General features: G+C 59.8%; 57 protein-coding genes and 6 tRNA genes (1 of these 63 cut by a window edge). 13 read left to right on the forward strand and 50 right to left on the reverse strand.

All coding sequences use genetic code 11. From position 1 onward, the window contains the following. The 20 genes from P3G59_RS20985 to P3G59_RS21080 form a co-directional block, all read right to left on the reverse strand. Positions 1–72 carry the beginning of an SDR family oxidoreductase gene (locus P3G59_RS20985; RefSeq protein ID WP_277758815.1) on the reverse strand. 747 nt of this gene lie to the left of the window's left edge, so 72 of the gene's 819 nt are visible here — the first part of the coding sequence; its start codon is at positions 70–72; its stop codon lies beyond the left edge, outside the window. Between the two features lie 271 nt (positions 73–343). Then, positions 344–1,219, reverse strand: coding sequence for an SMP-30/gluconolactonase/LRE family protein (locus P3G59_RS20990; RefSeq protein ID WP_277758816.1), 876 nt, complete (start codon positions 1,217–1,219; stop codon positions 344–346). 131 nt (positions 1,220–1,350) lie between these two features. Further along, positions 1,351–2,067 carry a FadR/GntR family transcriptional regulator gene (locus tag P3G59_RS20995; protein WP_277758817.1) on the reverse strand — a complete coding sequence of 239 codons (717 nt, stop codon included), beginning with the start codon at positions 2,065–2,067 and terminating at the stop codon, positions 1,351–1,353. Between the two features lie 137 nt (positions 2,068–2,204). Then, positions 2,205–2,765 (reverse strand): DUF1285 domain-containing protein, encoded by a 561-nt coding sequence (locus tag P3G59_RS21000; RefSeq protein WP_053122580.1) that lies wholly within the window; start codon positions 2,763–2,765, stop codon positions 2,205–2,207. 15 nt (positions 2,766–2,780) lie between these two features. Further along, a complete protein-coding gene (locus P3G59_RS21005; protein WP_007967613.1) occupies positions 2,781–3,386 on the reverse strand; it encodes a DUF4823 domain-containing protein in 606 nt (201 codons plus the stop codon). A gap of 116 nt (positions 3,387–3,502) precedes the next feature. Further along, positions 3,503–4,471: a radical SAM protein gene (locus tag P3G59_RS21010; protein ID WP_277758818.1), complete on the reverse strand. Its 969-nt coding sequence runs from the start codon at positions 4,469–4,471 to the stop codon at positions 3,503–3,505. A 137-nt stretch (positions 4,472–4,608) separates the two neighbouring features. Further along, entirely contained in the window at positions 4,609–5,247 is a 639-nt protein-coding gene (locus tag P3G59_RS21015) for a TetR/AcrR family transcriptional regulator (protein ID WP_007908276.1), read from the reverse strand. Between the two features lie 372 nt (positions 5,248–5,619). After that, positions 5,620–6,411, reverse strand: a complete 792-nt coding sequence (locus P3G59_RS21020; RefSeq protein ID WP_277758819.1) for a TatD family hydrolase — start codon at positions 6,409–6,411, stop codon at positions 5,620–5,622. Between the two features lie 14 nt (positions 6,412–6,425). Further along, a complete protein-coding gene (locus tag P3G59_RS21025; protein ID WP_007908272.1) occupies positions 6,426–6,782 on the reverse strand; it encodes a PilZ domain-containing protein in 357 nt (118 codons plus the stop codon). Between the two features lie 42 nt (positions 6,783–6,824). Continuing rightward, positions 6,825–7,808, reverse strand: coding sequence for a DNA polymerase III subunit delta' (locus P3G59_RS21030; protein ID WP_277758820.1), 984 nt, complete (start codon positions 7,806–7,808; stop codon positions 6,825–6,827). Continuing rightward, complete coding sequence (gene tmk / locus P3G59_RS21035; RefSeq protein ID WP_277758821.1) at positions 7,801–8,433, reverse strand: dTMP kinase; 633 nt, start codon at positions 8,431–8,433, stop codon at positions 7,801–7,803. Before tmk ends, P3G59_RS21030 begins: the two co-directional genes overlap by 8 nt. 19 nt (positions 8,434–8,452) lie before the next feature. Continuing rightward, positions 8,453–9,628 (reverse strand): endolytic transglycosylase MltG, encoded by a 1,176-nt coding sequence (gene mltG, locus P3G59_RS21040; RefSeq protein WP_277758822.1) that lies wholly within the window; start codon positions 9,626–9,628, stop codon positions 8,453–8,455. 3 nt (positions 9,629–9,631) lie between these two features. Then, positions 9,632–10,447 (reverse strand): aminodeoxychorismate lyase, encoded by an 816-nt coding sequence (pabC, locus tag P3G59_RS21045; RefSeq protein WP_277758823.1) that lies wholly within the window; start codon positions 10,445–10,447, stop codon positions 9,632–9,634. Continuing rightward, positions 10,447–11,691: a beta-ketoacyl-ACP synthase II gene (gene fabF, locus P3G59_RS21050; RefSeq protein WP_016986028.1), complete on the reverse strand. Its 1,245-nt coding sequence runs from the start codon at positions 11,689–11,691 to the stop codon at positions 10,447–10,449. Before fabF ends, pabC begins: the two co-directional genes overlap by 1 nt. Before the next feature lie 108 nt (positions 11,692–11,799). Next, a complete protein-coding gene (acpP, locus tag P3G59_RS21055) occupies positions 11,800–12,036 on the reverse strand; it encodes an acyl carrier protein (RefSeq protein ID WP_003175607.1) in 237 nt (78 codons plus the stop codon). 196 nt (positions 12,037–12,232) lie between these two features. Next, positions 12,233–12,976, reverse strand: coding sequence for a 3-oxoacyl-ACP reductase FabG (fabG, locus tag P3G59_RS21060; RefSeq protein WP_007908254.1), 744 nt, complete (start codon positions 12,974–12,976; stop codon positions 12,233–12,235). 16 nt (positions 12,977–12,992) lie between these two features. Then, positions 12,993–13,931 carry an ACP S-malonyltransferase gene (gene fabD / locus P3G59_RS21065; protein ID WP_095112883.1) on the reverse strand — a complete coding sequence of 313 codons (939 nt, stop codon included), beginning with the start codon at positions 13,929–13,931 and terminating at the stop codon, positions 12,993–12,995. Between the two features lie 123 nt (positions 13,932–14,054). Then, complete coding sequence (gene plsX / locus P3G59_RS21070; protein WP_277758824.1) at positions 14,055–15,065, reverse strand: phosphate acyltransferase PlsX; 1,011 nt, start codon at positions 15,063–15,065, stop codon at positions 14,055–14,057. Between the two features lie 4 nt (positions 15,066–15,069). Beyond that, entirely contained in the window at positions 15,070–15,252 is a 183-nt protein-coding gene (gene rpmF / locus P3G59_RS21075) for a 50S ribosomal protein L32 (RefSeq protein ID WP_003179396.1), read from the reverse strand. Positions 15,253–15,265: 13 nt separating this feature from the next. Continuing rightward, positions 15,266–15,793: a YceD family protein gene (locus P3G59_RS21080; protein ID WP_007908248.1), complete on the reverse strand. Its 528-nt coding sequence runs from the start codon at positions 15,791–15,793 to the stop codon at positions 15,266–15,268. 105 nt (positions 15,794–15,898) lie between these two features. On the opposite strand from P3G59_RS21080, the gene P3G59_RS21085 reads away from it, so the two are divergent. Next, positions 15,899–16,477, forward strand: a complete 579-nt coding sequence (locus P3G59_RS21085; protein ID WP_277758825.1) for a nucleoside triphosphate pyrophosphatase — start codon at positions 15,899–15,901, stop codon at positions 16,475–16,477. A 95-nt stretch (positions 16,478–16,572) separates the two neighbouring features. Here the strand turns inward: P3G59_RS21085 and sppA are convergent, their stop codons facing one another. Genes sppA through rluC form a run of 3 tightly spaced genes read right to left on the reverse strand, consistent with a single transcriptional unit; the run spans position 16,573 to position 19,195 of the window. Continuing rightward, positions 16,573–17,562 (reverse strand): signal peptide peptidase SppA, encoded by a 990-nt coding sequence (gene sppA / locus P3G59_RS21090; protein WP_122842557.1) that lies wholly within the window; start codon positions 17,560–17,562, stop codon positions 16,573–16,575. Positions 17,563–17,586: 24 nt separating this feature from the next. Beyond that, on the reverse strand, positions 17,587–18,249 hold the full coding sequence (locus P3G59_RS21095; RefSeq protein ID WP_277758826.1) for an HAD-IA family hydrolase: 663 nt from the start codon (positions 18,247–18,249) through the stop codon (positions 17,587–17,589). After that, a complete protein-coding gene (rluC, locus tag P3G59_RS21100; protein ID WP_277758827.1) occupies positions 18,236–19,195 on the reverse strand; it encodes a 23S rRNA pseudouridine(955/2504/2580) synthase RluC in 960 nt (319 codons plus the stop codon). Before rluC ends, P3G59_RS21095 begins: the two co-directional genes overlap by 14 nt. Positions 19,196–19,894: 699 nt before the next feature. Here rluC and rne point away from each other — a divergent pair. Next, positions 19,895–23,116, forward strand: coding sequence for a ribonuclease E (gene rne, locus P3G59_RS21105; protein WP_277758828.1), 3,222 nt, complete (start codon positions 19,895–19,897; stop codon positions 23,114–23,116). Between the two features lie 156 nt (positions 23,117–23,272). On the opposite strand, the gene P3G59_RS21110 is transcribed toward rne, so the two are convergent. The 12 genes from P3G59_RS21110 to P3G59_RS21165 all read right to left on the reverse strand — a co-directional run bounded on the left by P3G59_RS21110 (position 23,273) and on the right by P3G59_RS21165 (position 34,729). Beyond that, entirely contained in the window at positions 23,273–23,863 is a 591-nt protein-coding gene (locus P3G59_RS21110) for a nucleotidyltransferase family protein (RefSeq protein WP_277758829.1), read from the reverse strand. After that, complete coding sequence (locus P3G59_RS21115; RefSeq protein WP_277758830.1) at positions 23,860–24,840, reverse strand: XdhC family protein; 981 nt, start codon at positions 24,838–24,840, stop codon at positions 23,860–23,862. Before P3G59_RS21115 ends, P3G59_RS21110 begins: the two co-directional genes overlap by 4 nt. Beyond that, on the reverse strand, positions 24,840–27,161 hold the full coding sequence (locus P3G59_RS21120; RefSeq protein ID WP_277758831.1) for a xanthine dehydrogenase family protein molybdopterin-binding subunit: 2,322 nt from the start codon (positions 27,159–27,161) through the stop codon (positions 24,840–24,842). The genes P3G59_RS21115 and P3G59_RS21120 overlap by 1 nt, the downstream gene beginning before the upstream one ends. Then, positions 27,158–27,628 carry a (2Fe-2S)-binding protein gene (locus P3G59_RS21125; protein WP_277758832.1) on the reverse strand — a complete coding sequence of 157 codons (471 nt, stop codon included), beginning with the start codon at positions 27,626–27,628 and terminating at the stop codon, positions 27,158–27,160. Before P3G59_RS21125 ends, P3G59_RS21120 begins: the two co-directional genes overlap by 4 nt. A 246-nt stretch (positions 27,629–27,874) precedes the next feature. Further along, a complete protein-coding gene (murB, locus tag P3G59_RS21130; RefSeq protein ID WP_277758833.1) occupies positions 27,875–28,894 on the reverse strand; it encodes a UDP-N-acetylmuramate dehydrogenase in 1,020 nt (339 codons plus the stop codon). Further along, positions 28,891–29,355 (reverse strand): low molecular weight protein-tyrosine-phosphatase, encoded by a 465-nt coding sequence (locus tag P3G59_RS21135; RefSeq protein WP_102900035.1) that lies wholly within the window; start codon positions 29,353–29,355, stop codon positions 28,891–28,893. Before P3G59_RS21135 ends, murB begins: the two co-directional genes overlap by 4 nt. Next, positions 29,355–30,119, reverse strand: coding sequence for a 3-deoxy-manno-octulosonate cytidylyltransferase (kdsB, locus tag P3G59_RS21140; protein WP_277758834.1), 765 nt, complete (start codon positions 30,117–30,119; stop codon positions 29,355–29,357). The genes P3G59_RS21135 and kdsB overlap by 1 nt, the downstream gene beginning before the upstream one ends. After that, positions 30,116–30,301, reverse strand: a complete 186-nt coding sequence (locus tag P3G59_RS21145; protein WP_003174668.1) for a Trm112 family protein — start codon at positions 30,299–30,301, stop codon at positions 30,116–30,118. Before P3G59_RS21145 ends, kdsB begins: the two co-directional genes overlap by 4 nt. A gap of 21 nt (positions 30,302–30,322) precedes the next feature. Next, positions 30,323–31,333 (reverse strand): tetraacyldisaccharide 4'-kinase, encoded by a 1,011-nt coding sequence (gene lpxK / locus P3G59_RS21150; RefSeq protein ID WP_277758835.1) that lies wholly within the window; start codon positions 31,331–31,333, stop codon positions 30,323–30,325. Then, positions 31,333–31,761 (reverse strand): biopolymer transporter ExbD, encoded by a 429-nt coding sequence (locus tag P3G59_RS21155; protein WP_007908223.1) that lies wholly within the window; start codon positions 31,759–31,761, stop codon positions 31,333–31,335. Before P3G59_RS21155 ends, lpxK begins: the two co-directional genes overlap by 1 nt. Then, the gene (locus tag P3G59_RS21160; protein ID WP_007908216.1) at positions 31,758–32,393 is read right to left on the reverse strand and encodes a MotA/TolQ/ExbB proton channel family protein; all 636 of its coding nucleotides are present in this window, start codon (positions 32,391–32,393) and stop codon (positions 31,758–31,760) included. The genes P3G59_RS21155 and P3G59_RS21160 overlap by 4 nt, the downstream gene beginning before the upstream one ends. Positions 32,394–32,494: 101 nt before the next feature. After that, positions 32,495–34,729 (reverse strand): DNA internalization-related competence protein ComEC/Rec2, encoded by a 2,235-nt coding sequence (locus P3G59_RS21165; RefSeq protein WP_277758836.1) that lies wholly within the window; start codon positions 34,727–34,729, stop codon positions 32,495–32,497. A gap of 136 nt (positions 34,730–34,865) precedes the next feature. Between P3G59_RS21165 and P3G59_RS21170 the strand changes: the two genes are divergently transcribed. Beyond that, a complete protein-coding gene (locus P3G59_RS21170; protein WP_277758837.1) occupies positions 34,866–35,384 on the forward strand; it encodes a DUF2062 domain-containing protein in 519 nt (172 codons plus the stop codon). A gap of 153 nt (positions 35,385–35,537) precedes the next feature. On the opposite strand, the gene P3G59_RS21175 is transcribed toward P3G59_RS21170, so the two are convergent. The 4 genes from P3G59_RS21175 to P3G59_RS21190 all read right to left on the reverse strand — a co-directional run bounded on the left by P3G59_RS21175 (position 35,538) and on the right by P3G59_RS21190 (position 38,706). Beyond that, complete coding sequence (locus tag P3G59_RS21175; RefSeq protein WP_008087860.1) at positions 35,538–36,317, reverse strand: ABC transporter permease; 780 nt, start codon at positions 36,315–36,317, stop codon at positions 35,538–35,540. Then, positions 36,314–37,246, reverse strand: coding sequence for an ABC transporter ATP-binding protein (locus P3G59_RS21180; protein WP_277758838.1), 933 nt, complete (start codon positions 37,244–37,246; stop codon positions 36,314–36,316). The genes P3G59_RS21175 and P3G59_RS21180 overlap by 4 nt, the downstream gene beginning before the upstream one ends. A gap of 133 nt (positions 37,247–37,379) precedes the next feature. Next, complete coding sequence (locus tag P3G59_RS21185) at positions 37,380–38,003, reverse strand: glutathione S-transferase (RefSeq protein ID WP_277758839.1); 624 nt, start codon at positions 38,001–38,003, stop codon at positions 37,380–37,382. Positions 38,004–38,046: 43 nt separating this feature from the next. Beyond that, positions 38,047–38,706 carry a transglutaminase family protein gene (locus tag P3G59_RS21190; RefSeq protein ID WP_277758840.1) on the reverse strand — a complete coding sequence of 220 codons (660 nt, stop codon included), beginning with the start codon at positions 38,704–38,706 and terminating at the stop codon, positions 38,047–38,049. Positions 38,707–38,954: 248 nt separating this feature from the next. On the opposite strand from P3G59_RS21190, the gene P3G59_RS21195 reads away from it, so the two are divergent. Together P3G59_RS21195 and P3G59_RS21200 are read left to right on the forward strand one after the other, a co-directional pair. Further along, entirely contained in the window at positions 38,955–41,402 is a 2,448-nt protein-coding gene (locus P3G59_RS21195) for an acyl-CoA dehydrogenase (protein ID WP_277758841.1), read from the forward strand. Between the two features lie 74 nt (positions 41,403–41,476). Further along, entirely contained in the window at positions 41,477–41,884 is a 408-nt protein-coding gene (locus P3G59_RS21200; protein ID WP_008087850.1) for a PA2817 family protein, read from the forward strand. A 131-nt stretch (positions 41,885–42,015) separates the two neighbouring features. Here the strand turns inward: P3G59_RS21200 and P3G59_RS21205 are convergent, their stop codons facing one another. After that, complete coding sequence (locus tag P3G59_RS21205) at positions 42,016–43,014, reverse strand: LysR family transcriptional regulator (RefSeq protein WP_277758842.1); 999 nt, start codon at positions 43,012–43,014, stop codon at positions 42,016–42,018. 90 nt (positions 43,015–43,104) lie between these two features. Between P3G59_RS21205 and P3G59_RS21210 the strand changes: the two genes are divergently transcribed. From P3G59_RS21210 to P3G59_RS21220, 3 genes are all read left to right on the forward strand, one after another. Next, positions 43,105–43,731 carry an alanyl-tRNA editing protein gene (locus P3G59_RS21210; RefSeq protein ID WP_277758843.1) on the forward strand — a complete coding sequence of 209 codons (627 nt, stop codon included), beginning with the start codon at positions 43,105–43,107 and terminating at the stop codon, positions 43,729–43,731. Between the two features lie 88 nt (positions 43,732–43,819). Beyond that, complete coding sequence (locus tag P3G59_RS21215) at positions 43,820–44,590, forward strand: 2OG-Fe(II) oxygenase (RefSeq protein ID WP_007908184.1); 771 nt, start codon at positions 43,820–43,822, stop codon at positions 44,588–44,590. Between the two features lies 1 nt (position 44,591). Next, complete coding sequence (locus P3G59_RS21220) at positions 44,592–45,230, forward strand: LysE family translocator (protein ID WP_277758845.1); 639 nt, start codon at positions 44,592–44,594, stop codon at positions 45,228–45,230. A 126-nt stretch (positions 45,231–45,356) separates the two neighbouring features. On the opposite strand, the gene P3G59_RS21225 is transcribed toward P3G59_RS21220, so the two are convergent. The 6 genes from P3G59_RS21225 to P3G59_RS21250 form a co-directional block, all read right to left on the reverse strand. After that, positions 45,357–45,432 (reverse strand) — tRNA-Gly (locus P3G59_RS21225). 2 nt (positions 45,433–45,434) lie between these two features. After that, positions 45,435–45,510: transfer RNA gene (locus P3G59_RS21230), tRNA-Glu, on the reverse strand. Positions 45,511–45,568: 58 nt separating this feature from the next. Next, a tRNA-Gly gene (locus tag P3G59_RS21235) sits at positions 45,569–45,644 on the reverse strand. A gap of 3 nt (positions 45,645–45,647) precedes the next feature. Next, a tRNA-Glu gene (locus tag P3G59_RS21240) sits at positions 45,648–45,723 on the reverse strand. A 104-nt stretch (positions 45,724–45,827) separates the two neighbouring features. After that, a tRNA-Gly gene (locus tag P3G59_RS21245) sits at positions 45,828–45,903 on the reverse strand. Positions 45,904–45,905: 2 nt separating this feature from the next. After that, positions 45,906–45,981: transfer RNA gene (locus P3G59_RS21250), tRNA-Glu, on the reverse strand. Positions 45,982–46,365: 384 nt separating this feature from the next. Here P3G59_RS21250 and P3G59_RS21255 point away from each other — a divergent pair. Continuing rightward, complete coding sequence (locus tag P3G59_RS21255; protein ID WP_171057407.1) at positions 46,366–47,124, forward strand: hypothetical protein; 759 nt, start codon at positions 46,366–46,368, stop codon at positions 47,122–47,124. A 673-nt stretch (positions 47,125–47,797) separates the two neighbouring features. Here P3G59_RS21255 and P3G59_RS21260 read toward each other — a convergent pair. From P3G59_RS21260 to P3G59_RS21270, 3 genes are all read right to left on the reverse strand, one after another. After that, entirely contained in the window at positions 47,798–49,765 is a 1,968-nt protein-coding gene (locus P3G59_RS21260; protein WP_277758846.1) for a methyl-accepting chemotaxis protein, read from the reverse strand. Between the two features lie 109 nt (positions 49,766–49,874). Beyond that, the gene (locus P3G59_RS21265) at positions 49,875–51,275 is read right to left on the reverse strand and encodes a PLP-dependent aminotransferase family protein (protein ID WP_277758847.1); all 1,401 of its coding nucleotides are present in this window, start codon (positions 51,273–51,275) and stop codon (positions 49,875–49,877) included. 190 nt (positions 51,276–51,465) lie between these two features. Next, positions 51,466–52,227 (reverse strand): SDR family oxidoreductase, encoded by a 762-nt coding sequence (locus P3G59_RS21270; protein WP_007917441.1) that lies wholly within the window; start codon positions 52,225–52,227, stop codon positions 51,466–51,468. An 85-nt stretch (positions 52,228–52,312) separates the two neighbouring features. Here P3G59_RS21270 and P3G59_RS21275 point away from each other — a divergent pair, with 85 nt between their 5' ends. Together P3G59_RS21275 and P3G59_RS21280 are read left to right on the forward strand one after the other, a co-directional pair. Then, positions 52,313–52,468: a hypothetical protein gene (locus tag P3G59_RS21275; RefSeq protein ID WP_277758848.1), complete on the forward strand. Its 156-nt coding sequence runs from the start codon at positions 52,313–52,315 to the stop codon at positions 52,466–52,468. Then, positions 52,465–53,469 carry an NADP-dependent oxidoreductase gene (locus P3G59_RS21280; RefSeq protein WP_277758849.1) on the forward strand — a complete coding sequence of 335 codons (1,005 nt, stop codon included), beginning with the start codon at positions 52,465–52,467 and terminating at the stop codon, positions 53,467–53,469. Before P3G59_RS21275 ends, P3G59_RS21280 begins: the two co-directional genes overlap by 4 nt. Before the next feature lie 84 nt (positions 53,470–53,553). On the opposite strand, the gene pyrF is transcribed toward P3G59_RS21280, so the two are convergent. Beyond that, positions 53,554–54,252 carry an orotidine-5'-phosphate decarboxylase gene (pyrF, locus tag P3G59_RS21285; RefSeq protein ID WP_175553485.1) on the reverse strand — a complete coding sequence of 233 codons (699 nt, stop codon included), beginning with the start codon at positions 54,250–54,252 and terminating at the stop codon, positions 53,554–53,556. Positions 54,253–54,535: 283 nt separating this feature from the next. Between pyrF and P3G59_RS21290 the strand changes: the two genes are divergently transcribed. Both P3G59_RS21290 and P3G59_RS21295 read left to right on the forward strand, forming a co-directional pair. Next, positions 54,536–55,297, forward strand: coding sequence for a response regulator transcription factor (locus P3G59_RS21290; RefSeq protein WP_277758850.1), 762 nt, complete (start codon positions 54,536–54,538; stop codon positions 55,295–55,297). Then, on the forward strand, positions 55,297–56,349 hold the full coding sequence (locus P3G59_RS21295) for an ATP-binding protein (protein ID WP_277758851.1): 1,053 nt from the start codon (positions 55,297–55,299) through the stop codon (positions 56,347–56,349). Before P3G59_RS21290 ends, P3G59_RS21295 begins: the two co-directional genes overlap by 1 nt. Positions 56,350–56,435: the final 86 nt, after the last annotated feature.

Genomic DNA, 56,435 nt, shown 5'->3' on the forward strand with positions numbered 1-56,435 from the left:
CACGACCTTGTTTTTCAGGCGCTCGCCCTTCGGCGGTGCGGGCACCGGCGGCAGGGAAAGAGGTTCAGCCATGGATCAGGACTCCTGTTTCGCAGGCACAAAAAAACCGGGCATCTGACGATGTCCGGCCTGGAAGGCAGTTTGAACGAAACAGGCAGGCGTGGCCGACGGCCTCGGGCCGTTGCGAAACGCGGACTCCGCGCGGGAGTGCGATAAACATTCGCTGCATCACTTCACCTGTTTTGTTCTTTTTAAGTGTGAGTGCGTGTTACTGCTGGAGTCGACTATAAACCCGACCGCCAAATAATCTCAATATATAATTTTGCATCCCATATTTTGGGATTTAACCTGCGAACCGCGTACAGAGTTTTCCTGCGACATCCACGCGCATCGACAGCACCGCGCCGTCTAGTGGGTGGTTGTGCGGACTCTTGGCGCTGGTGATGAACAGGGTTTTCAGGTCCTCGCCGCCGAAAACGCAACTGGTCGGGCGACTGACAGGCAGATCGATCCTGCGGTCGACCTGGCCATCCGGCGTCAACCGCAGCAGGCAACTGCCGTCCCAGCGGGCATTCCAGATGTAGCCTTCGGCGTCCATTGCTGAACCGTCCGGCCCACCCTGCTGATCGGGGCCGTACCAGGTTTCAGCGGCACCGAGATTGCCGTCGGTATGAATAAAATAGCAATGCAGCGTGCTGTCGAGACTGTCGCCAAACAGCAGCGTGGTGCCGTCGTCGCTCCACAGCAAGGTATTGGGAATTCCGAGATTACGCAGTAAGGGTGTGACGCGTTGATCGGGATCGATGCGGAACAGGCCACCGGAGCGGCGGATGATCGGCAACTCTTCGCCCTGCTCGCCGAGGTTGTTTTGCATGGTGCCGAGCCACAACCGGCCCTGAGCATCGCAACGTGCTTCGTTAGGGCGATTGCCCGGTTGCGGGTCGGCGATGCAGAACAGCGTCAGGCGTGGTTCGAGACCCGGAGAGTCGAGATCGAGCCGATAGACGCCGCTGCTCAGCGTCACGAGGGCATCGCCGCTGGCGCAGGGGATAAACGCGGAAACGTGTTCCGGCATCTGCCAGATCTGAACGTTCTGGCCGATCAGGCGCAGGGCCTTTTTGCCGGCGATGTCGACCCAGTACAACGCTTGCGTCGGTGCGTCCCAGAATGGGCCTTCACCGAGTTGGGCGCGGTGTTGGGTCAGGGCGGTCCACGGCATATAACGGTCTCCATTGTTCTTGTTTTTACTGTAGGAGTGAGCCTGCTCGCCATCGCGGTGGACCAGTCGAAGCTACTTTGCCTGATACGACGCTATCGCGAGCAGGCTCACTCCTACAGGGGATTTTTGTGTTAGCTGGCTTTTTTGTCGGCCATGACTCTCGGGTAAAAGCGTTTGATCGCCAGGTCTGCGTTATCAATCAGCGTCATGCACGCCCACACGCCCCGTGCGGAATCGCGGGCGGCGATCGCGTCGGCCATGTCTTTATGGATAGGCAGCGTGCGGCGCAGTTCATCCGGGTCGGCGGCGGAGACTTCAAAAGACACCGCCAGCAACGCGCCGAGGGCCGGAACCATTTGTTCGATAAATTGATTGTGGCTCGCGGCGAGAATGCATTCGTGGAAGGACTGGTCAGCGCGGTTGTAATCAATACCGCTGTCGACCGCGCGCTCAAGGGCGTTGTAGGCCAGTTGTATCGCCTGGATCTGCTCGAAGGTGGCGCGCTCGCAGGCCCAGCGCACGGCCATCGGTTCGATGGTGCGGCGCAGGTCGAGCAAGTCATCGACGAAGTTTTCCGGCAGACCATTACGCGACAACCACCCGACGACTTGTGGATCGAACAGGTTCCAGCGCTTTACCGGCAGCACGCGGGTGCCGACTTTCGGCCCCACTTCGAGCATGCCTTTGGCGACGAGGGTTTTGATCGCTTCGCGGATGACCGTGCGGCTGACACCGAGCTGTTCGCCGAGATCGGCCTCGACCTTGATGGTCTGCCCCGGTTTGACCTGGCCAGCGGCGATCCAGCTGCCGAGCCAGTCGACCGTCGACGCGTGAAAGCTGCTGGACATGAACACCTCAAAGCGGATCGCGATGGGTGATCAAGCTAATCATCATACGATTAGGTGTCAACGACAAAAAAAGATCGCAGCCTTCGGCAGCTCCTACAGATGTACGCCATGTAGGAGCTGCCGAAGGCTGCGATCTTTTAAGGTTCCAGGCCGATGCGGAAGAACTCGCCGCCGCTCCACACCCCCAGCCAGCGCTGCCCGTCGATTTCGCGGCTGACCGCCAGTTCCACCAGTTGATAGAACACATTGCGGTGGATCAGCGCTTCAAGATTGGTCCGCACATGCACGTAAGGCGCCGGCTCTTGGGTCGTGGGATCAATCTCGACGCGGATCGGATGCTCCGGCCCGGCCTCGGCAGTTTCATCGACGTTGGTGGTAAAACGCAAAAGCTGCGCCTCGCCCTCGCCTTCAACCTCGACCGCAATCGCCACGAACGGCGCATCATCAACCTTGATCCCGACCTTCTCGACTGGCGTGATCAGGAAATAATCATCGCCGTCGCGGCGCATGATCGTGGAGAACAATTTGACCATCGGCTTGCGCCCGATCGGCGTGCCCAGGTAATACCAGGTGCCGTCGCGGGCGATGCGCATGTCGATGTCGCCGCAGAAGTCCGGGTTCCACAAGTGCACCGGCGGCAAGCCTTTGGTTTTGGGGATCTGTCCCAACAGGTCATTGGCTTTTTGCGGCCCACTCATGGCGCTCTCCTTGAATTATTGGTCGCCGACTCCCAACAGGCTGCGCGCGTACTGTGCCAGCGGCGGGCCGATCAGGTCTTCGGGTTTGTTGTCGTGGAACGTCAGTAAACCGCCACGACTCTTGATCCGTGCAGTATCAATCAAATACTGGGTGCTGGTCTCGATCAACATGATCTGAATCACGCCGCCGTCGATGCCAAGGCGATCAACTGCCTCCTGATCGAGCCATTCATCGGAGTTGCCGATGCGGTCGTCAGCTTTGGCGAAGCGGGTGTACAGCAGATAGTGCGCGCCGGCGTCGCGGGCTTCGCCCATCGCCTGATCGAGGCCTTCCGGCGCACGCGCACGGCGGACCATCGGGAAGTATTCGACGAAGCCTTTGAAGGCCTCTTCGGCCACAACGTTCGGCCGTGGGTAAGAACCGCCCGGTGGTGCGAAAGCACCTTGCGCGATGTAGATGAACGAGTCCGGCTGAATGCGGAAATTATTTACGCGACGGCTGTCGCTGTGATCCAGCAAGCCCGCGTCGCTCATCTGGTAGCGAGTGCCTTCGGCCATATCGCTGACAGTCATACAGCCGCCAAGCGCCAAAACGGCCAGCAGCAAAACCAGGCTACGCATCCTATTCCTCCAAAGGCCGGTGACGGAAAACCGGCGAATGGCCGTTGGATGCAGCTTTTGCGCCAGCTCGGGATTTTTGGCGAATGATGGATCGCCTTGCTCGCGAAAGCGGTTAATCAGCCGCCGATGATTTTCATGACGGTCGCACCGCCCGAGAACGCCACTTCCTGCTTGTCCCCCAACGCCTTGACCAGCAAGCGCTGCAGCGCCGGCAGCGCCTGATGACGCGGCTTGTCGAGCAGATCGCCGACATAGTGACGATTGCTCGAAGACAGGCAGCCATGCAGCCAACCGGTCGACGACAAGCGCAACCGCGAGCACGTCCGGCAAAACGGCACACTTTCGTTGGCGATCACGCCGAAGTTGCCCAGCCCCGGGATCGCGTAGCGCACGGCCGTAGCGTCCACTGGTGCGTCGGTTTGCGCGTACTCATAACGTTCGCCAATCAGCTCCAGCAGCTGCTGCAGGCTGACGAACTGTTGCAGGAACGCATTGTTGTCCTTGGCCAGGTGGCCCATGCGCATCAACTCGATGAAGCGCAGTTCGTATCCGCGTTCCAGGCAGTAATCCAGTAGCGGCATTACCTGATCAAGATTCTGCCCGCGCAACGGCACCATATTGACCTTGATCTTCATCCCCGCCGCTGCGGCCTGGTCCATACCATCGAGCACCGTGGCCAGATCGCCGCCACGGGCGATACTGCGAAACGCGCTGGCATCGAGGGTATCGAGGGACACGTTGATGCGGCGCAGACCGGCATCCACCAGCAGCGGCAGTTTTTTTGCGAGGAGTTGACCGTTGGTGGTCAGGCTGATGTCTTCCAGGCCCATCTTGCCGACAGCGGTCATGAACGATTCGAGCTTGGGGCTGACCAGCGGCTCGCCGCCAGTGATGCGCAGCCGCTCGATGCCGGCGGCTTCGATCAGATACGCCACGCCACGCGCCATGGCTTCAGCCGACAGCTCATCCTGCGCAGCCACCAGCCGCTTGCCGTCAGGCACGCAGTAGGTACACGCGTAATTGCAGGCTGAGGTCAGGCTGATCCGCAAATTGCGAAAACGCCTGCCTTGACGGTCAACGATCATGATCACTCCGGCGAAAGAATTTCGAGCCGCTAAAACTTGACTCACAAATCAAGTTTTAGCAAGCCCTATGCCTGAGTATATTCCTGCGGTCCTGCGTCATGTAGCGAAATCATGGCGCAATAAGGCAGCTGAATGGCTCAGCTGCTTGGGGTTTCCGGATCGCGCTTGCGTTTGTTGCCCATGCGCACGCCGATGTCCATCAAGAACTGGAAGAAACCTTCCTGATCTTCCAGCACATTGCTCCAGAACGGCGAGTGATACAGCGCGACAGCGCCATGCACCAGCGCCCAGGATGCGCAGTAATGGAAGTACGGCGGCACGTCTTCGAGCTTGCCTTCGCTGATGCGGCCCTTGATCAACAGGGTCAGGCGTTCGAAGTTCGAGGCGCGGATCTTGTGCAGCTCCTCGACCATTTCCGGCACCTGATTGCCCTTGACTACCTTTTCTTCGAGGCGGTCGAACAGGCGATAGCGTTGCGGGTCACGCATACGGAATTCGAAGTAGGCGCGGGACAGCGCTTCCTTGTCCTTGTCGACATCGGCCGAATGCAGCAGCTCGTTCAAATCGCGCTCGTAATCGAGCATCAGGCGCAGATAAATCTCGGCCTTGGATTTGAAGTGCTTGTAGATCGTGCCTTTGCCGATACCCACGGCATCAGCAATCATCTCGACGGTGACACTGTCTTCACCTTGGTCGAGGAACAGCTTGAGCGCGGTATCGAGAATTTCTTGCTCGCGGCGACGAAACTCACGGACCTTACGAGGTTCTTTGTGCATAAGAAAAGGTCTGAAGGGTCAAAATTCGAAGCCGCGTATTATGCCTAACTTGCGCAAAAATGCACGGATCATCCGACCATATCTGTGTTTCTTGTTCATTTTGAGAACGTTTTGGGCGCAATGAGAACTCAACTGAAGCGATCGTATTCCAAATTTGTTTAAAAACCCCGACCGGCTAACTGGACTGCGCGCCAGACTGATCAATACTTGAACTGTCGGGCGACATCTCCCCCAAGTGTCGCGCCGGTAAAGGTACCAAGGGACCGCGTGCCTTTGTTTTACTCCTAATGGTCTTAACCCGGATTCACCCCCCAGAACCCGGGTTTTTTTTGCCTGCGATTTGGCCCTTGCTCCTGCTACCTGCGGCAGTTCCTACAGGGCAGATTTGACCGAAGCCCGCGGGAACAGACGCTTGAAGTTCTCAGTGGTCTGCTCGGCAAAACGCTCGTAGTTTTCTCCGCGCAGCATCGCCAGGAATTCCGCCACTTCGCGCACGTACTGCGGCAGATTGGGTTTGCCGCGATAAGGGATAGGCGCCAGATACGGCGAATCGGTTTCCACCAGCAAGCGATCGGCCGGGACCTTGCTCGCGACATCACGCAACGCATCGGCATTGCGGAACGTCACGATACCCGACAGGGAAATGTAATAACCCATGTCCAGCGCCGCTTTGGCCATGTCCCAGTCTTCGGTGAAGCAATGCAGCACACCGGCCTGCGGCAGTGCCGCTTCGCGCAGCAACTCAAGGGTATCGGCACGCGCGCCACGGGTGTGGATGATCACCGGTTTGCCAGTCTGCTGCGCCGCTTGCAGGTGCAGGCGGAACGACGCCTGCTGTAGCTCGGCGGCTTCCGGCTCGTAGTGATAATCCAGGCCGGTTTCACCGATCGCCACCACTTTCGGGTGATCGAGTTCGTGCAACAGCCAGTCCAGCGCAGGCGCCGCGCCGGGTTGCACATCGAGCGGATGCACACCGACCGAACAATCGACATCGTCATATCGCTCAGCCAGGGCTTTGACGTCAGCGGCGTTATCGGCACTCACGCCGATGCACAGGAAGTGCCCCACTCCGCGCCCGCGGGCCGCATCCAGTGCAGCATCCAGCGAGCCGTCATGGGCGGCGAGGTCAAGGCGATCAAGGTGACAATGGGAATCTACAAGCATAAAAAGACGGCTACTTACATCGTATGAGTGGGACGGTCGGATTTAAGCGCTCCGGCCAGATGGGTTTCGATGCGACTGCGCGCAGTGTTGTCGCCATCGTTGAACTGTACGCCGACACCGGCAGCGCGATTGCCTTGTGCGCCTTTGGGGGTGATCCACGCAACCTTGCCGGCCACCGGGATCTTCTCGGCCTCGTCCATCAGGTTGAGCAGCATGAACACCTCATCACCCAACCGGTAACTCTTGTTGGTCGGGATGAACAAGCCACCGTTCTTGATGAACGGCATGTACGCGGCGTAGAGCACCGACTTGTCCTTGATGGTCAGGGACAAAATGCCGTTACGCGGCCCCGGGCTGACAGGTTCATTCATGCTCACCTCCACTGCTGATGTTCAGAGTCTAGGTACACATTGTTATCTTTGGCCAGGCAAACTCGCCCATTGCACCAACAACGCTTCCAGCAACAAAGCCGGATTGAGGTTGGCCTTGCTCAGGATTTTCTGGCGCTGGGCGAGGATCCAGTCCTGAATCTCCAGGACTTTGCCTTGCGCACTTTTCTGCGCCAGGTACTGCACGACCTTGCGCATGTCAGTCAGGCCGAGGCCGGCTTCATCCTGAGTCAGCTGATAACGCAGGATCAGGCTCGACCAATCGCAGAACCAGTCAAACAGCCGGAGCATTGGAATGCTTTTCCATTCTTCGGCCAGTTGTGTCGGCGACTGCTGCTGCTTAAGCAGTTTTTTCACGCCTTCGACCACTTGTGCACGCTGCTCGCGCGCACCCTGAGACTGCAGACTGACCGCCATCAACGGCGAGCCGGCCGCCAGCGTCAGCAATTCGACACGTTCGTCTTCGGAGCAATCCGGCAACGCCTGAGCCAGCCATTGCAAACTCATCGTTTCGCCCGGCAGCGGACAAGCCTGCTGCACGCAACGACTCTTGATCGTCGGCAGCAAACGACTGGTCTGATGGCTGACCAACAGCAAAACCGTATCGCCGGAAGGCTCCTCAAGGCTTTTCAGCAAGGCGTTGGCGGCGTTGATATTCATCGACTCGACCGGCTCGATCAGCACCACTTTACGCCCGCCAAGCTGCGCGGTTTGCACCACGAAGCTGACCAGATCTCGCACCTGATCGACCTTGATGGCCTTGTCGGCTTCTTCCGGTTCGAGGATGTAATTGTCAGGATGGCTGCCGGCCTTGAGCAGCAGGCAGGATTTGCACTCGCCGCAGGCTTCCGGCGTCGGCCGCTGGCACAACAGGCTGGCCATCAAGCGTTCGGCCAACGCGCGTTTGCCGATGCCGGCGGGACCATGCAGCAGATAGGCGTGTGCGTGCTGCTTACGCCCGGCCAGTTGCTGCCAGAGACTGTCCTGCCATGGATAGGCTTCAGCCACGAGCCAGCTCCAGCAAGTTCGGAATCAACGTATCCAGCGATTGTTGAACCTTGGCCAATGGCTGACCGGCATCGATGCGCACATAGCGTGCAGGATCGGCTTCGGCGCGCTGGAGGAAAGCGCTACGCACAGCCTCGAAAAAAGCCCGGCCTTCCAATTCAAAACGGTCCAGACGACCACGGGCACTGGCGCGGGCCAGACCGATTTCCACCGGCAGATCGAAAATCAGCGTCAGGTCCGGGCGCAGATCACCTTGCACAAAGGTTTCCAGCGCGGCGATGCGCTCCAGCGACAAGCCGCGACCGCCGCCCTGATAGGCGTACGTGGAATCGGTAAAGCGATCGCACAGCACCACCGCGCCTCGGGCCATGGCCGGACGAATCACTTCGGCCAGGTGCTGGGCACGCGCGGCGAATACCAGCAACAGCTCGGCATCCGGATTCATGACTTCGTCGGCCGGCGCCAGCAGCACCTCGCGAATCCGCTCGGCCAGCGGCGTGCCACCGGGCTCACGGGTCAGCACCACTTCGATACCGGCGGCGCGCAGGCGCTCGGCGAGGTATTCGCGGTTGGTGCTTTTGCCGGCGCCTTCCGGGCCTTCCAGGGTAATAAACAAGCCAGTCACAGGCAGTCCTTAATCAACGTCATTGCGTGTTTTGTGGGGCGGCGGCTTCTGGAGTCGGCGCTGGCTCCTGTGGTGCAACTTGTGGCATCGACTCCGGTGATATATCCGGAGATGCCGCAGGAATCGCATCCCCGGCAGCGGGAGCCGCTTCAGGCGTTTGCGCCGGCGCAGGGCTGGAGCGGTAATCCGCACGGCGCTTGAGCTGATACTCACGCACTGCATTGTTATGCGCATCGAGATCGTCAGAGAACACATGACTGCCGTCACCACGCGCAACAAAGTACAGGCTGGTGCCGTCTACCGGGTTCAATGCCGCGTGAATCGCTTCGCGGCCAACCATTGCGATCGGCGTCGGCGGCAAGCCGGGAATCACGTAAGTGTTATACGCCGTCGGCTCTTTCAGATGCGCACGGGTCAACTTGCCGGTATAGCGATCGCCCAGACCATAGATGACGGTCGGATCGGTCTGCAACTGCATGCCCAAGGCCATGCGACGCACGAAGACACCGGCAATCTGCCCGCGCTCCTGCGGCACGCCGGTTTCCTTCTCGACCAGCGAAGCCATGATCAGCGCTTGATAAGGTTCGGTGTACGGCACATCGGCAGAACGACTTTCCCATTCTTTCGCCAGAACTTCATCAAGGCGATCAAAGGCTTTCTTCAGCAACTCGGCATCGGACATGCCGCGCACGAATCGGTAGGTATCGGGGAAGAAACGTCCTTCCGGGAACAAACCTTTGTGGCCAATCCTGGCCATGACGTCGCTGTCGCTCAAACCGTTCAGGGTCTGTTCGATCTTTTCATCTTTGGCCAACGCGGCGCGCACTTGGTGGAAATTCCAGCCTTCGACCAGCGTCAGGCTGTACTGCACCACTTCACCGCGCTTCCACAAGTCGATCAGACCGTTGACGGTCATACCCGGCTGCATGCGGTATTCGCCGCTGTGGATCGGTGTACCGGCGAGGTTGAAGCGCCAGTAGACGCGCAGCCAGAAGGCGTCCTTGATGACGCCATCGGTTTCAAGTGAAAGGAAAGTACGGGTCGGTGTCGAGCCTTTCGGCACATCCAGCAGTTCTTCCTGCGTGATGTTCAGAGGCTGCTCCAGTGCGGAGTGAATCTTCCAGGCGCTGGCGCCCAGCAACAGCCCTGCCAGAACCAGTCCGGTTTCCAGCAGCAGCAAAAGTTTACGTCTCACAAATCAGGCATCCAGTAGGGCGCGGGCAATGGTTTGCAGTTTACGGGTGAGCGGGCCAACCGGCCAGCTCAGTGCAGCGTAGGCGCGTACCGGCCAGACGCCATAAACGCTGTTGCAGACAAACACTTCATCGGCCCATTGCAGCTGTTCGAGGCTGATGTCAGCGATTTGTGTGGGGATGGCCAATGACTCGGCCTGAAACAATATTTCGGCGCGCATCACACCGGCGACACCGCAGCGCTTCAGATCCGGCGTGATCAATACACCGTCGCGCACCAGAAACACGTTGCTGAACACCGCTTCGATGACCCGACCTGCCTGATCGAGCATCAAGCCTTCGGCGTGCTCGCTGTCCTGCCATTCGGCACGGGCGAGCACTTGCTCCAGTCGATTGAGGTGTTTGAGTCCAGCGAGTAGCGGCTGCCTGGCCAGGCGCGTGCTGCACGGGAACAGGCGAACGCCTTGTTCAGCATGAACAGCAGGATAAGCAGCAGGCGGATTGCCTTGCAGGATGCGACGACCCGAGGCCGTGGGATCTGGCGCATAACCGCGCAAACCGTCGCCACGGCTGAGGATGAGCTTGAGTACACCCTCGCCCATCGCCGCCGCATAACTCAGCAGCTCATGGCGGATCAGCTCGATATCGGCCGCAATGGCCAGACGCGAACAGCCATCGGCCAGACGCGTCAGGTGTCGATCCAGCAGAACCGGCTGGCCGTCACGCACGGCGATGGTCTCGAACAGACCGTCGCCGTAAGCCAGGCCGCGATCTTTCAGCGACAGAGCGTCAGCCGGTTGACCGTCGACCCAACTGTCCATCAGCCTGCGAACCGGCGGAATGCCAGGGTGCCGTTGGTGCCGCCAAAACCAAAGGAGTTGGACAGCACGACATCGATGTCCATGTTGCGCGCGGTGTGCGGCACAAAATCGAGATCGCAGCCTTCGTCCGGCTCGTCGAGGTTGATGGTCGGCGGTGCGACCTGGCTGTTGATCGCCAGCACGCTGAAGATCGCCTCGACTGCGCCCGCCGCACCCAACAGGTGACCGGTCATGGACTTCGTCGAGCTGACCGCCAGCTTGTAGGCGTGATCACCGAACACGGTCTTGATCGCATTGGCTTCGGCGAGGTCGCCGGCCGGGGTAGAGGTGCCGTGGGCGTTGATGTATTGCACTTGATCGATGTTGATCTTCGCATCGCGCAACGCGTTGGTGATGCAGCGTGCCGCACCGGCGCCGTCGGCGGGTGGCGAAGTCATGTGGAACGCATCGCCACTGGTGCCAAAGCCGATCAGCTCGGCGTAGATGGTCGCACCGCGCGCCTTGGCGTGTTCAAGTTCTTCGAGCACCAGTGCACCGGCGCCGTCGGACAGCACGAAACCGTCACGGCCCTTGTCCCAAGGACGGCTGGCGCGGGTTGGCTCGTCGTTGCGGGTCGACAGTGCACGGGACGCGCCGAACCCGCCCATGCCCAGACCGCACGCAGCCATTTCGGCACCGCCGGCAATCATCACGTCGGCTTCGTCGTACATGATGTTGCGCGCCGCCATGCCAATGCAGTGCGTACCGGTGGTACACGCAGTGGCGATGGCGTAGTTAGGTCCCTGCGCACCCAGGTGGATGGACAGAAAACCGGAAATCATATTGATGATCGAGCCTGGCACGAAGAATGGCGAGATTCGACGCGGACCCGTCTCATGCAGAGTACGGCTGGTTTCTTCGATGTTGGTCAGACCGCCGATCCCCGAACCCATGGCTACGCCAATGCGTTCACGGTTGGCGTCGGTGACTTCCAGACCGGCGTTGCGCACGGCTTGAAAGCCGGCGGCGAGGCCGTACTGAATGAACAGGTCGAGCTTGCGCGCTTCCTTGACCGACAGGTATTCCTCGACATTGAAGCCCTTTACCGAGCCGCCAAAGCGGGTGGAATAGGCAGAAAGGTCGGTGTGTTCGATCAGACCAATGCCACTGCGGCCAGCCAGAATGCCCTGCCAACTGCTCGGCACATCCGTGCCCAGTGGCGACAACATACCCATACCGGTGACTACGACGCGTCTACGCGACACAGCACTCTCCTTTTTCAAATGACGATTTTGCATCAGGCCTAAAGAAAAAACCGCACGCCATGATGGCAGTGCGGTTTTTCCATGACAGCAAACAACGATTACAAACTATTACGCCTGGTGGCTAGTAACGTAGTCGATTGCAGCTTGTACAGTAGTGATCTTCTCAGCTTCTTCGTCAGGGATTTCGGTCTCGAATTCCTCTTCCAGAGCCATCACCAGCTCAACGGTGTCAAGGGAGTCGGCACCCAGGTCTTCAACGAAGGAAGCAGTGTTAACCACTTCTTCTTCTTTAACACCCAGTTGCTCGGCAACGATTTTCTTGACGCGCTCTTCGATGGTGCTCATACCTTGTTTTCACTCCTAATGGACAAATTCAGGCAGCTGGCCAGTGGGTAAGTGTATAGAAAGACTTTTCAGCATTTCAACTGAAAGCTTCACTCCTCAAACCCTGCGGCCCTCTGCCTATAAATAGATTGCAGCTTTATAACGGATTTTAGACAGCTCGTATGACATTTTTTTGAAGCAATCCGTCACATTTTACTTACATGTACATCCCACCGTTCACCGGGATTGTAGCCCCAGTGACGTATGCCGCACCGTCGGATGCAAGAAAAGCGACCACAGACGCGATCTCTTGAGCTTGTCCCAGACGACCCAGCGGAATCTGCGTCTGCAAGGCTTCACGCTGTGCTTCAGGCAGCTCGCGCGTCATATCGGTGTCGATAAACCCTGGGGTTACCGAGTTGACCGTAATCGAACGCGAACCGACTTCACGCGCCATTGCACGGCTGAAACCTTCCAGACCGGCCTTGGCGGCTGCATAGTTTACTTGGCCTGCGTTGCCCATGGCACCCACCACCGAGCCAATACTGATAATTCGGCCCCAACGCGCCTTGGTCATGCCGCGCAGAACGCCCTTGGACAGGCGGAATAGACTGTTCAGGTTGGTATCGATCACGTCGTACCACTCATCGTCTTTCATGCGCATCATCAGGTTATCGCGGGTGATGCCGGCATTATTGACCAGGATCGCCACTGGCGCACCAAACTGCTCCTGAATGCTCGCCAGCACGGCGCTGACCGATTCATCGCTGGTAACGTTCAGCTCAAGGCCAGTGCCCTGAATACCATTTTCCTTCAGGGTTGCCGCAATGCGCTCAGCGCCCGAAGCGGAAGTCGCGGTGCCAATAACGATGGCGCCCTGACGACCCAGTTCCAGTGCGATAGCCTGGCCGATACCGCGGCTTGCACCGGTGACCAGTGCAACTTTACCTTGCAGACTCATGCAAGTTTCTCCTGATTCAGGCTTGCGCTGCACGGGCGGCAGCGAAAGCGTCTGGGGTATTGAGGTTGGAAGTCGCGACGCCTTCGGCGCAACGTTTGTTCAGACCGGCCAGGACTTTGCCCGGGCCGCATTCGACCAGATTGGTCGCGCCCTTGGCGGCCAGAGTCTGTACCGACTCGACCCAGCGCACTGGCTTGTAGAGTTGTTCGAGCAGATCGCGCTTGAGGGTTTCCAGATCGGCCGGCACTTGCGCGCTGACGTTCTGTACCACCGGGATCTGCGGTGCCTGCCAGTCGATGGCGGCGATGGATTCGGCAAAACGCTCGGCAGCCGGACGCATCAGCTCGCAGTGCGACGGCACGCTCACCGGCAGCGGCATGGCACGCTTGGCGCCACGCGCCTTGCAGCCTTCGATGGCGCGCTCAACGGCAGCCTTGGCACCGGCGATGACCACTTGGCCTGGCGAGTTGAAGTTGACGGCGCTGACCACCTCACCTTGCGCAGCTTCTGCGCAGGCTGCCAGCACGTCGGCATCTTCCAGACCAAGAATGGCAGCCATGCCGCCCTGCCCGGCCGGAACCGCTTCCTGCATCAACTGACCGCGACGCTCAACGAGCTTGACCGCGTCAGCCAGTGTCAGGCTGCCGGCAGCGACCAGCGCGCTGTATTCGCCCAGGCTGTGACCGGCAACGAATGCCGGACGCGCACCGCCTTCAGAAAGCCACAGACGCCACAGGGCGATCGAAGCGGTCAGAATGGCCGGTTGGGTTTTATCGGTTTGATTGAGCAGCTCTTCCGGGCCCTGCTGGGTCAGTGCCCACAGGTCATAGCCCAGAGCCTCAGAAGCTTCTTTGAACGTTTCGAGGATCAACGGATATTCCGCGCCCAGCTCGGCCAACATGCCGAGGGACTGCGAACCCTGTCCTGGAAAGACGAATGCGAGGGAAGCAGACATGTAACAAGCCCCTAATGATCTTGTCGTCGGAAAATGACGCCCCACTGGGGGACGCAAGAAACTGACAGTTGGATGGCCCTTTGAACCGGGCGGTCACATTTAAGCATTGTCCGACGAAAACGCCTAAGACAACAAATCCTCCAGACGACCGTGGAGGCGCTCGGGCAGGTTCTCCTGAATCTCGATCAGCGCACGTTGAATCGCACTCTGAAAGCCCTGAACCCCGGCCGAACCGTGACTTTTCACGACGATACCCTGCAAACCGAGAAAGCTTGCGCCGTTATGTCGCGCCGGCGCCAGATCCGCCTGCAAGCGCTTCATCAATGGCAGCGCCAAGGCACCGACCGCACGGGAAGCGAAGTTCTTTTTGAACAGCGCCTCGATACGCGCCGCGATCATCGTCGCCAGGCCTTCGCTGGACTTGAGCAGGATATTGCCGACAAAACCGTCGCAAACCACCACGTCAGCCTCTCCGCGATACAACCCGTCGCCTTCGATAAAACCGATGTAGTTGATGCCGCGAGCAGACTGCAACAGTGTCGCAGCCAGTTTGACCTGCTGATTGCCCTTGATGTCTTCGGTGCCGATGTTCAGCAGCGCGACACGCGGGCGATGGATACCCAGCGTCTGCGCCGCCACCGACCCCATCACCGCAAACTGCAGCAGATGCTCGGCACTGCAATCGACATTGGCGCCCAGATCGAGCAACTGGCAAAAACCCTTCTGCGTCGGAATCGCGGCAACCATGGCCGGACGGTCAATACCCGGTAACGTTTTCAGAACGAACCGCGACAGCGCCATCAGCGCACCGGTATTACCGGCACTGACACACGCTTGAGCCTTGCCGTCACGCACCAGCTCGAGAGCGACACGCATCGACGAATCCGGCTTGCTGCGCAAGGCCTGGGTCGGTTTTTCGTCCATGGTGATGACTTCGCTGGCCGCAACAATCGTCAGGCGCGCGCGATCGGCAGCCGATTGGCCGTTGATCAGTTCTTCTAGAAGGGAGGGTTGACCGACGAGGGTCAGGTGCAGGGAGGGTGTAGCAGACAGGCAAGCAAGGCTGGCCTGAACAATGCTGCGGGGACCGAAGTCCCCGCCCATTGCGTCAATCGCGATGACTTGAGCGGACAAGTGATTACTCGTCAGCGCCCTTGTCGATCACTTTACGGCCACGGTATACGCCTTCTGGCGATACGTGGTGACGCAGGTGAACTTCACCAGTGGTTTTTTCTACAGACAGAGTGCTAGCCTCGAGAGCGTCGTGCGAACGGCGCATGTCACGGGCAGAGCGGGATTTTTTGTTCTGCTGAACAGCCATAATTGATTAACTCCTAAACGTTTGGGTCACGCTTTAACTGCGCCAATACACTGAACGGGTTGGACCGCGTTGACTCGTCCTCGCTCGGTTCGGGCTCATCGAGACCCGCCGGCTGCTGGCATTCTTCCGGATGATGAGCAGGCACAATGGGCAAGGCGAGCAGAAGCTCCTCCTCGATCAGTGACTGCAGATCCAATGGATCTTCGCCCAGTTCCAGCACGTCATAACCTTTCGGCAACGACTGGGTATTCGCACCCTCTTTCACCACAGCATAACTGCATTCGCTGTGGATCGGCAGGGTGACCAGCTCAAGACAACGCTGGCAAACCATTTTGACCTCGGTGTCGATAAAGCTGTGGATTACCACAGATTTACGTTCATCTCGTTCAAAAACGAATTTCGCCTGCACCGTACCGACATTGTCGGAAAGCGGGTCGCAGAGTCTCTCCAAATCGGCCAGCAGCATTTCACCTTGAAGGGTGGTGCCACGATCAGCCAATTTGCGCGGGTCAACGTGAGGTGGAATCGGGTCATTCAACATAGGCGCAGCATTATAGGGATGCACCCAACCATGTCAAAGGAAATTGTGCCCTGTCCGTCACTTGCGTGCCTCCGCTAGAATCTGCACCTGCCTCAGGAGACGCGAATGCTGCCTTTATTACTCGCTTCAAGCTCGACCTATCGTCGCGAATTGCTCGCCCGCCTGCACCTGCCGTTCGTCTGCAGCTCGCCGGATATCGATGAAAGCCATCGCCCGGGCGAGTCCGCCATCGAACTGGTCAAACGCCTTGCCGAACAAAAAGCCCGGGCACTGGCCGACAGCCACCCCGCTCATCTGATTATTGGTTCAGACCAGGTTGCCGTGCTTGGCGAGCAGATCATCGGCAAGCCGCACACGTTCGAGAAAGCCCGCGAACAACTGATGGCCGCCAGCGGCGCCAGCGTGACCTTTCTGACCGGCCTGGCCCTGCTCAATAGCCAGACGGGCGAGTGCCAGGTCGATTGCGTGCCTTTCACCGTACACATGCGCCAACTCGATCAGGCGCGCGTTGAGCGCTATCTGCGCATCGAGCAGCCTTACGACTGCGCTGGCAGCTTCAAGGCTGAAGGTTTGGGTGTGAGCCTGTTCCAGTCAACCGAGGGGCCGGACGCGACCAGCCTGATCGGTTTGCCGCTGATTCGGCTGATCGACATGTTACTGATTGAAGGCGTGCAAATCCCTTAAAAGCAAAAGATCGCAGCCTGCGGCAGCTCCTACATGGCAATGAATAACCCTGTAGGAGCTGCCGCAAGCTGCGATCTTTTGATCTTTACGACGAATCAGCGCAACGAAGGCCCGTGGAAACCCATCCACATCGCCAACTGCTCAGCCACACTGGCACCGAGCTTCTTCGAGAAGCGATCGAACGGCGACTCCTGAACAGTGAAGTCCACCAACTCTTTCTCACCAATCACATCCCGCGCTACCGAACTGGCATTGCCCAGACCATCAATCAGACCCAGCGGCAGCGCCTGCTCGCCCGACCAGACCAGCCCGGAAAACAGCTCCGGATGCTCTTTGTCTTTCAGACGATCGCCACGACCCTGCTTGACGCTGTTGATGAACTGCTTGTGCGTGGTATCCAGCACGCTTTGCCAGAACGCCGTTTCTTCAGGCTTCTGCGGCTGGAACGGATCGAGGAACGACTTGTGCTCGCCCGAGGTGTACGTACGACGCTCGACGCCAAGTTTCTCCATGGTGCCGACAAAGCCGTAACCGGCCGCCGTCACACCAATGGAGCCCACCAGACTCGCCTTGTCGGCGTAGATCTGATCCGCCGCACTGGCGATGTAATAAGCACCGGACGCCCCCAGATCGGAAATCACCGCATACACCTTGATCTCAGGATGCAGGCCGCGCAGACGCTTGATCTCGTCATACACATAACCCGACTGCACCGGACTGCCGCCAGGACTGTTGATCCGCAGGATCACGCCCTTGACCTTCTTGTCCTCGAACGCCGCGCGCAGACTGCCGACAATGTTGTCGGCGCTGGCCGGCTCCTTGTCGGCAATCATGCCAGTGACGTCGATCAACGCGGTGTAGTTCGGCCCACGCGTGGCGCTTTTTTCCATGTCCATCAGCGGCGTGAACAAAATCAGCGCAACAAACAGATAAACAAATGTCAGCAGCTTGAAGAAAATCCCCCAACGCCGTGAACGACGCTGCTCCTGGACGCCAGCCAGCAGCGTCTTCTCTAACAGCTTCCAGCTTTTCTCGTCACCGCCGTCGGCACTTGCCTTGGCCGGTGCTTTCCATTCGTCGGTCATGCCATCCACCCCAGCAAAAACGTATTAAGCCTGCTGTCCCAGCCAGGCATGCAATTCGGAAAAACGGTCGATCGACAAGCGAGGCTCGAACTGCTGCAACGATTCAATCGATTGCGCGCCATAACTGACCGCCACCGAATCCATCCCCGCGTTACGCGCCATCAGCAGATCGAAGGATGAATCACCGACCATCAACGCCTGCTCCGCACGCACACCACAATGCGCAAGGATCTGCTCCAGCATCAGAGGGTGCGGCTTGCTCGCAGTTTCATCGGCAGCACGGGTGATATCGAAATAGTCTTCCCAGCCATTGGCCTTGAGCACGCGATCCAGCCCGCGACGATTCTTGCCGGTCGCAACAGCCAGGTAATAACCCTGCTCGCGAAAGGACGCCATCGACTCGACAACACCCTCGAACAACGGCGAAGGCACGGCTTCGGCAGCGATGTAGTGATCGGCGTAATACTCGCGAAACAAGATCATTTCAGCATCGCTGATCTCGGGATACAGCGTGCGAATCGCCTCGGGCAGGCCCAGACCGATAATGCCTTTGACGGCAAAGTCATCGCGCAACTCGAAACCGGAGCGCCCGGACGCCGAGTGCATCGCCTCGACAATCCGATGAATGGAGTCGGCGAGCGTGCCGTCCCAATCGAAAATCAGCAGTTTGTAATCAGATGGGCGCACTCAATCGCTCCACGGTCTTGGCCCACATTTCATCGACCGGCGCCTGCAAGGTCAGCTTGCCGCCATCCGGCAGCGGCACGGTCAGCATGTAAGCGTGCAGGAACAGGCGCTTACCGCCCAGATCGCGGATTTCCCTGGTGAAATCCTCATCGCCATACTTGCTGTCGCCAGCAATGCAATGACCGGCATGTAAAGTGTGCACGCGAATCTGGTGGGTGCGACCGGTGACCGGTTTAGCCTCGACCATGGTGGCAAAATCACCGAAGCGGCGCAGCACCTTGAACATCGTCAGGGCTTCTTTGCCTTCGTCGTTGACTTCAACCATGCGCTCGCCGGAACGCAAATTGCTCTTGAGCAATGGCGCACTGACTTTCTTGATCGAGGTCGCCCAGTTGCCGCGAACCAGCGCCATGTAGCGCTTGTCGACGCCATCGCCGCGCAATTGCTCATGCAAGTGACGCAACATGCTGCGCTTTTTCGCGATCATCAGCAGGCCGGAAGTGTCACGGTCGAGACGGTGGACCAATTCCAGCTCTTTGGCATCAGGACGCAACTGACGAAAGGCTTCGATCACGCCGAAGTTCAAGCCACTGCCGCCGTGAACCGCAATGCCGGCGGGCTTGTTGATCACAATCAGGGCTTTGTCTTCGAAGACAATCGAGGCTTCCAGGCGCTGCAACAGGCCTTGGGCCAGTGGCACCGGCTCGTCACGTTCAGGCACGCGAACCGGCGGCACGCGCACGATATCGCCGGCCTGCAGCTTGTATTCGGGCTTGATCCGACCTTTGTTCACGCGCACTTCGCCTTTACGCAAAATGCGGTAAATCAAGGTCTTGGGCACGCCTTTGAGCCGGGCGAGGAGAAAGTTGTCGATTCGTTGGCCGGCATACTCCGGCGAGACTTCAAGCAATTGAACGCCTGGAGTCGAAGGGGCAGTAGTTGTCATGCCGCGGATGATAACAATTTTTATGGAATTGAAGCACTTAATCATTGCTGCTATAGTCGCGAACGCCGCCAAAAGCGGCCTGGACAGAGGAATCACGGTCAAAAACCGGCCCTGACCAACGCAATTCACCAGGACGCGAGGCCGTCCTACGGGGCTTTCGCTACGTAACGGTGGAGTTTGCAGTTGTAACAAGCGCAGGTGACATGAGGCCTGAATTACACCGCCGAGCAGAGTTTTTACTCGCCTGGCAGGCACACATTCAAGGCCAGTTCACAAAGTGCAGTCAGTTGCAGATGACCCCGAGCGAATGCTTCGGAAACAACGCCTGAATTAGCCATGATGCGTGACCTCCCCTTTCGGAGCTCACGGTAAATGCCAACCCGCTGCGGATTCTGCGCGCGGCAGCACCCGAATTATCAGGGATACGTGTAGGGTGGAGATGCACAACCGCCGGACTGTGTAGCAATAGGCTTTATCAAGACGCTTCATCTCGTCCACAGCCGCTGGTTGATTCCTCCTCCTGACTGAGTGCTTAAGTAGCCACAGCAAGCAGGACGCGTACGTCGCTATATCGGCCCAATTGGCCGCATATCGCTGGACACGGGAATGGCCAACCACTCCCGACGCACCTGACACCGACCGTGAGAAGTCGTGTGTGCCGAACGCCGTTTCCGGCAGCCCGGAAACCGACGGTACTACATGAAAAGAATGCTGATTAACGCAACTCAACCCGAAGAGTTGCGTGTTGCACTGGTAGATGGCCAACGCCTCTACGACCTGGACATCGAATCCGGTGCACGCGAGCAGAAGAAGGCCAACATCTATAAAGGCCGTATCACTCGCATCGAACCAAGCCTTGAGGCTGCCTTTGTCGATTTCGGCTCCGAGCGCCACGGCTTCCTGCCCCTTAAAGAAATCTCCCGCGAGTACTTCAAGAAAGCCCCTGAAGGCCGCGTCAACATCAAGGACGTCCTGAGCGAAGGCCAGGAAGTCATCGTTCAGGTCGAAAAAGAAGAACGTGGCAACAAGGGCGCAGCCCTGACCACCTTCATCAGCCTGGCCGGTCGTTACCTCGTGCTGATGCCGAACAACCCGCGTGCCGGCGGGATCTCCCGTCGCATCGAAGGCGAAGAGCGCAACGAACTGCGTGAAGCGCTGAACGGTCTGGTTGCGCCAGCCGACATGGGTCTGATCGTGCGCACTGCCGGCCTTGGCCGCAGCAGCGAAGAAATGCAGTGGGACCTCGACTACCTGCTGCAACTGTGGACCGCCATCAAAGAAGCCTCGCTGGATCGCTCCGCGCCATTCCTGATCTACCAGGAAAGCAACGTGATCATCCGCGCCATCCGCGATTACCTGCGCCAGGACATCGGCGAAGTGCTGATCGACAGCGTTGAAGCCCAGGACGAAGCCCTGACCTTCATCCGCCAGGTGATGCCGCAGTACGCCAGCAAGATCAAGCTTTACGAAGACAGCGTGCCGCTGTTCAACCGTTTCCAGATCGAAAGCCAGATCGAGACCGCTTTCCAGCGCGTCGTTGAACTGCCTTCCGGCGGCTCCATCGTTATCGATCCGACCGAAGCCCTGGTGTCCATCGACATCAACTCGGCGCGCGCCACCAAAGGCAGCGACATCGAAGAAACCGCCCTGCAGACCAACCTTGAAGCCGCCGAAGAAATTGCCCGTCAGTTGCGCCTGCGCGACATCGGCGGCCTGATCGTCATCGACTTCATCGACATGACCCCTGCCAAGAACCAGCGCGCCGTGGAAGAGAAAGTCCGCGAATGCCTGGAAGCCGACCGCGCTCGCGTGCAGATCGGTCGCATCTCGCGCTTCGGTTTGCTGGAAATGTCCCGTCAGCGCCTGCGTCCATCGCTGGGCGAAAGCAGCGGCATCGTCTGCCCGCGTTGCAACGGCACCGGCATCATCCGTGACGTGGAATCGCTGTCGCTGGCGATCCTGCGCCTGATCGAAGAAGAAGCCCTGAAAGACCGCACTGCCGAAGTCCGTGCTCAGGTGCCGATCCCGGTCGCCGCGTTCCTGCTCAATGAAAAACGCAACTCGATCACCAAGATCGAACTGCGCACCCGCGCCCGTATCGTCATTCTGCCGAACGATCACCTCGAAACGCCGCACTTCGAAGTTCAGCGTCTGCGTGACGACAGCCCGGAAGCCGCGACCAACCAGTCCAGCTACGAAATCGCTGCTGCCGCTGCCGAAGTTGAAGAAGTTCAGCCAGCCGCTGCGACCCGCACCCTGGTTCGCCAGGAAGCCGCAGTCAAGACTGCTCCGGCCCGCGCCAATGCTCCGGTTCCGACCGAAGTCGCCGCGCCTGCCGCTCCAGCACCGGCGCCAGTTGCCGCGCCAGAGCCAAGCCTGTTCAAAGGCCTGGTGAAATCGCTGGTCAGTCTGTTCGCCACCAAAGAAGAGCCAGCCGCTCCGGTTGTGGTTGAAAAACCAGCCACCGAGCGTCCGGCTCGCAACGAAGAACGCCGCAACGGTCGTCAGCAGAGCCGCAACCGTAATGGTCGCCGCGATGAAGAGCGCAAGCCGCGTGAAGAACGTGCACCGCGTGAAGAACGCGCCCCACGTGAACCGCGTGAAGAGCGTCAGCCACGCGAAGCCCGTGAAGTCCGCGAGCCGCGTGAAGCCCGCACCGAAGCGCCGGCAGCCCGCGAAGAGCGCGCACCACGTGCTCCGCGTGAAGAACGTGCGCCACGCGCACCACGCGAAGACCGCAAGCCACGTGGCGAGCGTGAAGAGCGTGTACGTGAACTGCGCGAGCCACTGGACGCCGCTCCAGTGACTGCAGACACCGCAGTGGTTACCGCTGAAGAGCGTCCGGCCCGTCAGCCACGTGAAGAGCGCGCACCGCGTCCACCGCGTGAAGAGCGTCAGCCACGCGCCGAACAGGCCGCTGCTGCCGTCGCCGAAGAAGAACTGAACACCAACGAAGAGCAACTGCCGGAAGACGGTTCGGAGAGCGCCGAAGGCGATCGTCCACGTCGTCGCTCGCGTGGTCAGCGTCGTCGCAGCAACCGTCGTGAGCGTCAGCGTGACGCCAACGGCAACGTGATCGAAGGTTCGGAAGAATCCGAAGCCGGCGAAAACGCTGAAGGCCCAAGCACCGCCGATCTGTCTGCTGGCCTGGCTGTAACCGCCGCCGTTGCCAGCACCGTGATCAGTGCTCCGGCAGAAGCACAAGCTCACGAGCAAGCCGAACGCGCCACCGCTGCTGTTCAGGAAACCGCTCCAGTGGAAGCGCCGGTTGTTGAAGCAACCACGCCGGTAGAAGTGGTTGCAGCTCCGGAAGTCGAAGTGGCACCGGTTCAGGAAACCCTGCCTCAGGTAGAACCAGCGCCAGTTGTGGTTGCCGAGCCGGTTGTCGAAACCGTCGCAGAAACCGTGACCGAAACCGTGCGTGAAGTTCGCGAAGAGCAGACCGCTTTCAACTGGGTTGCTGAACCAGCAGTCGCTGAAACACCTGCGCCTGTGGTTGAAGCACCGGTTGTTGAAAAGCCAGTGTTCGAAGCGCCGGTAGTTGAAGAAACCAAGGTTGCCGAGCCAGTGGTCGTTGCTGAACCAGCGCCAGTTGTCGAAGCTCCAGTGGTTGCCGAAGCGCCAGCACCGGTGGTTGAAGCACCGGCTCCGGTCAGCGCCCTGACGCCAAGCGGTCGCGCGCCAAACGATCCACGTGAAGTGCGTCGTCGCAAGCGTGAAGAAGAGCGTCTGCAGAAGGAAGCCGAACTGGCTGCCGCTGCTGCTCCGGTGGCTGACGTGGTCGAGGCAGCTCCTGCCCCGGTGACTGAAGAAGCCGTGGTTGAGTCGGTGATTGCTGAAGCACCACGCTCCGTTCAGGACGCGGTCGAGCAACACCAACATGCCGAGGAAAAAGAACACGAGCCTAAACCACTCGTGTAATTTCCAAAGCCGTTAAAAAGCCCCGCCCGGTGAAAGCCTGGCGGGGCTTTTTTATGCTGTTTAAAAGATCGAAAGATCGCAGCCTTCGGCAGCTCCTACATCGGAATACGATCACATGTAGGAGCTGCCGAAGGCTGCGATCTTTTGATCTTGCTGTTATTTGAAAATCAACGCCTGCGGTACATCGATATCCCACAACACCCCAGGATCATCCACCGCCACTTCCACCACCCTGCCCTGCTTGAACAACGGCCTCGCCCCGCGATCACCGTTCAACGCCTGCAACCCCGGACCAAACGAACGCCCAAACCCCACCGGATGACCAAACTCGCCATCCTGCACCGGCACGCTCACCGCATCGTCAGCCATGGCCGCGACCACCCGCTCGATACTCGACGGCAAGATAAACGGCATGTCGCCAAGGACAATCAACCAGCCATCCGCATCCGCACAAGCGGCGACCCCGGCGGCAATGCTGTCACCCATTCCGGTCGATTCGATCGAGACAACGTCGCAGCCATAAGCCTGCGCCATGCGCATTGCCTGCGGCCGCGCCTCGGTCGTCACCAGCACGCGCGTGTCGAGGCTGGCCGGCAGATTCACCAGCACCTGCTCAATCACCGAGCGCACCGCGCCATCCCGCCCGGTGCAGTCCGCCAGCAACTTGTCCTTATCGGCACCCGCCACCTGGCGAAAGCGGCTGCCCTCACCCGCCGCCAGCACAATCACTGCAATGGATCGACTCATGCGCCCTCCAGTGTCTTCTTCTGTTTCAACGCGACGCCGTTCTTGATCGCGACGATTTCCGCCAGCAAGGACAAGGCAATCTCCGCCGGCGAATGACTGCCGATGTGCAGACCGATCGGGCCGTGCAAACGATCAATAGCCGCTGCTGACAAGCCTAGCTGAGCCAGATTTTCCCGACGCTTCTGGCTGTTGACCCGCGAACCGAGGGCGCCGACATAAAAGGCTGGCGAATCCAGCGCCGTCAGCAGCGCCATGTCATCCAGACGCGGATCATGAGTCAGCGCGACAATCGCTGTGCGCTCATCGGTCTGGATGCTCAGCACCGCGTCATCCGGCATGCCCGGGACGAAACGGCCGTGATGCTCCTCCCAACCGTAGACAAACTCAGTGCGCGGATCGCAGATCAGCACCTCGAAATCCAGCAGCCGCGCCATGTCGGCGACGTAGCGCGACAACTGCCCGGCACCGATCAATAGCAGACGCCAGCGCGGCCCGTAGATTGCGCGCAGATTTTTGCCATCGAACGCCAGCGAATCGGTTTTGCTCGCCGTCGTCAAAACCACTTCACCCGTGTCGATGCTCAACTCGCGCGCGACGATTTCGTGAGCTTCGCAACGGGCCAGTAATTCGGCCACCCATGCCGGATCACCGACGCGCTCTTCGGTCAGCCGCAGCGTACCGCCGCAAGGCAGACCAAAGCGCGCCGCCTCCTCTCGCGTGACGCCGTAAGTAATCAACTGCACCGGCGGCCCGTCGGTGGCGATCCGGCCGTCGTGCAGGCGGGCAATCAAGTCATCCTCGACACACCCGCCCGACACCGAACCGATCACCACGCCATCCTCGCGCAACGCCAGCATGGCGCCGGGCGCCCGGGGCGCGGTGCCCCAGGTTTGCACCACGGTGAACAGCACCACCCGCTGCCCGGCGCGGCGCCATTCGAGCACGCTGCGCAGAACGTTAAGATCGACGCTGTCCATCAGGCGTCTGCCTTCTGCCAGCCCTGCAATTGATAACGCACCGGCAGATTGCGAATACGCTTGCCGGTGGCGGCGAAGATCGCGTTACACAAGGCCGGGGCAATTGGCGGTACGCCCGGCTCGCCGACGCCGCCCAAGGGTACGTCGCCCGGCGGTGTCACCAGATGCACGGCAACGTCCTTGGGCGCCAGCGACATGCGCGCCACTTCGTACATGTGGAAGTTGTCCTGCTGCACCTTGCCGTCCTTGAAGCTGATTTCACCCAGCACCGCATTACCAAGGCCCATCACACAAGCACCCTCGAACTGCGAGCGAATGCGCTCGGGGTTGATCTGCGGCCCGCAGTCCACGGCAATGTCCGCCTTATGCACGATCAGCGTGCCGTCGCCCTTGACCTCGACCTCGATCACCGCCGCCACGTAAGTGACGAAGCTGTAATGCACCGCCAGGCCAAGACCACGCCCCTCGGGCAGCTTGCGCCCCCAACCGGCAGCCTTGGCGGCGGTTTCCAGCACGGTGCGCATGCGCCCGGTATCGATCGGATAACGCTCAGGAGATTCACCGTAGTTCCACTCCTCGCTCAACGTGCGCGGGTCGATCTGGCGATCCGGGCCGAGCAGTTTGATCTGGTACTTGAGCGGATCTTCGCCGGCCTTGTGCGCCAGTTCATCGACGAAACTCTGGATCGCGAAACCATGGGGAATGTTCGACACCGAGCGATACCAGCCGACCCGCGTGTGCACGGTGGCCTCAGGGTTTTCCAGGCGCACATTGGGAATCGCGTAAGCCATGTTGGTAAAGCCCATGCCCAGTTCGAACGCGGCTTCATGGTTCATGCCCGGCGCGAACAGCGCGGTGATGCTCGGCGCCACAGTGCGATGCAGCCAGCCGGAGGGCATGCCGTCCTTGCCCACACCTGCCTTCAGATATTCGGCAGACACGGTGTGGAAATACGAGTTGTGGATGTCGTCTTCACGCGTCCACTGCACCCGCACTGCTTTACCCGGAAACTCCTTGGCGAGGATCGCCGCCTCGACGACGAAGTCCGGCTTGGATTTACGCCCGAAACCGCCGCCGAGCAGCGTGACATTGAAGGTGACGTTGTCGAACGGCAACCCAAGACGCTCGGCAATGCGTTCACGGGTGACTTGTGGCGCCTGACTCGGTGCCCACGCTTCGCAAACGCCGTCCTTGTAGCGGGCGATGGCGACCATTGGTTCCATTGGCGCCTGGGCCAGATGCGGTAAATAGTAGGAAGCTTCGAGGGTACTGGCAGCACCGCTCAGGGCCTTATCGATATCACCGGTGTTGCGCACCACTTTGCCGGGCTTCAGCGACGCGGCTTCGAGTTCCTTGCGATAGGCGATCGAGTCATAACTGGCATTCGGCCCATCGTCCCATTCAATTTTCAGCGCTTCGCGGCCCTTGATCGCCGCCCAGGTATTGCTGGCCACCACGGCCACGCCGCCCAATGGCTGAAACTCCGAAGGCAGTGGACGGCTTTCGATCTGGATGACTTTGACTACGCCGGGGACTTTCAGCGCGGCGCTGTCGTCCAGCGATTTGACCTTGCCGCCGTACACCGCCGGGCGGGCGATGGTCGCGTACAACATGCCATCGAAATGCACATCGGCGCCGTACACCGCACGACCGTTGACGATGTCATCGCCGTCGATGGCCTTGCTGCCTTCCTTGCCGATGTAGCGAAACGCCGACGGTTGCTTGAGACGCAATCTGTCCCGTGCCGGTACTGCCAATGCACTGGCTGCGGCGGCGAGCTCGCCATAGCCCAGCTCACGACCGGACGGCTGGTGAATCACCTTGTGCAACTGCGCGTGGCATTCGCCCACAGGCACTTTCCACTGCGCGGCGGCGGCCTGCTCGAGCATGGTCCGCGCGGCAGCGCCACAACGCCGCATCGGCTCGTACCAGTGCCGCATGCTGCGCGAACCGTCGGTGTCCTGGTTGCCGAAACGCACCTCATCGCCCGGCGCCTGCTGCACCGTGACGCGCGCCCAATCGGCCTCCAGCTCATCAGCGACAACCATGGTCAGACTGGTGCGCACGCCCTGGCCCATTTCCGAACGGTTGCACACAACGGTGACCGTGCCGTCGGCGGCGATGCTGACGTAGACCTTCGGATCATCGATCCAGCCATTGGGCATGCCATCGGCGCCGAACTGCTTCGGTTTGTCTTCAGCCAACGCATCCTGCCAACCCCAACTCGCCGCCAATACCAGTGCGCCGGTGGCGCCGACGCCTTTGAGGAAACCGCGACGACTGAGGTTGCTCAGGGCGAAATCATTCGGAAGGCGACTCATGCCTTGGCCTCCTTCAAGTGAGTGGAAGCCTGACGAATCGCGGTTTTGATTCGGTTGTAGGTGCCGCAGCGACAAATATTGCCGACCATGGCTTCTTCGATCTGCTCGTCGCTCGGGTTCGGGTGGGTCTTGAGCAACGCCGTGGCCGACATGATCTGCCCACCCTGACAGAAACCGCATTGCGCGACCGCGCTGTCGAGCCAGGCTTGCTGGACTACCTGACCCACCGGGTCGGCGTGCAGGTTGTCGATGGTGGTGACGTTCTGGCCGACCACCGTGCCGATCGGCGTGATGCAACTGCGCGCCGGCAAACCGTCGATGTGAATGGTGCACGCGCCACACAGGCCCATGCCGCAGCCGAATTTGGTGCCGTTGTAACCAGCAACGTCGCGGATCGCCCAGAGCAGCGGCATGTCTTCCGTAACATCGAGTGAATGGTCTTGGCCATTGAGTTTCAGGGTAATCATGGGCACGCCCGCATATTTTTGGTGGTTATGGGGTCGAGCAATCTGCCGCCGTTGAATCGGCGGTGGTTCACGCAGATCGACTCAGGCTAATGAGGCTCTCTTGTGCCGACGCGAACGTCTGCACCGGGCCTTTGGTGGAGCAAATGACGGTTATCGTTAGCTCGCTTAGTTAACCCAGCGTTAACAAAAAAGCCCTGCACTTTTTCATCAGTGCAGGGCTCTGGATGGCGCTTGGAAAGCGTAGCCTCAATAGCGGTTGGGCTCCATTTCCAGGTCGACATTGAAACGTTCTGCAATGTCTTTCTGGATACGTTGCGCAAGATCGAACAATTGCAGCCCGGTCGCGGCGCCGTAATTGACCAGCACCAGCGCCTGAAGTTTATGCACACCGGCATCGGCTTCGCGGAAGCCTTTCCAGCCGGCACGCTCGATCAGCCAACCTGCCGCCAGCTTCATCTGCCCGTCCGGTTGCGCATAAGCCACCACATCCGGATGCTGTGCCTTGATCTGCGCGACGATGGCCGCCGACACCAGCGGATTCTTGAAGAAGCTGCCGGCATTGCCAAGCACCGCAGGGTCCGGCAGTTTTTCACTGCGGATGCTGCAAATCGCGCGACTGACGTCGGTGGCTGTCGGCTGCTCGATCCCCTGCTCGGTCAGGCGCTGACGCACCGGACCGTATTCCAGATGCAGATGCGCGACGCGATCCAGTTTGAAGCGCACGCGCAGAATCAGCCAACGCCCAGGCTGCTGTTTGAACAGGCTGTCGCGGTAGGCAAAGTTGCATTCTTCGAGGCTGAAGTCGCGCAGCTCGCCGGTCTGGCGATCCAGCGCGGTCAATCCGGCAAACACATCCTTGATCTCGACGCCGTAAGCGCCGATGTTCTGCATCGGTGCCGCGCCGACAGTGCCGGGAATCAGACTGAGGTTTTCCAGTCCGCAAAAGCCCAGCGCCAATGTGTGCTGGACAAACGGATGCCACGGCTCGCCCGCTTCCGCCTCAATCACCACACGGTTACCGTCATCGCTGATCACCCGAATCCCGCGCGTTGCCATGCGCAGCACCAGCGCCGGAATATCAGCGGTCAGCAGCAAGTTGCTGCCACCGCCGATCACCAGTAACGGCACCTCGTGAGCCGTGGCATACGCCAACGCTTCACGAACATCGGCATCGTTATGGGCTTCGGCGAACAGTTGCGCGCGAACATCGACGCCAAAACTGTTGAACGGTTTCAGGGAAACCTGGGGTTGCACCTGCAAACTCATAACCGGCCCTTCACTTCGATCAACAGTTGGTCGCAGGCCGCTTCGATCAGGTCCAGCACCTGCTCGAAACCCTGATCGCCGTCGTAATAGGGATCCGGCACTTCATCGACCAACCCGGCATAACGGCGCAGGAACAGATCCAGTTCAGCCTTGCCGGTGGACGGTTGCAGCGCCTTGAGGTTGCGCAGGTTGCTGTTGTCCATCGCCAGGATCAGGTCGTAACTGGCGAAATCGGCTCGGCTGACCTGCTGCGCGCGTTGCGCCGACAGGTCATAACCGCGCACTTTGGCAGCGGCCTGGCTGCGTTTGTCCGGCGGATTGCCCACGTGCCAATCGCCTGTGCCGGCGGAGGCCACTTCGACCTGATCCGCCAGCCCCGCTTCACGCAGTTTGTGGCGTAATACGCCCTCGGCCGTGGGCGAACGGCAAATATTGCCCAGGCACACAAACAGAACGCGCATCAGGCCTCCAGCAGGCGACGAACGCGCTCGAGGTCTTCAACGGTGTCGACGCCGGTTGGCGGCGCAATCAGCGCGTCGGCGACGTGAATCCGCACGCCATGCCACAGGGCACGCAGTTGCTCGAGGGATTCAGTGTTTTCCAGCCAGCACGGCCCCCAGCTCACGAAGTCCTGAAGGAAACCGGCGCGGTAGGCATAAATGCCGATATGGCGACGGTAAGGCACGCCTTCGGGCAATTGCTCGCGGCTCTTGGCGAAGGCATCGCGTGCCCACGGCAAGGTTGCACGGCTGAAGGTCAGCGCCAGACCATTGAGGTCGCTGACGACCTTGACCACGTTCGAATTGAACAGGGTGTCCACGTCCTCAATCGGCTCGGCCAGCGTGGCCATGCGCGCTTCGGTGTGGGCAGCCAGATTGGCAGCGACCTGATCGATCACGCTCGGTGGAATCAGTGGCTCATCACCCTGCACGTTGACCACGATCGCGTCAGGCTCAAGGCCCAGTTTCGCGGCGACTTCGGCCAGACGATCGGTGCCGGAATTGTGATCTTCACGGGTCAGCACCACTTCGGCGCCAAAAGCCTTGCAGGCCTCGACGATGCGCGCATCGTCAGTCGCCACCACCACGCGGCTGGCGCTGCTTTTGCTCGCCTGTTCCCAGACGTGCTGGATCATCGGCTTGCCGGCGATGTCCAGCAGCGGTTTGCCCGGTAGACGGGTCGAGGCGAAACGTGACGGGATGACAACGGTGAAGGCAGTGGTCATTTATCCAGACGCTCGTCGGTGGTCAGGGTGCGGGCTTCGCTTTCGAGCATGACCGGGATGCCATCGCGGATCGGGTACGCCAGACCGGCACCCTTGCTGATCAACTCGGTCTTGTCGGCGCTGAGCTTGAGCGGGCCTTTGCAGATCGGGCACGCGAGGATATCGAGCAATTTGGTGTCCATGAACATTCCCTGAGTAAAGAGTTAAGGCAAAAGCCGATCGGGCAACAGGCGCATCAGCTGCGTGTCAAACCAGGCCACGAAGGCCGGCGACGGCACGGCATCGACCGCCAGATACCACCAGTCGGCAGCAGCAAAAGCGCGGCACTTCACCGCGTCCTTTTCGGTCATCACCAACGGCAATGACGGTGTGAAATTCAAGGCTTGCACGCTGTATTCAGCGTGGTCGGCAAACGCATGGGGGACTGCGCGCCAGTCTAGCGCTTCGAGGGTATTGAAGAAACGTTGCGGATTACCAATCCCGGCGACGGCGTGCACGCTCTGACCGGGCGGAAAATGATCCAGCGTTTTGCGCTCGCCGCTGCGCAGGTTGACCAGCGCCGTCGGTTGCAGACGGAAAGCGAAGCCGTCGTCACGATCTTCAGTGGCACCATTGAACAGCACACCATCCACGCTTTGCAGGCGCTCGATCGGTTCACGCAAGGGCCCGGCCGGCAGACAACGCTTGTTGCCCAGACCACGGGCAGCATCGATGAGCACCAGTTCCAGATCTCGCGCCAGGCGATAATGCTGCATGCCGTCATCCGACAGGATCAGATCCAGCGGTTCGCTGGCGAGCAAGGCTTTGACGGCGGCGCTGCGATCGGGGTCAATCATCAGCGGCACGCCGGTGCGCTGGACGATCAGCAACGGTTCGTCTCCGGCAATGTCGGCGGCTTGATCGGCCTCGACGCGCCACGGCAGTTGCGGCGGTTTGGCCCCGTAACCACGGCTGACCACGCCGACGCGCAAACCGCTACGCCGACAGTGCTCGATCAGCCAGAGAATCATCGGTGTCTTGCCGGTGCCACCCACGGTGATGTTGCCGACGACGATTAACGGCACCGGTGGCTGATAGATCTCACCTTCACCGTCGAGAAAGCGCTGGCGTTTGTTGACCACCACGCGGCGGTACAACAACTCCAACGGCCGCAGCAACGTCAGGGCCGGGTGCCCCTGATACCACGCGGCGAGCAAACGATCGGACAGACTCATCAGGATTTCGGCGCCGCCTCGACCGTGGTCATGCGCAGATGGCTGAAACCGAGCTTGCCGGCCGCGTCCATGGCGGTGATCACGGATTGATGCTGAGTCTTGCCATCGGCACTGATCGACAACGGCATGTTGGTGTCGCCGTTGGACTCTTTCTGCATGGCTTCCATCAGGGTCGCCAGATCATTCTTCGGCAGAATCTTGTTGTTCACCGAAAACACGCCTTCGGCGCTGATGGCCACGTCAATCTGCTTGAGCTGCTGGTCTTCGGCCGGTGAGCCGCTGACCGCTTCCGGCAGGTCGACGCGCAACTGGGTTTCACGGGTAAACGTGGTGGTCACAACGAAAAACAGCAGCAGGATAAACACCACATCGATCAGCGATGCGAGGTTGATGTCGATGGTTTCCCGAGGCTTGCGACGGAATTTCACGCGCGGCCCTCGGCCAGATCGACGTCACGGTCGCCCTGCACCACTTCAACCAGTTTGATCGCTTCCTGTTCCATGCCCACCACCAGTTCATCGATGCGGCGTTGCAGGAACCGGTGGAAGAACACCGCCGGAATACCGACCATCAAGCCCGCCGCCGTGGTGATCAGCGCTTTGGAGATACCGCCGGCCAATACCGAAGCGTTGGTGGTCATACCTGAACCGGTGAAGGCACTGAAAATGTCGATCATGCCCAACACCGTGCCGAGCAGCCCCAGCAACGGCGACATGGCGGCAATCGTGCCCAGCGCATTGACGTAGCGTTCGAGCTCGTGAATCACCCGGGCGGCGGCTTCTTCGATGCACTCCTTCATGATCTCGCGACCATGCTTGGAGTTGGCCAGACCCGCGGCGAGGATTTCCCCCAGCGGCGAATTGGCGCGCAATTCCTTGAGTTTTTCTTTATTGAGCTGTTTGTCCTTGATCCAGACCCAGACCTGGCCCAGCAGATGCTCGGGGGTGACGCGACTGGCGCGCAGGGTCCACAGGCGTTCGGCGACGATCGCCATGGCCGCGATGGAGCTCAGAATGATCGGCAACATCATCCAGCCGCCGGATTTGACCAATTCCCACACAGTGACAGTCCCCTCGAAAAAGTGCGCCACTTTACCATACCGATTGACGATTAAGACCCGCCGCCCCGACGACCGTGATGCCCCATTCGCCCACGTCCCGATCAACGGGCCAGCGCGGGCGGATCACGCCAGAAACGCCGTTGATGACGCATCGTGCGCGGCGCCTTGAAGGTACCCAGTTGCAGATGAATGGCACCCTGCTCGGCGCTGTCGTAAATGCGCAGGCCCAGTTTGTGATAACGCGCCAGCACGGTCGGGTGCGGATGGCCAAAAGAGTTGCCATGGCCTCGCGAGATCAGCACGGACTCAGGCTTCAAGACCTTGAGCAGCGCCATAGACGATGAACTGCGGCTGCCGTGATGGGGCGACTGCAGCCAGTGCGTCGGCACAGCCAGTGGACTGTCGAGCAGCAAGCGTTCGGCGTGGGTGTCGATATCGCCGGTCAGCAGCAGGCGCTCGCCATTGGCCTCGATCTGCAACACGCACGAACGCTGATTGCTGTCGCGAGCATCCACCCACTGCCAGAGCTCAAAACGCACGCCGTCCCACTGCCATTGTCGGCCGCTTTCGCAGGCTTCGGCGCCCAATTGCGCGGGCAGCGCCGCCGGATCACCGCTGATCACATGAGCGACGGTCAAACCGCGCATGATCGCCAGAGCGCCACCCGCGTGATCGGCGTCCGCATGGCTCAGCAGCATCTGATCGAGTTTTTCCACACTGAGCTTGCGCAACGCGGGCAGCACCACCCGTTCGCCGAGATCGAAATCGCCAAAGCGTGGCCCCGCGTCATAGAGCAACGCGTGATGGCGGGTACGAATCAAAATGGCCAGGCCTTGGCCGACATCGAGCTGCCAGATATCGGCCAGGCCTGCATCCAGCCGTTCGCGTGGTGGCACCACTAGTAGCAACAACAATGGCCAGCCCAGTGGCCGCAGGGGCACACCGCGCGGCAACAGCAACAACACAGCGCCGAGGCTGCCGAACAACCAGACCCAGCCCGGCACAGAGGGGGCAGTCCATGCCGGCCACTGCCCGGCAATCACGGCCAACGCGAGAAACAGCAGATCAATCAAACCGCCGGCCAGCCACAAAAGGCCTTCACCGACATACGGCACCGGCAACAGCAACGTTCCGAGCAATGCCGGTGGCAACACCACGAGACTCACCCAAGGCACCGCCAACAGGTTGGCCAATGGCCCGCTAAGACTGATCGGCAGATTCAGTGCCATTAACACCGGGCACAGACCGATGGCAATCAACCACTGCGCCCGCGTCCAGGTTTGCCACCAGCGCCACGCGCCCAGCCGACCGCCAAATGTGAAGATCAGCACCGCAACCGCCGCAAAGGACAACCAGAAACCTGGGCGCAGGCTCGCCAAGGGGTCGAGCAAAAGCACGGCATTGAACGCCAGCAACAACGGCCACCAGGCGCCGAGATGGCGAAAACGCAGACGCCATAACAGCACCAGCGCGACCATCACGCAGGCCCGCCGCACCGGCACATCGAACCCGGCAAGCAGGCCATAACCCAATGCCGCCGCGAACGCCAGCCCACAGGCCCATGGCAGCCACGGCCAACGCAAAGGCCACAGGCCAAATCGCGCCAACCCTGCGACCAGCCAATACATCACCGCCGCCAGCAAACCAATGTGCTGGCCGGAAATCACCAGCAAGTGCACGGTGCCGGTGTCTTGCAGAATCTGCCAGTCCTCGCGACTGAGCCCCGAGCCATCGCCCAGCACCAGCGCGGCCAATGCGCCATTTCGCCCCTGCGCATCCACATTCAGCAAACGCTGGCGAATGCTGTCGCGCCAGGCCCAGCGCGCGGCGGTCAGGCGCTGGCCATCCTTGATCGTGCCGGTCGCGCCGACGCGTTGCGCCAACAGCCACGCTTCGTAATCGAAAGCGTGCGGATTGAGCAAACCACCCGGGCGCTTGAGCTTGACCGCTAATCGCCAACGCTCGCCGCTGTTGACCGGCGGCCCGGCGTACCAGGCGAGTCGCATCAGCGCCGGCAGTTTTTCGTGCCGTGAGTGCGCATCGGCCAATTCGAAGCGCACCACGCCGTCGCTGTTCTGCGGCAAGCCGACGACCCGCCCTTCAACCCAGCGGGTTTCGCCATCCAGCCCGACCGGCAAACGATCATTCAACGCCCATTGCGCACCGACGCTGGCCCACGTGAAGCCAAACAGCAAAAACGCCAAGGGATAGCTGCGAAACGGCAGCAGCATCAAAGCCGCCACCGGCAACAACAGCATCAACCAGACCGGCGGTAATGCCGGCATAAAAACCGCGACCAGCAGACCGACTGCGAGCGCCATCATCCCTGTGCGCATAAGCCCGTCCTTGAGAGTCCCGCATTTAGGCATAGCGGGTGTCGGGCACAAGCGTCGTCAACAATTGTCACAAAGTCTGAATGGGCGCTTCGTAGAATCCAGACATACTTGCCGCCTTAACCGACCGAGAAGCCTTATGCCCCGGCGCTTATTCAAACGTTACATGCCCGACCCGACGAACATCAGGGAACACAAATCCTTACGCTTTCTCGGCAAGTTGCTGCATGACCCGAACCTCTGGCACCTCAATCGCCACTCGGTCGCCCGGGCGATGGCTGTCGGCTTGTTCGCCGCGTTCCTGCCGATCCCGGCGCAGATGCTGGTCGCGGCCGCGCTGGCGATCGCCGTGCGAGGCAACATGCCGATTGCCGTCAGCCTGGTCTGGCTGACTAATCCGATCACCATGCCGGCGGTGTTCTTCTGCACCTATCAAGCGGGCGCCTGGTTGATGGACGTGCCCGCACGGCATCTGCCCGATGAGTTGACCTGGGAGTGGATCAGCGGCGAGTTGTCGACGTTGTGGCAGCCGTTTTTGCTGGGCTCGGTGGTGGTGGGACTGGTACTCGGCGCCCTCGCCTACTTCGCGGTGATGATGTATTGGCGCTGGTGGGTGGCGCGCCAATGGGCGCGGCGCAAGAAAAACCGCATGCGCTGAATGCAAAACGGCCTCCACAGTGGGAGGCCGTTTTGTGTGGCACGATCTGTAGGAGCTGCGGCACGCTGCGATCTTTTGATTGTGACCTTCAGGATCAAAAGATCGCAGCCTTCGGCAGCTCCTACAGGGATTGTGTGTGTGTGTGTGTGTGGATCAGGTACGCATCCCGCGCCCACTCACCAGCAGCCGTGCACAGCCCAGATACAGCACCACCGTCGCCACCAGCATAAAGGTGATCGCGATGCCGATCTTGATATCCGACACACCCAGAATGCCGTAACGGAACGCATTGACCATGTGCAACACCGGGTTGGCCAGCGACACGGTCTGCCAGAACGGCGGCAGCAACGTGATCGAGTAGAACACCCCTCCCAGGTACGTCAACGGCGTCAGCACAAAGGTCGGGATGATCGAAATATCATCGAAATTGCGCGCAAACACCGCGTTGATGAAGCCCAGCAGCGAAAAGATCGTTGCTGTCAGTACCACCACGAGGATGGTCACACCGAGGTGATGCACCTGCAAATGCGTGAAGAACAGCGACAGAATCGTCACGATCACGCCCACCATCAGCCCACGCAACACGCCGCCAATGGTGAAGCCGATCAGAATCGTGTGCGGCGACACCGGCGAGACCATCAATTCCTCGATAGAACGCTGGAACTTGCTGCCGAAGAAACTCGAGACCACGTTGCCGTAGGAGTTGGTGATCACCGACATCATGATCAGGCCCGGCACGATGTACTCCATGTACGTGAAGCCACCCATGTCGCCAATCTGCCGACCGATCAGATTGCCGAAGATCACGAAGTACAGAACCATGGTGATTGCCGGCGGCAGCAACGTCTGCGGCCAGATCCGCGTGAAGCGTTTGACCTCGCGGTAAACGATGGTCTGAAGGGCGACGAGATTGGGACGGAATTCGGAACTCATACCGCCACCTTCGACAGATTTTTTTCCACCAGGGACACGAACAGCTCCTCGAGGCGATTGGTTTTGTTACGCAGACTCAGCACTTCGATGTTCTGCTGCGCCAATTGGGTGAACAACGCCGTGATGCCCATGGATTTGTCGACCTGGACTTCCAGGGTATGGCTGTCGATCAACCGGGCCGGGTAGCCGAGCAATGGCGGCGCGGCGTTCAAGTCGTTTTTCAGGTCCAGCAGGAAGGTTTCCACGTGCAACTGACCCAGCAATTGTTTCATGCTGGTGTTCTCGACGATGGTGCCGTGGTCGATGATGCCGATGTTGCGGCACAGCTGCTCGGCCTCTTCCAGATAGTGCGTGGTGAGGATGATGGTGATGCCTTTCTGGTTCAGTTCGGTGAGGAACGTCCACATCGAACGGCGCAGCTCGATGTCGACGCCTGCGGTCGGCTCATCGAGGATCAACAAACGCGGTTCGTGCACCAGCGCACGGGCAATCATCAAGCGCCGCTTCATGCCGCCGGAGAGCGAGCGCGACGGCACATCGCGCTTGTCCCACAGGCCGAGCTGGGTCAGGTACTGCTCGGCGCGTTCCTTGGCGATCTTCGCCGGAATGCCGTAGTAACCGGCCTGGGTCACGACGATGTCGAAGGTCTTTTCAAACTGGTTGAAGTTGAATTCCTGGGGCACCACGCCGATCGAGCGCTTGAGCTGCGCAGGATTTTTGTCCAGGTCATGGCCGAAAATGTTCACCGTGCCGCTGGTCTTGTTCACCAGGGTCGAGAGAATGCCGATGGTCGTGGATTTGCCGGCACCGTTGGGGCCGAGCAAGGCGAAAAAGTCACCTTCGGCGACGTCCAGATCGATACCACTCAAGGCCTGGAACCCGTTGCCGTAGGTTTTGGTTAGCTGCCGGATGGACAGAGCGGAACTCATATCTGATTTACGCACCAAGAAGGGAAGAAAGGGATAAATAAGGGCGGGCGGCGAGGGATACAACCGCAGCACCAGAGCGCAATGGTGCTTGCCGCCGCCGCACAAGTACAGTCAAGTGTGTCGATAGTAAGTATTAAGTCAACGCGGTCATCACCGCTTTCTGGTAAGCCGGACGCTGCTTCAAGCGCTCGTACCAGGCTTGCAGATGCGTATGTGGCGCGCGTTCGATGGGCATCTCGAACCAGGCATAAATGAAACTGCCCAACGGAATATCGCCCATGCCGATCTCTTGCCCGGAGAGATAAGGCTGACTGGCCAAGGCATGGTCGGCCATGCTCAGCAGCTCGTTGCACTCCTTGATCGCGGCGTTGATGGCCGTCCAGTCCTGCTTGTCCGCCGGCGTGCGCAGGACACCCCAGAAAACGGTGCGGAAAGGCCCGGCAAAACTCGACGTGGTCCAGTCCATCCATTTATCAGCGACGGCGCGGGCTCGCGGATCCGTCGAATACCAGTGGCTGTCGGGCGCATGTCTGGCCAGCAGATAGCGGACGATGGCGTTGGACTCCCACAACACAAAACCGTCGTCTTCGATCACCGGCACCCGACCGTTCGGGTTCATCGCCCGGTACTCGGGAGTGTCGACAACGCCGAATGCGCCGCCGGCATCAATTGCCTCGTAGGCCAGGCCGAGTTCCTCGGCGGCCCACAATGGCTTCCTGACATTCGATGAGTTTTTCCGTCCCCAGATCTTCAGCATGACCGCCTCTTTTCAAATGCGTGGGCAGGCAGCATACGCCGGATCAGGTACGGCTCAAATCACTCTGCATATCGCCCAGCAATTGCGGCTGCTGGTCGGTGAACAGATGCGGATAGCACTTTTGCAGATGTTCGAAGAAGAAGGTTTCCGGCACATCGGCGAATTGCCCATGGTCGACCAGATACTCCATCAACTGCGCACCGTCACGGTTATAGGGGTGGAAAACGCTGTCGTTGATGCCGTCGAATTCCAGCGGGGCGACGTTGAACAACTCGCAAAGCTTCTGATTGAACGCCGGCGTGGCTTTGACCCAGCGTCCATTGAGGTACAGCTCGGTGTAACCGTGCATGGCGAACATGTCACTTTTCAGCAACTCGAGCAGGCGCGGGGTCGACAGGTGATTGCGCACATCGGCCAGTCCAATGCGCGCGGGGATCCCGCAATGCCGCGCACAACCGGCGAGCAGTGTGGCCTTGGGCACGCAATAACTTTCCCCCGTCGCCAGCGCATAGCTGCCGCGCAAGGTCTGCGGATCGCGGCTGAAGGTGTACGGGTTGTAGCGCACCGCCTCGCGCACGGCGTAATAAAGACTGATCGCCTGCTTGAGCGGATCGCGACTGCTCCCCCGATGCAGTTCGGCGAACTCCACCACGGCCGGGTGGTCACTATCGATGAAGCGGCCGGGACTCAGATACTCGTGCATGACGACAATCTCCTGGGTGAGCCCCGAGTCTAGCGACCCCTTCAGCACAGAGATAACGACGTTTCGGCCAAACTTGCATGCAAAGACGCGGGATCAGCGAACGATTTCCCACACGTGTTGCCCACCGAACCTACGAAAACCATCCGGGGTTTCCCACGATTTCAATCACCTTGGTCTGACCACCCGCTTTTACAGATGCCGTCTAAGCTCTGGAGGGTCGATTTGCCTTGGTTCACGGAGGACTGAATATGCTGTTGTTGTGGATACTGGTTTTGATCGTTGGCGTGGCGTATCTGGCCCACCGGCGTATTTCCCCTCTGCCTGCTTTGGGCATCGTGGCCGTCTACCTGCTGGCGATGGGCATTTTCAGTCATGCGCCGGGCTGGTTATTGGCGGTGTTGTGGATCTTGCTGGCGGTGGTCGCCGCACCGCTGCTGCTGCCTGACCTGCGCCGCAAACATTTCACTGCGCCGCTGTTCAACTGGTTCCAGAAAACCCTGCCGCCGATGTCGCAGACCGAACGCGACGCGATCGACGCCGGCACCGTGTGGTGGGACGGCGAGTTGTTCAGCGGCCGTCCGGACTGGGACAAACTGCTGGCCTATCCCAAGGCGCAATTGAGCGACGAGGAACAAGCCTTCATCGACGGCCCGACCGAGGAGCTTTGCGCGATGGTCACAGACTGGCAGATCGGCCAGTCGATGGACCTGCCACCGCAAGCCTGGACGCACATCAAGGAGCACGGTTTCTTCGCCCTGATCATCCCGAAAGAATTCGGTGGCAAGGGCTTCTCGGCTTACGCGCACTCGCAAGTGGCGATGAAACTGGCCACCCGCAGCGGTGACCTCGCCTCCACCGTGATGGTGCCGAACTCCCTCGGCCCGGCCGAACTGCTGCTGCATTACGGCACCGACGAACAACGCAATCACTACTTGCCACGCCTGGCCCGTGGCGACGACATCCCGTGTTTCGCCCTCACCGGCCCGCTCGCCGGCTCCGATGCCGGCGCGATGCCCGACACCGGGATCATCTGCAAAGGTCAATGGGAAGGTCAGGAAGTACTGGGCCTGCGCCTGAACTGGGAAAAGCGTTACATCACCCTCGGCCCCGTGGCCACCCTCCTCGGCCTGGCCTTCAAGGCTTATGACCCGGAACATCTGCTGGGCGACAAGGAAGACCTTGGCATCAGTCTGGCTCTGATCCCGACCGACACCGCCGGCGTGGAGATCGGCCGTCGGCACCTGCCACTGGGCGCGGCGTTTATGAACGGCCCCAACTCCGGCAAGGACGTGTTTATCCCGCTGGACTTCCTCATCGGCGGTCAGGAGATGCTCGGCAAAGGCTGGATGATGCTGATGAACTGCCTGTCGGTCGGCCGTTCGATTTCGTTGCCGGCAGTCGGAACCGGCGCGGCCAAGTTCACCAGCCTGGTCACCGGGCAATACGCGCAGATTCGTGAACAATTCAATGTGCCCCTTTCTGCGTTCGAAGGTATTCAGGAGGCCATGGCGCGCATCGGCGGCAACGCGTGGATGATGGACGCGGCACGCATGCTCACCGCCAACGCGGTGGATCTGGGCGAAAAACCGTCGGTGCTGTCGGCGATCCTCAAGTATCACCTCACCGAACGCGGCCGCGAGTGCATCAGCCATGCCATGGATGTGCACGGTGGCAAAGCGATCATCATGGGCCCGAACAACTACCTGGGGCGCAGCTGGAACGGTGCGCCGATCTTCATCACCGTGGAAGGCGCGAACATTCTGTCGCGCAACCTGATGATCTTCGGTCAGGGTGCGATTCGCTGTCATCCGTTTGTGCTGAAGGAGATGGCCCTGGCCGGTCGTGAAGACAAGGATCAGGCGCTGAAAGAGTTCGATGGCCTGCTGCTCAAACACATCGGTTTCGCTGTGAGTAACGCTGCCAGCACGCTGGTGCTGAATCTCGGCTTCGGCCACTTTGAACATGCGCCGGGCGACAAGATCAGCCAGGGCTACTTCCGTGCACTCAACCGTCAGGCTGCGGCGTTTGCCATGCTCGCCGACTTCAGCATGATGTTGCTGGGGGGCGAACTGAAGCGCCGCGAGCGCTTGTCGGCACGCTTGGGTGATGTGCTGAGCAACCTGTATCTGGCCTCTGCCGCGCTCAAGCGTTATCACGACCTGGATTCGCCGGCCTACATGGAACCGCTGTTCAGATGGGCGATGGAAGAAAGCCTCGGCCAATCGGAACGGGCGCTGGATGAATTGCTGCGCAACTTCCCGAACAAGGTATTCGGCTGCCTGCTGCGAGGCATCGTGTTTCCGTTCGGTCGTCGCCACAAAGGCCCGTCGGACAAACTCGGTGCCGAAGTGGCTGGGGTCATTGGTCGCGCCAAGGGTGATCCGGCGCTGGAAGAACTGCTTGCCGGTTGCTATCGCCCGCAGTCTGCAGACGATGCGGTCGGCGCATTGCAACACGCCAGCGATCTGCTGAATGCCGCGCAGCCGCTGCACAAAAAACTGCACACGTCGCTGAAAAGCGGTCAGGTCAAACCGGTCGCGGGCGAACACGCCATTGATGCAGCGCTGGAAGCCGGGGTGTTGCAACCGGTGGAGGCGCAGAGCTTGCGCGATGCCGAAGCGGCGCGACGCAAGGTGATCGATGTCGATGATTTCGACAAAGAGGAACTGAAACAGGCAGAGGGCAAAGTCCGCTGATCCTGACAGGCATGTCAATGCGCGCGCGGGAGCTTTATACTCCCGCGCCCGTTTTGCTCTTGAGGACTTATCTCGTGTCCAACGTCGTTGCCGATCATCTTGTTTTACTCGACCACCTGCGCAGCATCCTGGTCGCCGTAGGTGAGGCCGAACAGGTTCCCGAAGAAAGCCATGCCCTGTTCCTGGAGCGCTTCGACGAACTGCTGGCATCGCTGCCGATCGATCCGATCGAAAGCCAGTACCTGGGCCAGGACATCCTGACTCAAGTGATTACCCGTTACCCGCAAATCGCCCACCTGATCCCGCGCGATCTGCTGTGGTTCTTCGCCGGTGATTGCCTGCACTACCTGTCCGATGAAGAGATCGACATGTATCAGGCGCTGGAAGAACGTCGCTACGAAGCCGAACAGAACGATGAACCGTTCGACTGGAATCAGGAAAAACAGCTGCTGGCGATGTCCGCTCAGGACAGCAAGCACTGATTTGACAGTGGGTTGAAGATCAAAAGATCGCAGCCTGCGGCAGCTACTGCATTGAGCGTGTACACCCGTGATAACGGATATACGCAATCCTCTGTAGGAGCTGCCGCAGGCTGCGATCTTTTGTTTGTGCGCTACAACAACCCTTCGCTTTCGGGCAATTCATACGCCAATGCTGCGTTGCTCGCACCACCCGACTTGCCCGGCTTGCTCAAGGTCGGCTCTTTCTGCAGACACTCCACCAGATAGTCGATAAACACCCGCAACTTGGGGGGCAGGTAGCGCGTCGGCGAGTGCAGCAACCACAGTCCGCCGTGATAGGACGCAAGGAAGGTCCAATCCGGCAGCACCTGAACAACCAACTTTTGCTCCAGCGCATAACGTGCAGTGAAGTACGGCAGGCTGCCGATGCCGATGTGCTGCAACACCGCGCCCAATCGCACACCGGTGTGATTGGCGGCATAGCGACCGCGGACACCCACCGTCACCGCTTTGTTGCCTTTCTTGAATTTCCAGCGCGCATCGCTCGGGGTTTCACCCAGATACACACAGCTGTGATTGAGCAAATCATGGGGGTGGGTCGGTGTACCGTGCTCGGCCAGGTATTGCGGCGTGGCACAAAGCAAATGGTCGATGGTCAGTAACTGTCGCCCGACCAGCCCAGCCGGGGGGCGATCCGTGATGCGAATGGCCAGATCGACATGGTCGTCGATCAAATCGACCTGACGGTCTTCCAGCAGCAACTCGACATCGACCTTGGGATAACGCCGCAGAAATTCAGGCATATGCGGATGGATCACGAAGCGACCCACCGCTTTCGGCACGCTGACGCGCACCAGTCCTTCCGCTTCATGGGTGAACTGGCCACTGATTTCCATCACCGATTTGGCCGCGCTGACCATCTCCTGGCAACGCTTGAATACCTCTTCCCCACCGTCACTCAAGCGCAACTTGCGCGTGGTGCGCTGCAGCAGCCGCGTGGCCAATGCTTTTTCCAGGCGCGAAATACTGCGGCTCACCGCTGACGGCGATGAACCCAGTTGCCGGGCCGCTTCAGAGAAGCTGCCGGTCTCCACGACCTTGACGAAAATCGCCATTTCACCGAGCAGCGGTAGCGGCAGATTGATGCTCACAGCGCACAAGTCCTTTGATGTTTGAACGGATTATCACGTTATTGCACGATTCATATAATAAAAAAAGAAACTTTAATAAGGGCATGGAATATGACGCTTCGCCTCTTTTTCCATAGTGATGACCTCAAGGCCAATGTGGAAGTCCTCGACTGCACGCCCCAGGAGCACGAATTCGCCGTGGTATTGCGCGCCACGCTGTTCCACCCGCAAGGCGGCGGCCAGCCATGCGATACCGGCTGGATCGGTGAAAGCCAGGTACTGCGCGTAGTACAGGAGCCGGACCGGATCATTCATTTTGTCGATCGGCCGGTGGCGCTCGGTATGACCTGTATCCGCATCGACGAACAGCGCCGCCACTTCAATACACGCATGCATTCGGCCGGGCACCTGATCGGGCATTTCGTTCAGGCGTTGGGCTGGATGCCGATCAAGGCACACCACTGGCCGGACGAAGGTCGAGTGCAATTCAAACCCGGCGACGCCGCGCAGGAAGTCGACGCAGAGACCGTTCAAAACGGTATCGACCAGTGGATCGAGCACGATCTGCCGCGCCTGACCTCGCTGCGCGAAGGTGCGCGGGAAATCGGTTTCGGTGAACTGCCTGCCTATGGTTGCGGCGGCACCCATGTACGCAGCCTGAAGGATCTGGGCACAGTCACGATCGCGTCCCTTTCGCAAAAGAAAGGCACGTTGTCCGTCCACTACAGCGTGGATTGAGCATTTCGGACGCTGCCTCACGCAGCGTCCGACGCCGGGGAACCGCATTCGCAGGTTCCGTTGACTATCGATAGATGGACCTAAAAAAATGATGCTAGACGTCGAGCGTCTCGATGAGACGTGCATAAAAAAACTGGCCAACGAAGAAGTCCTCGCCATCCGCGTCAAAGGCTTTTTGCCTGAGCCACTGGCCATTCAGATTGGCGACAAGATTCTCGCCCCAGGCTTTGAGGGTTACATCAACGCACCGAGTATCGGCCGCATCGGCATGGCTTTTTACGAGGCCGAAAATCAGCCGCTGCTGATTGAGGACTACTTCGAACGCGCCACCAGCAACATCGCCGAACTGCGCAATCGGTGCGCGCCCTACTCCTCACCGATCGACACCTTGCGCTGCATGCTCGACGAATCCTGGCCGGCCGGTGCGCACCTGGAAAACCTCTATGGCCGAAAAATGTATGTCGGCCTTTCGCGAGTGGTGAAACCGGGCGTGTGCTTCCTCGCCCACCACGACATCTTCGCCAAGGACGCCCCAGACAGCTTCCAGGCCCGCAGCCTTGAGGCGCAGTTCGCCTGCAACGTCTATCTGAACATGCCGACCGAGGGCGGCGCGTTGCAGATGTGGGACGACGACATCAGCCCGGATCAATTCGACGAAATGCGTGGTGACAGCTATGGCATCGAACCGGCGCTGCTCGGCCCTCCTGCCCTCGAAGTGAGACCGCAACCTGGCGATTTCATCATGTTCAATTCGCGTCGCATGCACTCGGTGACCCCGGGCGTGGCAGATCCGCGTCTGAGTCTTTCCTTTTTTGTCGGCTATCGCGGCAATGCTTCACCCCTGACCTACTGGAGCTGAGATGTATTCGAATTATCTGGGCGAGTTTCTGGCGCTGGCTACCATTCATTTTCTGGCCGTGGTTGCTCCCGGCCCGGACTTCGCGGTCACTATTCGCCAAAGCGTACGTTTCGGCCGACTGGTGGGGATCTGTACGGCGCTGGGGATCGGCGCGGGGATTTCCGTGCACGTGCTGTACACGCTGTTGGGCGTCGGCGCACTGATGCACACCACCCCGTGGTTGCTGACCGTGGCCAAAGTGATTGGCGGTGCTTATATCCTGTATCTGGGTGTCAGCCTGTTGCGCAGCAAACCCAAATCAGCCCTTGAAGGTGAGAAATCCAGCGAGGATCCGGTGGTTGAACAAACACTGTTCAAAGCTTTCAGCACCGGTTTCCTGACCAACGCAACCAACCCCAAGGCCACGCTATTTTTCCTGGCCATCTTCAACACGATCATCAGCGCTGAAACACCTCTGCAGATCCAGGCGTTCTATGGTTTGTGGATGTGTTTTGTAAACGCGTTGTGGTTCGTGATCGTTGCGCTGTTTTTCTCAAGCAGCAAAGTGCGCCTGCTGTTCATGCGCATGGGACATTGGTTCGAACGCACCATGGGCGTGGTGCTGATTCTGTTTGCTGGCCGCTTGATGCTGTCCTGGTAAGCAGACACCAAAATACAAAAGGCCCGCCGAATCGTTTCGGCGGGCCTTTTTTCTTTAAGCCGGATGACACGGCCACAAATCGCGCATACAAAAACGCCGCTCGGTTGAGCGGCGTTTTTGTGAAAATGGAGCGGGAAACGAGACTCGAACTCGCGACCCCGACCTTGGCAAGGTCGTGCTCTACCAACTGAGCTATTCCCGCAATGGCGTCCCCTAGGGGACTCGAACCCCTGTTACCGCCGTGAAAGGGCGGTGTCCTAGGCCACTAGACGAAGGGGACACAGGCTACAACTTTCACTCAATAAAAACGCCGCTCACTGAGCGGCGTCTTTAGAATTTGGAGCGGGAAACGAGACTCGAACTCGCGACCCCGACCTTGGCAAGGTCGTGCTCTACCAACTGAGCTATTCCCGCAAATGGCGTCCCCTAGGGGACTCGAACCCCTGTTACCGCCGTGAAAGGGCGGTGTCCTAGGCCACTAGACGAAGGGGACACGCTACCCGGAACACATGGTGTGTGTTTCGGTGTCCAGATCCGCATCCGAAGACTGGGTTCTGGTTTCACTCAGCACCGCCCGAAAGCACTGCTGTTTAAAACTGGAGCGGGAAACGAGACTCGAACTCGCGACCCCGACCTTGGCAAGGTCGTGCTCTACCAACTGAGCTATTCCCGCATTGGCGTCCCCTAGGGGACTCGAACCCCTGTTACCGCCGTGAAAGGGCGGTGTCCTAGGCCACTAGACGAAGGGGACACACTACAACATTCACTCCCTGCCGCGCTTCGCTGTGTGCTTTACGCTGCAAGTGGCGCGCATTCTATGGATGGATTGAGAGGTCGTCAACCCCCAGATATAAATTTATTTAAATCAATGACTTCGACCCTCTTTACCGCGGCAATCGAGCTTTTCCGTCGCCCGACGATTGACGCCTATATTCCGCCACTCGCCAAGACGTTATAGTCCACCGCACAGTGATGGCAATCTGCACATGCAGCGCCAGCATTCATATAAGCAGCGTGCGGCCGATACAGATTGAACCTGCCGATCCAACTCGTCGAGCGGCGCTAGGCGGCTAAATGCCCAGCCACTACACTCGCATGCGAACCCTATAAAGAGGTCTTACCGGTGACACCACTCATGATCACCCTGCTAGTCATAGCCGGGATCGCAATTCTGATCGCCATTGGCTACATGAACCATGTGGTGGAAAACAACAAACTGGAGAAGGCCCGCACCAAGGTCGAACTGAACGATCGCCTGCGCCGCTGCGGCGAACTGACCGAGACCTTCCCGGGCCAGTTCATGACCCCGGCCCTGAAGCTGCTGCTGACCCGCCTGGAACTGAACGTCTGCCAGCGCCTGCTGAACCTGGAAAAAACCAGCGCCACCACCAAAGCGCGCATCACCGAACTGAGCGCCCTGGTCGCCCAAGGCGAATCGATCCCGGTCAACAACCCGCCGGCGCCGATCCTGACCGAAGCCAAAGCCAAAGACGTGCGCTTCCTGCTCGAAGCCCTCCACGGCCAGATTACCCGCGCCGCCCACGACGGCTTCCTGCCGCCGAACGAAGCCAAACACTGGATCCGCGAAGTCCGTCATATTCTGGTGCTGCTGCACATCGAATTCTTCAACAACCTCGGTCAACAATCCCTGCAACAAAACCAGCCCGGCCAGGCCCGCCTCGCCTTCGAACGCGGCGTGCAATACCTGCGCAAACAGCAGGATCCGCAAATCTACGCAGAACAACTGCAATACCTGGAAAAACTGCTGGCCCGCGCCAACGCCCAGGTCATGGACAAGATTGCACCGGTTGAAGGTGAAGAAAACCAACTGACCGCCGGCCTCAAAGATGTAGAGGCCGATGCCGACTGGAAAAAGAAAGTGATTTACGACTGATTGCAGAGATGGAAAGAGAAGCCACCGAGAAGTGGCTTTTTTGTGGGCTATCGGGAGTGAACCCGATAGAACACCAGTGAATGAGAGGACGTTTTCGCGAGCAAGCTCGCTCCCACAGTTGACCTGAGTACACCTGGCAGAGATGGGTTGGCTGCCAGGCCGCGATCGCAGCATGCTCGCTCCTACATTGGGACTGAGTACAGGTCGGCTGCCAGGCCGCCTTCGCTGGCAAGCCAGACTCCCACAGAAAAGCAAAAGCAAAAACCACAAAAACCTCGCCCCGATTCGCTTCTCACCACTCAACAGGATGAGCGTTAGCTCGGCTGCAGCTTTTGATCTTGATCCACGGGCGACGTCGGAAGGCTGAGCGGAGGGATTCATCCGGGGGTGGGAGCGCAGCGACCGTTTGGCGCAGCCAAACACATCGAGAGGAGGTGCAGCGAAGCAAACCGTAGGCGATGCCCCCCGGATGGATCCCGGAGCGAAGGAACCCCGAGCCCCAGCGAGCGGGCCGAACGTAGGAGCAAGCGTTTTTTTGCTTACTTTTTTTAGGCGCTTGTAAAAAAAGTGAGTCGCCGTAAGGGCGAAACCCTAATCAGCAACACCCGCAGCAACGGATATCCCCCCAAAACCCAAGAGCATGGTCGGCCCAAAGGCCGCCAAGCCCAAAGCGTCAAAGCCGAAAATGCCCAACCATCCCGCGCAACTCACTCCCCAACTGCGCCAGCTCAACACTCGAAGCCGCATTCCCGCGCATTGCGATCGACGACTGATCCGCACTCGCACGAATACTCGTCACACTGCGATTGATCTCCTCCGCCACCGAACTCTGCTCCTCGGCCGCCGCCGCAATCTGCTGATTCATCTGCTGAATCAACGACACCGCTGCCGCAATACTCCCCAGCGCACTCTCGGTCTGCAAAGCATCACTCACCGCCAGCTTCACCAACTCGCCGCTGCTTTGAATCTGCTGCACTGACGCATGCGCCGCCGAGCGCAACGCACTCACCAGCCGCTCAATTTCCTCAGTCGATTGCTGCGTGCGCCGAGCCAGTGCGCGCACCTCATCGGCCACCACCGCAAAGCCCCTGCCCTGCTCCCCTGCCCGCGCGGCCTCGATCGCGGCATTCAAAGCCAACAGATTGGTCTGTTCGGCGACACTCTTGATCACCCCCAGCACCGTGCCGATATTCTGGATTTCAGCACTGAGGCTTTCGATGCTGGAGCTGGCCGACGTCGCCGAATCAGCCAATTGTTCGATGCGCACCATGCTCTGGCGCACCACCTGCTGACCACTCTCGACCTTGTCATCCGCCGTCTGCGCGGCCACCGCAGCCTCTTCGGCATTGCGCGCGACGTCGTGCACGGTGGCGGTCATCTGGTTCATCGCCGTGGCGACCTGCTCGGTTTCTTCCTTCTGGCTGCTGACCTCAAGGTTGGTCTGCTCGGTGACCGCCGACAACGATTGCGCCGAACTGGCCAATTGTTCAATCCCAGCCTGCAAGCCGCTGACAATCGTACTCAGCCCCACCCCCATCTGTTGCATCGCCAGCATCAACTGGCCGATCTCGTCACGACGGGTCACTGCCACGGTCGCACTCAAGTCGCCGGCGGCAATCTGTTGCGCGACCTGAATCACGCTGCGCAACGGCGCGACGATCAGGCGGGTAATCAGCCACGCCGCGAGCAAGCCGACCAGCAACGCCAGCGCCGATGAACCAATGATCAGCAGTGAATTTTTCTTCAGTTCCGCCTGCATCGCGCCGTCTTCAGCGACATAAGCCTGATTCACCCGCTCGACCACTTGGTCGGCACGCTGGTGCAATTGCTCGTAGACGGTTTTTTCCTGCGCGAGCAAGCCGGTGTATTCGGCCAGTTTGTCGTTGAAACCGGCGATATGCCCGGACACTTCATTGAGCACGGTGAGGTAACCCTCGTCCTTGACCGTGGTCTTCAGTTCTTCGGCCTGGGCCTGGGCCTGTGCGGCCTGTTCGATATTGCCCTTGCCGGCGCTGTCGGCGTCACCCTTGCGGCTTTGATCCAGACGAATCCGCGCTTCGTTCATCGCTTGCAGCATCAGCCGGGAGACCTGACTGACCTGACTGGCTTGCTCGATGAACTGCGCGCCATCCTTGCCCTCGCTGTCCTTCAAGGTATATGCACCGTCGTCGGCAAGCCCGGCCTGCAATACGTCGAGGTTGTTGGCCACACTGGACACCGACCAACTGGCCATTTCCAGCGCCAGGTCCTTGGCCTGAGTCAACGACACAAATTCATCGAACGCCTTTCGATAGGCCGCCAGCGACTGCTGCACATCATTCATGACCGGCACATTCGCCGCCGACTGCGCCTTGAGCTGATCAGCCAGAGCAACCAGTTCGTCGACGCCCTTACGCAGCGCATCGGCCGTCTTCGGGTTGCCTCGCAAGGCATATTCCTGTTCGAGCAGGCGCACCTTGAGCAGGCCACTGTTGAGCGAGGACATCTGTTTCAGCCCGTCGAAACGCTGACTGATGGTTTGCAGGGACCAGACGCCAATGGCCGCCACCAGCGCAGTCAGGAGCAAAACCAGCACAAACCCGATACCCAGTTTTTTCGCCATACCGAGGTTGGCAAAACGTCCTTGCATGGCCGAAATCATTGCGCGTAGTCCCCTGCCATTGTCAGTAGAGCGAAGAGTCGCAACGGCCATCCACCGACACAAGTCTCTGGCGTCGGAATAATGGCAAAAAGCTACGCCCGCGTCGTTTTCAGAACACTTGAGGTCGATCCGAACCGGTGTGGCGGAAAAACTGCCGAGCGCGTGGATCGCATGCATAGGCGACGTTGATGCGCAGCCAGTCGCCCGACTCACCACTGGGACTGAACGCGTCAGGCGCTGACAGCAGCACGCCGCAGCGTTGAGCGTGACGACGCACCCGAACCTGATCGGTCATGCGCGAGCGCGCCCAAATGAAAAGCCCACCCGCAGGTTTGCCGAATACCTCCCAATCGGCGTCCTCCAGCGCCTGCAGCGCGGCGGCGCGATCGGCATTCAAACGTTGACGCTGACGCTGCACCAGTTTGCGGTAAGCGCCACTGACCATCAGGCTGGCCAGCACCGCTTCGGAAAACCTCGACACCCCCAAACCACTGATCATCTTGACCTGCGCCAGCTGCCTGACGATTTCACTGTCGGCGAAGACGAACCCGACCCGCAACGAGCTGCTCAGCGTCTTGGAAAAGCTGCCCACGTAAATGACGCGCCCCTCATGGTCCTGCGCCGCCAGTCGAGTGCCGTTGTCCGTGTGCAAGTCCGCATAGACGTCGTCTTCAATCACGCGCAAATCGTAACGCTTGCTCAGTTGCAGGATGCGTTGCGCAACGCTCGGCGCCAGGCAAGTGCCGGTAGGATTGTGATGATGGCTGTTGATGAACAATGCGCTGGGGCGAAACTGTTGCAGCACAGCCTCCAGCGCTTCGATATCCGGGCCGTTCGGGGTACGACGCACCTCGAGCATGTGCACGCCATGCAGACGCAGTAGATCAAACAGCGGCGCGTAACCGGGCGTTTCGACCACCACGCAGTCTCCGGCCTTGAACAAGCTACGCACGATCAGATCCAGCGCATGGCTGGCACCGCAGGTACTCAGCAAATGCGCACTGCGGGCCTCGATATTGAGCAGCTTCAGGCGCTTGACGATCTGCTCGCGCAACGCTGGAAGCCCAAAGGGTGTGCTGTAGTTGAACAGACTGGCCATATCGGTGCGCGCCACCTCGCGCAGCGCATAGCTGAGGTCGTCAGGCTCGCGCCAGCTCTGCGGCAGACCACCTGCACCCAGCTTCAAGCCACCTGCCCTCTCGCACACTGCATCGCACCAGGCATAACGCCCGCCGAATGGCGCCAGTTCATCCTCTGCGCCCAGTGTCGACGGCGAGGCGGCGACGATGAACCCGGTGCCTTGGCAGGTGCTTAGAACGCCCTGCGATACCAGCCGCTCACAGGCCTCGACCACACACGACTGGCTGAGCAGATTACCCCGGGCGATTTGCCTCACGGAGGGCAAACGAGTGGCCGGCGGTACGCGATTTTGCAGGATCCACTCCGTCAGTCCGTCAACAATCTGCTGCACGACCGGCACCATTGCCTGTCGATCAATTCTCAATTCCATGAGCAAGCAAACTCCTGTCCGTTTTGCTGGCGGCAGTAAATCACAGCCGCGCCGGACAGGCTGTGCGACAACGCCGCCAAAAGCGACCGTTCTAACCGTTTGATACACATTGTTTAAGGGACTTCACGGAACTGACCGTGACCCATAAAAAAACCCGCAACGAATGCGGGCTGTTTTGATTGTGCTTTGCTCAAAATGCGGTGACGCCGCCATCCACTGCCAGAGAGTGGCCCGTGGTGAAGGCGGCACCGTCGCTGCACAGGTACAACACGGCGCTGGCAATTTCCTCGACCTTGCCGATGCGACCGACCGGGTGCATCGCGTTGGCGAATTCGCCCTTCTTCGGATCAGCCTCATAAGCGCGGCGAAACATGTCGGTATCGATCACCGCCGGACACACAGCGTTGACGCGGATTTTCTTCTTCGCGTACTCAATGGCTGCCGATTTGGTCAAGCCAATCACCGCATGCTTGGACGCCGCGTAGATGCTCATCTTCGGCGCCGCACCCAGTCCCGCCACCGAGGCGGTATTGACGATCGCCCCGCCGCCCTGCGCCAGCAACAATGGCAGTTGATACTTCATGCACAGCCAGACGCCTTTGACGTTGACGCCCATGATTGCGTCGAACTCATCCATCGAACCTTCGGCGAGTTTGCCTTTTTCGATTTCGATACCGGCATTATTGAAGGCGTAGTCCAGACGGCCGTAGGTATTGATCACCTCGTCCATCAGATTCTTCACTTCGCTTTCGACGGTCACGTTGCAACGCACGAAGGTCGCTTCGCCGCCAGCGGTACGAATCAGCGCAACGGTGCCCTCGCCCCCCGCCGCGTCCAGGTCGGCGACCACCACTTTCAGGCCTTCGGCAGCGAACGCCTGAGCGGTCGCACGGCCAATGCCGTTGGCCGCGCCGGTGACTACGGCAACCTGACCGGAAAACGTCATGCTCATTGTTATGTCCTCGAAGGGATAAATGCACAGGATTTGTAGAACAGCAGCATAGCCATTGCGGTCTGCCGAACGTCAGCACTATCAAATGGCTGTTTATGTGCCCATGCGTTGCAGTGATAAAAGCGGTGCAGTGATCATCACTGCACTGGATCGGCGTGCATTCGCCGCGGCGGCCAACCTTGCGTCATCGCTGGCGAAGGTCTATCAACAAAGCTTCATTCCGTTCGAGTGCCTGTCATGACCAACCAGACCAATCGCCAGTTCCTGCTCGCCAAACGCCCGGTGGGCGCGGCAACCCGCGAGACCTTCACCTATCAGGAAGTCCCGGTGGGTGAACCGGCGGCGGGGCAGATTCTGGTCAAGAACGAATACCTGTCCCTTGACCCGGCCATGCGTGGCTGGATGAACGAGGGCAAGTCCTACATCCCGCCGGTCGGTATCGGCGAAGTCATGCGCGCGTTGGGTGTAGGCAAAGTCGTTGCTTCGAATAATCCGGGCTTTGCGGTCGGCGACTACGTCAACGGCGCCATTGGCGTGCAGGATTATTTCCTCGGTGAGCCAAGAGGTTTCTACAAAGTCGATCCGAAACTGGCACCGCTGCCGGTGTATCTGTCAGCACTGGGCATGACTGGCATGACCGCCTATTTCGCGCTGCTGGATGTCGGCGCACCGAAGGCTGGCGACACCGTGGTGTTGTCAGGCGCAGCAGGGGCGGTGGGCAGCATTGCCGGGCAGATCGCCAAGATCAAGGGTTGCCGTGTAGTGGGCATTGCCGGCGGTGCCGACAAGTGCAAATTCCTCATTGATGAACTGGGCTTCGACGGCGCCATCGACTACAAGTCCGAAGACGTAGTCGCCGGGCTTAAACGCGAATGCCCGAAAGGCGTCGACGTTTATTTCGACAACGTTGGCGGCGACATCCTCGATGCAGTGTTGAGTCGGCTTAACATGAAAGCGCGCGTGGTGATCTGCGGCGCGATCAGTCAGTACAACAACAAGGAAGCGGTCAAAGGTCCGGCCAACTATCTGTCGCTGCTGGTCAATCGTGCGCGAATGGAAGGTTTTGTGGTGATGGATTATGCCGCGCAATACGCCAGCGCTGCGCAGGAAATGGCCGGCTGGATGGCCAAGGGGCAGCTCAAGAGCAAGGAAGATATCGTCGAAGGCCTGGAGACGTTCCCGGAGACGCTGATGAAATTGTTCAGCGGCGAGAACTTCGGCAAGTTGGTGCTCAAGGTTTAGCGGCGAAGATCAAAAGATCGCAGCGTGCCGCAGCTCCTACAGGTGTCACATAACCCTGTAGGAGCTGCCGAAGGCTGCGATCTTTTAGGCGATTTCGGCTACAACCGACGCCAGCGCCTGCGCCGGATCCGCCGCCTGACTGATCGGGCGGCCAATCACCAGATAATCGGAACCGGCATCCAGCGCCTGACGCGGAGTCAGAATACGGCGCTGGTCGTCCTGCGCACTGCCGGCCGGACGAATGCCCGGGGTCACCAGTTGCAGCGACGGATGTGCAGTTTTCAGTGCCGTGGCCTCCAGCGCCGAGCACACCAGACCGTCCATGCCGGCCTTCTCGGCCAGTGCCGCCAGACGCAGCACTTGTTCCTGCGGTTCGATATCCAGACCGATCCCGGCCAGGTCTTCACGTTCCATGCTGGTCAGCACGGTCACGCCGATCAGCAGCGGTTGCGGGCCGCTGCGCTTGTCCAGCTCTTCACGGCAGGCCGCCATCATGCGCAGGCCGCCGGAGCAATGCACGTTGACCATCCACACACCCATCTCGGCAGCGGCTTTCACGGCCATCGCGGTGGTGTTGGGAATGTCATGGAATTTCAGGTCGAGGAATACTTCAAAACCCTTGTCACGCAGGGTGCCGACAATTTCGGCGGCGCAACTGGTGAACAGTTCCTTGCCCACTTTGACCCGGCACAGTTTCGGGTCCAACTGGTCGGCCAGCTTCAGTGCGGCGTCACGGGTGGGGAAATCCAGGGCGACGATGATAGGAGTCTGGCAGGCGGACATGAATGGGCTCTCAGGCAGGTCGAAATCGGCGCGCATTGTAGCGGAACCGGCGGCGGCGCGGCACCCGATGATCGGTAAATCGTCGCCCCTCCGTGATCAGGATAGCGCTCGCTGCTATTGTGTCGACTCCGATACACAACCGACACGCCAGCAACAAGCACCGGCGCTAGCCTCGCCAGCCGCAACACGTCCTTACATCAGCACTTCCCGCCTTGCGGCTGGACGCCTATGCTGAAACCACCACCTCGCAGCCCATCTTTTGTGGTTGGCGGCCTACTGGCAGATGAACAGCCTCATGCACAACACCCAAATGACCGCGACCGATGAGCCTAAAGACGACAAGCGCTGGAACATTCGCGCGCTGATTGTCGATGATGACGTGCCGATTCGCGAGCTGATGATCGATTACCTCGCCCGCTTCAATATCCACGCCAGCGGCGTCACCGACGGTGCGGCGATGCGGCAGGCGATGCAGGCCGAACATTTCGACGTGGTGGTGCTCGACCTGATGCTGCCCGGCGAAGACGGGTTGTCGCTGTGCCGATGGCTGCGCAGCGAATCGGACATTCCGATCCTGATGCTCACCGCCCGCTGTGAGCCGACCGACCGTATCATCGGCCTGGAACTGGGCGCCGATGACTACATGGCCAAACCGTTCGAACCGCGCGAACTGGTCGCCCGTATCCAGACCATCCTGCGTCGGGTGCGCGATGATCGAACCGAACAACGGGCGAACATCCGCTTCGACAACTGGCGCCTGAACAGCGTCCTGCGTCAGTTGATCGCCGACAATGGCCTGGTGGTGCCGCTGTCCAACGCCGAATTCCGTTTGCTCTGGGTTTTCATCGAACGCCCGCGCCGAGTGCTCAGCCGAGAACAACTGCTCGACGCCGCGCGCGGTCGCTCGATCGAAGCCTTCGACCGCAGCATAGATTTGCTGGTGTCACGCCTGCGCCAGAAACTCGGCGACGATCCCAAAGCCCCGCAGTTGATCAAAACCGTACGCGGTGAGGGTTACCTGTTCGACGCGCGGGACATCGGCTGATGCGAGCGCGCTTCGACACGCTGTTCGGCCGCCTGTTTGGCATGCTGTTCGTGGCGATCGTCCTGGCGCACTTGCTGGCTTTTGCCTGGTTCCACCACTACGGTCCGCCGCCTCCGCCGCCACCACCGCCGGAATTCTCCGAGGGTGTCGACGGCCAGCGTCCGCCAATGGATCCGCGCTTCGAACCCCGTCCACCGCGCCCATGGTTTGGCGGGCCGTTGGTACCGCTGACGTTTCAGTTCATCTCACTGATGATCGCGGCGTGGTACGGCGCCAAGCTGCTCAGTCGCCCGATCCAGCGCCTGAGCGACGCCGCCGAACGCCTCAGCGAAGACCTCGACAGCCCGCCGCTCGACGAATCCGGCCCACGGGAAGCGCGCCAAGCGGCGCATACCTTCAATCTGATGCAACGGCGCATTCGCGAACAGGTGCAGCAGCGCGCACGGATGCTTGGCGCGGTGTCCCACGATCTGCGGACACCGTTGTCACGCCTGAAGCTGCGTCTGGAAAACATCAGCGATGAAAAGCTGCAAGGCCAGATGCGTCAGGATCTGGACGACATGATCGGTATGCTCGACGCCACCCTCACCTACCTGCACGAACAGCGCACCAGCGAAGCGTTGCAGTTGATGGATGTGCAGGCGCTGGTCGAGTCACTTTGCGAAAACGCTCAGGACCAAGGCGCCGACGTACAGGTCAGCGGCCACTGCGCACCGTTGCCGGTGCAGCCGATGGCGCTGCGTTCGTGCATCAACAACCTCATGGACAATGCCTTGCGTTATGCCGGCCAGGTCCGCATCGAGATGCAGGATCAGCGCGAGCAGTTGCTCATCCACGTGATCGACCACGGCCCGGGGATTGCCGAGGACAAGCGTGAAGCGGTGTTTGAACCGTTTTATCGGCTGGAAGGCTCGCGCAATCGCAACTCCGGCGGTGTCGGCCTGGGCATGACCATTGCCCGCGAGGCAGCGCAGCGTTTGGGTGGCCAGCTCAATCTTGAAGAAACCCCCGGCGGCGGCCTTACCGCCATCATTCGCCTGCCGCGCTCCTGAGAAACACACAATTCAATGTAGGAGTGAGCCTGCTCGCGATAGCGGTGTGTCAGTCACAGCAAATGTCACTGATAGACAGCTATCGT

The sequence above is a fragment of the Pseudomonas sp. A34-9 genome, assembly GCF_029543085.1.
In the GTDB taxonomy this organism is placed as follows: Bacteria; Pseudomonadota; Gammaproteobacteria; order Pseudomonadales; family Pseudomonadaceae; genus Aquipseudomonas.

Coding starts and splice junctions, on each gene's coding strand:
- P3G59_RS20990 (WP_277758816.1), bottom strand. CDS start 1,219: ATGCCGTGGACCGCCCTGACCCAACACCGCGCCCAACTCGGTGAAGGC.
- P3G59_RS20995 (WP_277758817.1), bottom strand. CDS start 2,067: ATGTCCAGCAGCTTTCACGCGTCGACGGTCGACTGGCTCGGCAGCTGG.
- P3G59_RS21000 (WP_053122580.1), bottom strand. CDS start 2,765: ATGAGTGGGCCGCAAAAAGCCAATGACCTGTTGGGACAGATCCCCAAA.
- P3G59_RS21005 (WP_007967613.1), bottom strand. CDS start 3,386: ATGCGTAGCCTGGTTTTGCTGCTGGCCGTTTTGGCGCTTGGCGGCTGT.
- P3G59_RS21010 (WP_277758818.1), bottom strand. CDS start 4,471: ATGATCGTTGACCGTCAAGGCAGGCGTTTTCGCAATTTGCGGATCAGC.
- P3G59_RS21015 (WP_007908276.1), bottom strand. CDS start 5,247: ATGCACAAAGAACCTCGTAAGGTCCGTGAGTTTCGTCGCCGCGAGCAA.
- P3G59_RS21020 (WP_277758819.1), bottom strand. CDS start 6,411: ATGCTTGTAGATTCCCATTGTCACCTTGATCGCCTTGACCTCGCCGCC.
- P3G59_RS21025 (WP_007908272.1), bottom strand. CDS start 6,782: ATGAATGAACCTGTCAGCCCGGGGCCGCGTAACGGCATTTTGTCCCTG.
- pabC (WP_277758823.1), bottom strand. CDS start 10,447: ATGGACAGTTGGGTCGACGGTCAACCGGCTGACGCTCTGTCGCTGAAA.
- acpP (WP_003175607.1), bottom strand. CDS start 12,036: ATGAGCACCATCGAAGAGCGCGTCAAGAAAATCGTTGCCGAGCAACTG.
- fabG (WP_007908254.1), bottom strand. CDS start 12,976: ATGAGTCTGCAAGGTAAAGTTGCACTGGTCACCGGTGCAAGCCGCGGT.
- fabD (WP_095112883.1), bottom strand. CDS start 13,931: ATGTCTGCTTCCCTCGCATTCGTCTTTCCAGGACAGGGTTCGCAGTCC.
- rpmF (WP_003179396.1), bottom strand. CDS start 15,252: ATGGCTGTTCAGCAGAACAAAAAATCCCGCTCTGCCCGTGACATGCGC.
- P3G59_RS21080 (WP_007908248.1), bottom strand. CDS start 15,793: ATGTTGAATGACCCGATTCCACCTCACGTTGACCCGCGCAAATTGGCT.
- P3G59_RS21085 (WP_277758825.1), top strand. CDS start 15,899: ATGCTGCCTTTATTACTCGCTTCAAGCTCGACCTATCGTCGCGAATTG.
- sppA (WP_122842557.1), bottom strand. CDS start 17,562: ATGACCGACGAATGGAAAGCACCGGCCAAGGCAAGTGCCGACGGCGGT.
- rluC (WP_277758827.1), bottom strand. CDS start 19,195: ATGACAACTACTGCCCCTTCGACTCCAGGCGTTCAATTGCTTGAAGTC.
- rne (WP_277758828.1), top strand. CDS start 19,895: ATGAAAAGAATGCTGATTAACGCAACTCAACCCGAAGAGTTGCGTGTT.
- P3G59_RS21110 (WP_277758829.1), bottom strand. CDS start 23,863: ATGAGTCGATCCATTGCAGTGATTGTGCTGGCGGCGGGTGAGGGCAGC.
- P3G59_RS21115 (WP_277758830.1), bottom strand. CDS start 24,840: ATGGACAGCGTCGATCTTAACGTTCTGCGCAGCGTGCTCGAATGGCGC.
- P3G59_RS21120 (WP_277758831.1), bottom strand. CDS start 27,161: ATGAGTCGCCTTCCGAATGATTTCGCCCTGAGCAACCTCAGTCGTCGC.
- P3G59_RS21125 (WP_277758832.1), bottom strand. CDS start 27,628: ATGATTACCCTGAAACTCAATGGCCAAGACCATTCACTCGATGTTACG.
- murB (WP_277758833.1), bottom strand. CDS start 28,894: ATGAGTTTGCAGGTGCAACCCCAGGTTTCCCTGAAACCGTTCAACAGT.
- P3G59_RS21135 (WP_102900035.1), bottom strand. CDS start 29,355: ATGCGCGTTCTGTTTGTGTGCCTGGGCAATATTTGCCGTTCGCCCACG.
- kdsB (WP_277758834.1), bottom strand. CDS start 30,119: ATGACCACTGCCTTCACCGTTGTCATCCCGTCACGTTTCGCCTCGACC.
- P3G59_RS21145 (WP_003174668.1), bottom strand. CDS start 30,301: ATGGACACCAAATTGCTCGATATCCTCGCGTGCCCGATCTGCAAAGGC.
- lpxK (WP_277758835.1), bottom strand. CDS start 31,333: ATGAGTCTGTCCGATCGTTTGCTCGCCGCGTGGTATCAGGGGCACCCG.
- P3G59_RS21165 (WP_277758836.1), bottom strand. CDS start 34,729: ATGCGCACAGGGATGATGGCGCTCGCAGTCGGTCTGCTGGTCGCGGTT.
- P3G59_RS21170 (WP_277758837.1), top strand. CDS start 34,866: ATGCCCCGGCGCTTATTCAAACGTTACATGCCCGACCCGACGAACATC.
- P3G59_RS21175 (WP_008087860.1), bottom strand. CDS start 36,317: ATGAGTTCCGAATTCCGTCCCAATCTCGTCGCCCTTCAGACCATCGTT.
- P3G59_RS21180 (WP_277758838.1), bottom strand. CDS start 37,246: ATGAGTTCCGCTCTGTCCATCCGGCAGCTAACCAAAACCTACGGCAAC.
- P3G59_RS21185 (WP_277758839.1), bottom strand. CDS start 38,003: ATGCTGAAGATCTGGGGACGGAAAAACTCATCGAATGTCAGGAAGCCA.
- P3G59_RS21190 (WP_277758840.1), bottom strand. CDS start 38,706: ATGCACGAGTATCTGAGTCCCGGCCGCTTCATCGATAGTGACCACCCG.
- P3G59_RS21195 (WP_277758841.1), top strand. CDS start 38,955: ATGCTGTTGTTGTGGATACTGGTTTTGATCGTTGGCGTGGCGTATCTG.
- P3G59_RS21210 (WP_277758843.1), top strand. CDS start 43,105: ATGACGCTTCGCCTCTTTTTCCATAGTGATGACCTCAAGGCCAATGTG.
- P3G59_RS21215 (WP_007908184.1), top strand. CDS start 43,820: ATGATGCTAGACGTCGAGCGTCTCGATGAGACGTGCATAAAAAAACTG.
- P3G59_RS21220 (WP_277758845.1), top strand. CDS start 44,592: ATGTATTCGAATTATCTGGGCGAGTTTCTGGCGCTGGCTACCATTCAT.
- P3G59_RS21255 (WP_171057407.1), top strand. CDS start 46,366: ATGATCACCCTGCTAGTCATAGCCGGGATCGCAATTCTGATCGCCATT.
- P3G59_RS21260 (WP_277758846.1), bottom strand. CDS start 49,765: ATGATTTCGGCCATGCAAGGACGTTTTGCCAACCTCGGTATGGCGAAA.
- P3G59_RS21265 (WP_277758847.1), bottom strand. CDS start 51,275: ATGGAATTGAGAATTGATCGACAGGCAATGGTGCCGGTCGTGCAGCAG.
- P3G59_RS21270 (WP_007917441.1), bottom strand. CDS start 52,227: ATGAGCATGACGTTTTCCGGTCAGGTTGCCGTAGTCACCGGCGCGGCC.
- P3G59_RS21275 (WP_277758848.1), top strand. CDS start 52,313: ATGGCTGTTTATGTGCCCATGCGTTGCAGTGATAAAAGCGGTGCAGTG.
- P3G59_RS21280 (WP_277758849.1), top strand. CDS start 52,465: ATGACCAACCAGACCAATCGCCAGTTCCTGCTCGCCAAACGCCCGGTG.
- pyrF (WP_175553485.1), bottom strand. CDS start 54,252: ATGTCCGCCTGCCAGACTCCTATCATCGTCGCCCTGGATTTCCCCACC.
- P3G59_RS21290 (WP_277758850.1), top strand. CDS start 54,536: ATGAACAGCCTCATGCACAACACCCAAATGACCGCGACCGATGAGCCT.
- P3G59_RS21295 (WP_277758851.1), top strand. CDS start 55,297: ATGCGAGCGCGCTTCGACACGCTGTTCGGCCGCCTGTTTGGCATGCTG.